Below are 57,671 nucleotides of genomic sequence, written 5' to 3'. Positions count from 1 at the left end.
TTCATGCTGTATTTAATGAAATTGGTAAAGTCAATTTGATATATTTGGAACCAATAAAATAAAAAACAACATCAGGTATGTCAAAAATTAAAGTAGAAAATCCGGTAGTTGAACTGGATGGAGATGAAATGACCCGAATTATCTGGAAATTTATCAAAGACAGGTTGATAATTCCTTATCTTGATCTTGATATAAAATATTATGATCTGGGTATCGAGTATCGTGATGAAACTAACGATCAGGTGACTATTGATGCCGCTAATGCTATTTTAAAATATGGTGTAGGTATTAAATGTGCAACTATTACACCTGATGAGCAACGTGTTGAAGAATTTGGTTTAAAACAGATGTGGCGTTCACCAAACGGAACCATCCGTAATATTTTAGATGGTACAGTTTTTCGTGAACCGATTGTAATGGCCAATGTACCACGTTTGGTACCTAACTGGACAGCTCCGATCTGCATAGGCCGCCATGCTTTTGGCGATCAGTACCGTGCTACTGATTTTGTTACCAAAGGTAAAGGCAAGCTTACCATAACCTTCACTCCTGAAGACGGTGGCGCAGAGCAGTCATTTGAAGTGTTTAATTTTAAGGGAGATGGCGTTGCACTGGCAATGTATAATACCGACGAATCAATAAAAGGATTTGCCCGCGCTTGCTTTAACCAGGCGTTGCTTAAAAAATGGCCATTGTATCTTTCAACTAAAAATACCATTCTTAAAAAATATGATGGCAGGTTTAAAGACATTTTTCAGGAGATATATGAAAATGAATTTAAACTGGAGTTTGAAGCTAACCAGCTAACTTATGAGCACCGTTTAATTGATGATATGGTTGCATCTGCTTTAAAATGGCATGGTAACTTTGTATGGGCCTGTAAGAACTATGATGGCGATGTTCAATCTGATACGGTAGCCCAGGGCTTTGGTTCATTAGGATTAATGACCTCAACTTTAGTTACACCTGATGGTACGGTAATGGAAGCCGAAGCTGCGCATGGTACTGTTACACGCCACTATCGCGAGCATCAGGCAGGCAAGCCTACATCAACCAACCCTATAGCTTCTATCTTTGCCTGGACAAGAGGATTAGAGTTCCGTGGTATGCTTGATAAAAACCAGGAACTGATCAACTTCTGCAAAACTTTAGAGCAGGTATGTATTGAAACAGTTGAAAGCGGTAAAATGACAAAAGATCTTGCCATTACTATTAAGCCAAAGGTTGAGCATGGTAAAGATTATTTATATACCGAAGAATTTTTAGCAGCTATTGACGAAAACCTGAAAGCCAAATTAGGCAAGTAATATATTAAGATGAAATATCTGGCCCGCCCTTACCTGGCGGGCTTTTTTGTGCCTGATAAGATTTGACTAAAAAGTGTCAATTCAGTTTTTCCTTTCTTTTTTTACTGATAACTTAGCAGCAAAAAACAATAGCATGGCGGCATTATATCCATTAAAATTTAAAACCATTTACAAAGACAAGATATGGGGTGGTCAAAAGATCAAAACCTATCTGCATAAAGATTTTGGCACTTTGCCCAACTGTGGTGAAACCTGGGAAATATCAGGCGTAAAGTCTGATGTATCAGTAGTGGCAAGCGGTGAACTGGCTGGTGAATCATTAGCCGACCTGTTGGTGAAATACCAGGGCGAATTGGTGGGCGAAAAGGTTTATGCTCATTTTGGTAATATATTTCCGCTGCTGGTAAAGTTTATTGATGCCAATGATGATCTGTCTGTACAGGTGCACCCGGATGATGAACTGGCAAAAAAACGCCATAATTCATTTGGTAAAACTGAGATGTGGTATGTTATTGAGGCCGATCCTGGTTCCACATTGATAGCAGGCTTTAATCAGGATATGACAGAGCAAAAATATGTAGATGCCCTGAACAGCGGTCATATTATGGATATCTTAAACCGCGAAAATGTAACAGGAGGCGATGTTTTCTTTTTACCCGCGGGCCGCGTTCATACCATTGGCAAAGGACTGCTTATAGCTGAGATCCAGCAAACATCAGACATTACTTACCGTATTTACGATTTTGACCGCGTTGACGATAAAGGCAATAAACGTGAGCTGCATACAGAAGAAGCACTTGCCGCTATTGACTACAAACACTACCCCGAGTATAAAACCAGCTATCAGCCGCAGAAAGATGAAACGGTAAAGCTGGTTACGTGCCCATATTTTACCACCAACCTGCTTGATTCTACCCACAACACATCGAAGGATTATGCTGCGCTTGATTCGTTTGTGATACACGTTTGTGTGGAAGGAGCTTATACTCTAAAATATAACGGACAGGCTTACCCTGTAAACATGGGCGAATGTATTTTACTACCTAAAAGCATTGATAGCGTTGAGTTGGAAACAACCGGCGGCTTTAAAATACTGGAAAGCTATATTGAATAAAAAAACTATAGGTACAGGCTGGGTTTTTAATCTGTGCCTGTACTTTTAAATTTATCGGGAATTAAGGCCTGAACGTTGTTAAATATCTCCGTTAAATGCTGCGCATCCAGGGGTTTAAAAATATAATCAGAAATTGAAGAAATATTTTTTGCCCTGTCAACATCATCCATATCCGTTGAGGAACTGAGTATGTAAACTGCGATTTTTTTCCCCAGCTGTGATTTTATTTCCTCAAATTCTTTCATGAATTCCCAGCCATCCATAACAGGCATATAGATATCCAGGAATATAAGATCAGGCAAATTATTGACGTTAATTGCGCTTTTTAAATGGGCAATGGCGTCCCTGCCGTTATCAAAATGTGTGAAGTGGTTGATAGTATATTTGAGGCTCAGTAGTTTTTTAAAGCCATAAACATAAGTGCGGTTGTTGTCAATAATACAGGCGTTAACAGGGGGAAGAGACTCTATGGTCATTATACGATTGGTTATTATACCAGTCTGATTGTAAATTTAGTGCCAATATTTACGGTACTTTCCACTTTGATTGTACCACCAAGGGCTTCAACCTGATTACGGGTAATAAACAACCCAATTCCCTTGGCATCGGGGTTTTGATGGAAGGTTTTATACATTCCAAATACTTTATCACCGTAGCGCTCAAGGTCAATGCCGATGCCATTGTCTTCAAATATCAGATAAATATGGTTACGGTCTTTAAGCGTATGGCACCGGATAATCGGTTTCCTGTCTGGGTGACTGTATTTTAAGGCATTGGTAAGCAGATTTTGCAATATACTCTCCATATAGGCGGGTATATAACTTATTTGCGGACATTGGCTAAAATCATACTCTATTCGTGCCCCAAGGGCATCTATATTGCTTTTTATAGCCGATTGTATGTTTTTAAAAATGGTTTCGAAACTAATAATGCTGCGTTCGTTCGTAATTTCATTTTGTATCTTAACAATTTCATTAAGATGTTCAATAGTTGCATTTAAGCTGTTACTGATGGATTTTATATGGGAAAAAATTTCATCGCGATCATTCGCAAGATCGGTTTCTTCATATAAATTCACCATAAATTGCAAATTACCGGTATGCGAACGCAGGTTGTGCGATACGATATATGCAAAATTTTGTAAGCGCCTGTTTTGGTCGGTAAGTAGATTTAGGGATGATTCCAGGCTAAGGCCTTTACGTTTGTTATTATCTATATCCTGAAAAATACCCCTTATAGTAACACATTTTCCAAAATCGTTAATAATGGGTATACCCTTTGCCCTAACCCAAATTATATTGTTTTTAGCCGTTCTGAACAATAGTTCAAGATCATAGGGCTGGCAAAACTCAATGGCGTTATTTATGGCGTTTTGTATTACAGGGCGGTATGATGGTTCAAAAAAGCTTATCGCTTCGTCAAGCGTCAGTTTTACTTCGGTCTGTAGCTCGAAAATATCATATATCTGTTTGGATAATGTTAAATTCAGGGTGCTTGTCTCAATTTCCCAGCTACCTAATTTGGCTATTTTTACCGTATCGCTGTAAACCCGATCGTTGTGTGCAGCCTGCAGCTGGGCTTGTTTATACTGGTTTATATTAATGATAGAGCCGTAAATTGTATGGCCGCTTTCATCATTATGTTTTTTAACAGTACTTTCAAACCAATGGTAGCCCGAAGCTTTGGTAAGCAGCCTGATATGTACGGGACCAGTATGGGTTTGATTAGTTAACGCATTCAGAAAAACAGATTTATCCTGATGGTATAACAGATGTTCAAAAAATGAGTGATTGGAGCATTCGATCTCGCCGGGTTCATATCCTAAGAGAGCATAAAAGCCTGCAGACCATTTAATAGACCTGGTGCTAATGTTGTATTCCCAAATGCCCGCATTAATGTTATCAATTAATTGAGCAAGGTGCAACCTGCTATCGTCAGAAAATTTATCCTCAGAAAAACCCATATTAATTTATGACCTACTCATTTATTTCATTAACAACACGCTCTTATAAGAAAAATATGTGCCATAATTTTAAATTACTCAAATTACAACCATTGGTTGTATATGTTTTTTCCTGCTCTGTGCTATAAATGTTTAAATTGTGATGTTTCAAATATAATATTTGATATGGTATAAACAACTCTTATACTGATGATTACGAAATAAAATTTATTGCTTTGGATTTTATGCGTTTACACGGATAAAAAATGCAAAAAGAATTAGTTGACGGATATTTTAGATATTATTTGACGTATTTAACTGCAAAAAGATATAATTAAATATTTTAAGGAGTAAAATTTCATTAGAAATGGTCAAAAGTGATATCAGGTAGGGTGTAAATAGAAGAAAAACAGCGCTTTTGATGTAAAACGTCCTGATTTTTAGCCAATTTGATGTGTTATGTTAAAAAAATGGATTATTTGTCGACCAGTTCGGCTAAAGCGTTGGTTGCTATCCATTTGGCTGCTTTATTATTTTGTTTTAAAATGTTCCGGGCTGTTTGTAAAGCGTGAACTTTTAAAGTATCATTTCTTTTACCTATTTGCCGTAGCGCCCAATTGGCTGCTTTTTTAACAAAGTTGCGGTTATCCCATGCTTCTCTTTCAATTATAGGAAGAAGGTTGATAAGTGTTTCATTTGATGCGGTTTTATGGTGAACAGCATATTCGGCCATTAAAACAAAGCCTGCCCGTTTAACAAATTCTTCAGGTCGCGCGCTAAACTCAATAGCCTTATCAATAGCAAATGGGGTTCGGTCAAACAAATTTCCGCATACCTGGTCGCACAGGTCCCAGGAGTTAAAATCCTTTGTCCAATTGTCTATTTGATCTTTCGTTACGCATGCCGGGTCATCTATCATTGATGCCAGCATGCGGGCTTCATGCAGGCCGGTATCCCACAGTTCAATGGCAAGCAGGTGGTCTTTTTTGATGATCCGAGCCAGTTTACGTAATTCAGGAAGACGAACGCCTATAGCGTGAGTTGTATCGATACCAAAACGCTTCATGCCGGCAAGGTAGGCGGGCTCGGCTTTTTGTTTTAAAAAGCCAATAACTTCATCAACATTCATGGCGTCAATCGGTCATACTTTTCTTTTGAAGCGTGTTGTGAATAGGCACAACCTGCAATAACGCTGCGCTGCAATAAAAGGGGTGCAATTCCATTATCAAAGCTCCTGCTTTTATAGCGGGATCGGTTTCGGTAAGTTTTTTGGCTTCCTCAACGGTTGCCACATTAAAAATGAAGATGCCTCGTAATGGCTGATTGTCTAAAAACGGACCGGCTACAACCAGCTTGCCTTCGGCGGCAAGACGGCCAATGTTTTTAAGATGCGCCATTTGCAACTGCATGTTCGCGGCCGAGTCTTTCAGTTGTACAGGTCCTTCTTTTAAAAAAGCCAGCACATACTTTTTCATGCCATAATCGTCTGCTCCAAGCTTTTTGGCGAGTTCGGCATCATATACGGGTTTAGCAGCAGGTGTGTTTTGTGCAAAACAATTGATACATAGGGTGATGATGCCAATAAGCAGAATGAGCTTTTTCATTGCATGAGGAATTTAAGTATCTCAAATATAACGAAAGCAAGTAAACAAAAGCCGGGAAATGCCCGGCTTTTGTTTGTCTTAAATCTCACAGCTTAAATTACCTATTCAATCACAAATTCCCCCGAATTTCCTGTTCGCGTTCAATAGCTTCAAATAATGCTTTAAAGTTGCCTGCACCAAATGATTTTGCGCCTTTACGCTGTATGATCTCAAAAAATAGGGTAGGCCGGTCTTCAATTGGCTTGGTAAATATCTGCAGCAGGTAACCTTCATCATCGCGGTCAACCAGGATGCCCAGCTTTTTCAGCGGTTCCAGGTCTTCATCAATTTTGCCCACGCGGGCAGTTAGGTCGTCATAATAAGTTGTAGGTACGGTTAAAAATTCAACGCCACGATTTTGCAGGTCAGTTACGGTTGCAACAATATCATTTGTAGCCAGGGCCAGATGCTGCACGCCTTCGCCTTCATAAAATTCAAGATATTCCTCTATCTGTGATTTTTTTTTACCCTCTGCAGGTTCATTTATCGGGAACTTAACGTAACCGTTGCCATTACTCATTACCTTACTCATTAGGGCGGAGTATTCGGTACTGATCATTTTATCATCAAATGTTAAAATGTTTTTAAAGCCCAGCACCTCTTCATAAAAGTTTACCCATTCGTTCATTTTGTGCCAGCCCACATTGCCTACGCAATGGTCAACATGCAACAGGCCCGCGGCTGGCGGGTTATAGGTTGTTTCCAGCTTTTTATATCCTGGTAAAAATAAGCCCTTATAGTTTTTACGTTCAATGAACATATGAACGGTTTCGCCATAAAGTTTAATACCGCTGGTACGCACCTCACCATACTCATCGGTAAGGGTTTGCGGTTGTTGGAATGGTATGGCGCCGCGTTTAGTAGTTTGTTCAAACGCATCATAGGCATCATCAACCCAAAGCGCAAGTACTTTTACGCCATCGCCATGTTTTTTAATATGTTCGGCAATAGGATGGTTGGAGTGCAGGGGGGTAGTTAGCACCAGTCTGATTTTACCTTGCTGTAATACGTACGATGCCCTGTCGCGAACACCTGTTTCGGGACCGGCATAGGCTAAATTCTGAAAGCCGAAAGCGGTTTTATAATAATGGGCGGCCTGCTTGGCATTGCCCACGTAAAATTCAACATAATCAGTACCGTTAAGCGGCAGGAAATCAGCCGCCCCTTTTAAATTGCTCCCGTTAGTGGATACTTTTTTATCTATAGTTGGTGTTTGCATTTTAATTATCGAATTAATGGATTATTGAATTGATGATTGCCCCTTGGCTCTCGCCTTTCACTTCACATTTGCCAGCTTTTATAATAATTTTCATCCTCAATTTTTATAGCGTCTTCTGTAAGCATCAGCGGACGGAACGGATCTATCATCACTGCCAGTTCATCCGTTGATTCCTTACCTATCGACTTTTCGACTGAGCCGGGGTGCGGGCCGTGAGGTATTCCTCCCGGATGCAGGGTGATCTGTCCTTTTACTACACTTTTGCGGCTCATAAAATCGCCATCAACATAATATAATACCTCGTCGCTATCCACATTACTATGGTTGTAGGGTGCAGGGATAGATAGCGGATGGTAATCAAACTTGCGCGGCACAAAAGAGCATATCACAAAATTATTCCCTTCAAATGTTTGGTGTACAGGCGGCGGTTGGTGCAAGCGCCCTGTTATCGGTTCAAAATCATGTATAGATAAGGCCCATGGGTAATGAAAGCCATCCCAGCCAATAAAATCAAAAGGGTGGGTGCCATATACATAAGGATATATCAGACCCTGTTTTTTGATCAGGATCTTAAAGTCGCCTTTTTCGTCATGGGTTTCCAGGTCGGCCGGTCGTTTAATATCGCGCTCGCAATACGGCGAATGTTCCATCAATTGACCATACTGGTTACGATAACGTTTTGGCGGGCGGATGGGGCTAAAGCTCTCCACAATAAACAGCCGGTTATCAGGCGTATCAAACTCCATCTGATATATGGTGCCTCGGGGTATAACCAAATAATCGCCGTAAACGAATTTTATATTGCCAAAGCCGGTTTTTAAAACACCGCTGCCTTGGTGTATAAACACCACCTCATCGGCCTGGCTGTTCTTGTAAAAATAATCAATCATCGATTTGCGTGGCGCGGCCAATGAGATATGCAGATCGCTGTTTACCAGCACGGGTTTTCGGCTTTGCAGATAATCATCTTCCGGCTGAATGTTAAAACCTATTAAACTGGTATGTTTCAGGTGCTTTTCGCGGGCAATTTTGGGCTCTACACTGTAAGGCTCGCCCAATGTTTTTACAATAGTGGGCGGATAAGCATGGTAAACCAAAGAGTAAAGACTTGAGAATCCCTCGGTTGATACCAGTTCTTCGGCATATAAGGTACCATCCGGCTTACGGAATTGCGTATGCCGTTTAGGTGGAATAGCTCCTAATGTATGATATAAAGGCATGATGTTTTAATTGGTTAACAATAAAACGTTTAAAATATCAGGATAGTTTAAATAAAGCGTAAGGATTTGGGGACGATTGGCCTATGGGATTCCCCGGATTAAAACAGGTACAGGCCTTATCTATCCTTACTTTAAAATCTTTCTTAGTACTGAGCCAGCACTATTTTTGCAAGCATAGCATCCCTAAACGATGAGGCATCGCTCATGCTGGTAAGGCCCAGCGAAAACAGAAAATGCTTTTGAATACTTAACATGTTTAATACGAAATTAATAGTAATAATCTTAATATGCAAGCATAATAAATTAACCACCCATAAAGTAAATTGTTTAGTTTTGATTTAACCAATCACCAGTTTATGATCAAGAAGAAGGCCATATTATGGGGAATAGCTATCTGGATTATTATTACTTTGATATTTTCAGTGTTTAATGCCCACGCAAATGGTTTTATATCAATTGGCTTTCCATGGCATTTTTATTCTTATAAAACTATGGAGGCATCTTTGGGGAGCGCGCTTACAGTTAGCTTTCTTTTGATAGACTTTTTATTAGACTTAATTGCTTTGTTAGCTTTTATAATATTGCTCAATATAATTTTACTAAATAGGCGAAAGCATCCTAAAATCAGTTAAAACAAACACATCATCCTATGAAATTAGTATCCTATAAAACCGAAGACCGTGAACATTTAGGTGTTTTTATAAATAACCATATTTATAATCTGAACTCATGCGATAAGCTTATTCCTGATAACATGAATGAGTTTTTATGGGGAGGTGATGAATTAATGGATCATGCCAGGCGAGTTGATACCGACATTCGTTCGGGTAAAATGGAAGCTAAAGAGGAATTGTTTTTTGAACTGATAGCACCGGTGCCGCACCCGTCATCATGCCGTGACGGATATGCTTTCAGGCAGCATGTAGCGGCTGCCCGCCGCAACCGCAAGGTTGATATGATACCTGAATTTGACCAATACCCTATTTTTTACTTTACCAATCACAATGCGATACAAGGCCCGGGCGAAATTGAGTGCATGCCTGATCATTTTAACAAGCTCGATTTTGAACTGGAAGTAGCCGTTGTACTCAATAAAAAGGGCCGCAACGTTAAGGCTGCTGATGCTGATGGTTTAATAGCAGGCTTTATGATCATGAACGATATGAGTGCGCGCACCCTGCAAATGGAAGAAATGCTGTTGAACCTGGGGCCCGCAAAAGGCAAGGATTTTTCGACCGTTATAGGCCCGTGGTTGGTAACGCCCGATGAACTGGAACGATATAAAGTTGCACCAAAGCCTGGCCACACAGGTAATGCATATAACCTGGAAATGAAATGTGCGGTAAATGGCAAACAGGTATCAGTAGGTAACATGGCTGATATGGACTGGACCTTTGCCGAGATCATTGAACGTTGTGCCTATGGCTGCGATGTACTGCCTGGTGATGTAATAGGCTCGGGCACTGTTGGTACGGGCTGCTTTCTGGAACTCAACGGAACCGGCTTGCTTAATGATGTTAACTATCAGCCACAATGGCTGCAGGACGGCGACCTTATTGAAATGGAGGTTACCGGTTTGGGTATGCTGGGTAATATCATCAAAAAATCGGATAGTGATTTTTCAATATTGAAGTTGAAAAAGTAATAGTTATTAAATATGCCATCATTAAAGGTTTCCGAGCTTTCTATTCTGCAATTACATAGTTACCTTAACCATGCCATAGCGCCGCGACCTATCTGTTTGGCCTCAACGGTTGATAAGGAGGGCAATGTAAACCTGAGCCCGTTCAGTTTTTTTAATATATTCAGTACCAACCCGCCGGTTTGCGTGTTTTCTCCATCGCGCAGTGTACGCGATAATACCACCAAGCACACGCTTCAAAATATTCTGGAAGTACCCGAATGCGTGATCAATATTGTTGATTATGATATGGTGCAGCAGGTTTCGCTTTCAAGCGTGATGTATGCCAAAGGGGTAAATGAGTTTATTAAATCGGGGTTAACTCCCCTGGCATCTGAACTGGTTAGGCCACCCCGCGTAGCCGAGGCGCCTGTGCAACTGGAATGTGTTATAAATCAGGTGATCTCTCTGGGGGACACACCCGGCGCAGGCAACCTGGTTTTGGCCGAAATTAAAATAATACATATCAAGGATGAGATATTGGATGCCGAAGGCAGAATTGACCAGGCCAAGATTGACCTGGTGGCCCGTTTAGGGGGCGATTGGTATTGCCGTGTTACGGAGGATAACCTGTTCAAGGTTGCTAAGCCCAATATGAAAATGTGCATCGGGGTTGATAGCCTGCCACACGCTATCCGAAATTCAAGGGTGCTTACCGGCAATAACCTGGGTCAGCTGGGTAATCTGGAGGCCCTGCCCACTGATTATGCTATTGAAGCCTACAAGCAGGAACCCGTTATAAAAGAGCTGTTGGATGCCACCATAGGCGACAGCCAGACCCGCGAACTGCAGCTGCATTTAAAAGCTAAACAATTGCTGGAGGAAGAAAGGGTAGAAGAAGCGTTGATGGTGCTGCTGATGGCGTGATTTAAATGGAGGGCGTATTGCTGATCTTCCTATAGAAATTAATGCCTTCTCATTGGAATATTTATAAAACAACAAAATTGAAATACAATTATTATTTTATAAATTCGTATAACGTCCTAATAATGAGTGTAAATGAAACAGGAAGAATTGGATGAGCGTTATTCAATAGTTGAAAAACTTGTCAGACTATTTAAGTTTGAAAGATTTATTCACCTTGCTGTTACGGGTATATCTTTAGTGATACTTCTTGTTGCAATTTCACTCATGATCTACAATAAAGAAGCCGGTAAGGCCGAGTTATCATTAATGTTCGGGTCGTCGGGCTTAATAACCTACACAGGCGGAAGACTTTTGCGAATGTGGGATCAGGCCTTAAAAATTATAGTAACAGGTAAAATGTAAGCGATGAGTGATCTTGATAACCTGGAGAAATCATCGCGAAGATCAGCTATAATCAGCCTGATCGGGATCTTGATCTTTATTACGTCTTTACTGTTTGCCAGTTATAATCTGTTCAACTCCAACAAAGAGTTGAGAATAGTAAAAGCTGAACTTAAAAGATCCAGTGATAGCTTAAACAGGCAAAAAGAAGCAATAGCCGAATTAAAAAACAGGATAACAGGGCTAAAATTGGATGAGCAACAGCTCAATCAATATTTAATAAGCTTAATAGAAAGCACGCAAGCCAACCAGGGTAACACACTTGCCGATGGCGAAAAAGTTGATTGGAGTAGCATCAAGAAGACGATCATAAACCTCCCTTCGGGTAAAAGAAAATTAGCGCTTACAATAGCCCTTTTAACTACCTGGAAACAAATTCCTTTTGAGTTAGGTAAAAATACGCCCAAATCAAGCTTTGATTCTCCCGGCTATATCCAATACGTTTTAAAGCAAGCCGGTATCAATATTACCCGAAATAATACGGAACCGCTTTCTGTAACCATAATGAAACGTTACAAAAAGGTAGACAATCCATTACCCGGTGATTTAATATTTTATAAAGGACAGATAGGCAGCTTCGGATTCTTTTATTTAGGCCCCGGCACAGCTAACGGCCAGGGCACAGCAATTGGTACTTTACAAGCGGCGTTCCCTCTTGGTATTTATGATACCATCAATGTCAATACGGAGTATTTTCCGTTTATAGGCTATTACAGGGTTGAGTATGATTAAATAAACTGATCAATAATTGTCATCAGCTGTTATATTCCTAGCACTTGTTTCAATTTTACATAGCCGGTTTTGCTTACCGGTATTTTGGCACCCGATTTCAGGATGGCCAGGTGAGCGTCTTTTTCGTAAGGGTCGATACGGGTAATTTGTGATATAGCTATAATGTAGGAGCGGTGCACACGTACAAACTGGCGCGCATCAAGGGTTTGCTCAAAAAAGTTCATCGTTTTATTTTTCAGGTATGATCCTTCTTTGGTAAACACGCTTACATAATCATCATCAGCCTGCAGGTATTCAACATCGGCCACCGGGATGATCTTAACCTTGGTGCCGGTTTTAACCACAATACGCTCATGTTGTGCTGGCGATTGAGATGCCGCGGTTTCCAGCAGCTCTTCGGTTTGTTTGGGGGTGTGTTTTTCGGGCGCAGTGGCCAGAAATTTTTCAATTGCTTTATTAAAGCGGTCTTTACTAAAGGGTTTTAAAAGGTAATCAACTGCGTGTGCTTCAAAAGCTTTAATGGCATACTCATCAAAAGCGGTAGTAAATATTACCGCTGGTGGTTGTTCCACCAGTTCCAGCATTTCAAAACCGTTTATTTTGGGCATCTGTACATCCAGGAATATTAGGTCGGGTTGGTGCTGTTGTATAGCTTTAAGCCCTTCAAAGCCGTCATTACACTCCTGTATTAATTCAATTTCATTAAAATTTTGCAGATATTCCTTTACAACCATGCGTGCTAAAGGTTCATCATCAATAATTAGGGCTCGCCTCATAACTGTGGTATTTTTATAATGGTTGTAAATATATTATCATTTGCATGAGTTTCCATCAAATCGTTACGGGCAAAAAGTAAATATAAGCGGCGCTGTACACCACGCAGGCCAAAACCGGTACCTTTTTGCGGGCGCGATGTTTGCGGGTCATAAGGGTTTTGAACCATAAGCACCAGATAATTATCCTCAATTTCGCCGCGGATGCTTACTGTTACTTCGCCTGTGGTATCATATAAGCCAAATTTTATAGCATTTTCAACCAGTGGCTGCAATAGCATGGATGGCATTACGGCGCTGCTGCATTTGTCATCACAGCTTATTTCAGTTTGCAGGCGATGGCCAAAGCGTACTTTTTCTATATCCAAATACAGGTTCAGATGTGACAGTTCTTCACTTAACGGAACTTGCTGTTGATCGTCTTTTTTTAGCGTGCCCCGTAAAAAATCAGATAACTGGTGTATCATCCGGCGGGCCTCATCGGGTTTAAAGCCAATAAGCGCGTTTATTGAATTAAGGCTGTTGAACAGGAAATGCGGTTGCAATTGCTGCCGTAAATTGTAAAGTTCGGCGTCACGGGCCAACTGCTCGGCTTCAGTTTTGCGTTTTTGGGTTTCCTTTTGATCAAGCTGCGAGTACCATAGTAAACTGATCATGGCCATCCAGCCAATGGCCAAAAAATTAGTAAAAAAGCGGATGGTTAATGATTGTTGTACAAAATTCACAAACACCTTATCGGCATTGATAAGGGGTAACAGGTATCGGCAACCCAATGTACAAATGCCCGCCAATGCCACACACCAGATGAACAGGTTGATATAGCTGCCCTTGCCCGGTTGGTAATAACGCAGGTTATTATTAATAAGCCAGCAAGCGCCTGACAACAATATGGCGCTTAACAGGCCATCGGTTGAGGCAGTGAACCAAAAAAAACCAAAACTATGCACAATATAAGTTTGCAGGCTGGCCCATACCAGGCCGCAAACAACAAATGCGCCGTATAATCTTGAAGCTGATATGGTTGGTAATGCCAAAACTTATTTTTTTATTAGTATTGAGTAATTAGTATTTAGGTATTAATAGCAGCTCAATAGAAGCTGTTTAGATTTGAGTATTAAGTTTTATACTTCTAAAAGAACACTATTCGCACCTCGCAATGAGTCTTTTTTAATTTTTAGCCCGCTTCTTATATTCAAAGTCATGATGCCGCTCGTTATTAATTTCTTACACCCAATAGTGCCGACTTATGGTGTGCCCAGGCTATGTACAGGTCGGCATCGGGTGTTTCATGTATATTATAGTACAGTTCGGCGCCATCGGTGAGCTCGCCTATCTGGTTAAGTTCTGCCACATCAATAAACTGCCATTTAACGGTTTGTTTTTCTATGTTTTTGAAGCTGTCCTGATTGGCATGACCAATTTTATTTGCTTTTTCAAAGGCTATCAGTTCATTATCCGCGCTAATAAGGCGCAGCTGCTCATCAAACTGTGCCTGGTGGTCGCCATCACCGCTGATCACCCTGAAAACTAATTTTGCTACGTACCAGTTCATGATCGTTGTTTTTAATAATTAATAGCTGCGTATATCAACGCCAGCAAAAATAGATGTTCCTTTAAGTACCAGTATTTTATCGTTATTGGCCGAAGCAGTGCTCCTGATGCGCTTATCATCAACCCCGGCAAAAACTGCTGCCAGATCAGATACCACCTGCCAGTTTGAGGGAACAATGATCTTGGTACCGCCAAATACCTGGGTAATGTCAATAATAACCCTGCCATTTATATCGGCTTGGGTAAAATCAAGCTCGGCGCCACCAAAAATGTTTACTATTTCGCCACCCTTAAAGGTTTTAGATAGTATAGTTTTGTTAACTCCGCCAAAAATTGAAACGGCATCCAGGTAATCGTCTCCGTTGTGATAACCGAAGGGAGGGGTATCAGGTTCTGTGGGTGGTACATCGTCACCATCCTTTACGGTATAATCAATTTCAGGGTCGGCTTTGTCAAAGTTAAAATTAGCGGGCCGTTTGGTCCATTTACCATCTGTAGCGTTCCTTTCCCATTCATTATGCCTGCCCCGTTTTAAAATAAGCCATATGCCAAAAGCAATAATGGCCATGGGCCAAACAATGCGGCCTGCGTCAGGAATGTTATGATCAAATAAAAATATTATTCCTAAAAATGTAAGGATGGCCCATGACGATTTTTTGAAGTTATGTTTGGCGCCTAAATAAAGGCCCCAGGCTATAAGCCACATAGGCCAGCTAAATATCCAATCGGGTATAAAAAAATCAGCAAACTGCCTTAAAAGCAGCACGCCTCCTACAGCAAGTAGTATAACCCCAGCCATCGCTTTTCCCTTATTGGGGTTTTTTGAATGTTCTATATCGTTGTTCATTTGTGTGCAAATTAAATCATATCCAAAACTAAGGTAACATTATACATGAGCCAAACAAAAACTGGCGACATATTTAAAGAAATCGGTGGAAAGGTAGGTTTTGTCGGTGAAAAAGTTGAGTGTTAATATCAGGCAGTTAGTATCACTTATTAATATTAGCGGCAGCTTAAGCCAACATCATATATTTTACATTCAAAGGCTTGATGCTAACTACCTGCTACCAATTTTAAATCATAACAAAAGGGAGCCCGCAAACCGGAACTCCCTTCATGAATTGACTACAAACTATTAAACTAAACTTCTGGTTCGGTTGGGTTATCAAAATGAAAAGTATCCTTTGGCTTTTCAAAATAATATTGGTCTTTGTGTTTGCGGGGTCTAAAAATCATCCAGGCGCCTACTCCCATTACAGCTACCGGCCAAACAATACGGTCGGCATCAGGGATGTTGTTATTTAGTAAAAAAGCAACACCTATTAATGTGATCAGGATCCATGAAGGCTTGCGGAAATTATATTTAGCGCCCATATACAATCCCCAGGCCACCACCCACATGGGCCAGCTAAACAGCCAGTCGGGGATAAAAAACAAATCAAATTGCCTAACCAGTAATATACTGCCAATGGCCAATAAAATTACCCCTGCAGCGGTTTTGCTATTGTTGGGAGTAATGGTAGTTCCTATATCGTTGTTCATTGTTTTAAGTATTAAATTATACCTAAAAATACGACGGTATGAATAGCACGACAATTGAAAATTGGTGATTTAAGGTAAAGAAGACGGTAAAACAGCAGGTTTAATCGGTAAAAAAGTGCGGGAATGAATTTAATATTATACCTTGGATATTAAATCCTAAATTATCGCAATGACCCAATTTGAATTGTTTCTTACGAAAGAGAATTTTGAACTTGCTTATCAACGTCTTAAAACAGCCTCGCGAAATCTTTATAAGAGTATTTATTATGAAGATTTGAAAATTTTTGGATTATTTCTCTCGGAAAACATTGATACGCTCATTAATCAAATTAAGCAAAATATATATACTCCAAGTAGATGTTATAAGATTTTTATTCCCAAAAAAGATAATTTAGTAAGACCATTGTCAATGTTGACGTTCGTTGATCTTTTAGTTTATCAATCATTAATTAATATTATAGCGGATGTTTCATACGATATAATTGCACCATATTACAATAACATAATTTTTGGTAATGTAGTAAACACATCATCGACGAGGGATAATGACAATCGATTTTTTTACAAACCATGGAAAAAAAAGTGGAAAAAATTTAATGAGGTTTCAAAACAGTACTACGAGGATGGATATAAATATCTAAGTGAATTTGATATCGCATCATTTTTTGATACAATAGACCATAACATTTTGTGTGAACTTTTATCTAATAATTATAAAATTGAAAATGATCTACATGATATGTTATCCAAATGTTTGGAAGCATGGACCGCTGACTCTACTCAAAGGTCTTTTAAAAGCAAACATGGAATTCCACAAGGGCCGTTAAGCTCTCCATTTATAGCTGATTTGTATCTTTTTTACTTAGATATGGAGATTCGTAAGATTAGAAAATTAGATTTTAAATATATTCGTTATGTTGATGATATTAGGATATTTGCAAAGGATTCACTGACCGCGCAGAAATTAATAGCAGCTCTTGATTTAATTTCCCGAGATTTAGGGTTAATCCCTCAAGGTAGTAAGATTTTAGTGAAGAAAATAACGAATATAGAAAAGGAGTTAAAATTACTTAATTCGAAATTTTCTGAAATTATTAAAGAATATGAGGAGGAAAATGAGAATAAGCCAAAAGGTACAATAAAAGCAAAAACACATAGACGATTAAAGAAAAGGCTTATTGACTGTTTTAACAAATCCTCAAATGAACATTATCTGGATAAAAGTGTAATTGGATTTTCATTATATAAACTAAATAAAGATGAAGAAATTAAAAACCTTCTTATTGATAACTATCCTTTAATAATAACACAGTTTGAGGGGGTACTATTTTATTTAAAAAAACATTTTTCAACGACCAAGGAAGTAAAGAAAATGGTCGAAGGCATAATTAATGATGAAAATATATTATTTCATCATCTAATCGCTTTAACATTTAAATATTTTCCTGGTTTTAAATTTGACGAAAAAGTATACAATAGATATGCATTTGGAACACATAGACATTGGTTGGTAAATTATTATATGGTTGGGTGGTTACATGCAAACGGTAAAAAGGAATTAATACTTGCAGATAATAATGAACATAATTATTTTATTCAAAGAGAGTTAAATAATTATAAATACCTATCAACATCGGATATCTCTTTTCGGAGAATTACATCATTAAAATTGTTAGAGAATAAAAATGAACTAATCGCACTACAGGGTTTAAATTTTCTATTTAATAACCTTTCATTTCTAACAGGCTTTAAGCACTCAAATGAGCAAAACGATTATATTAAATACATTTTTACAAATCAGCCCTCTGATATAATCAACCACTTTTTAAAAAATAACTGGAATATCACAAATCCAGAAACATTTTTTAACAAAATAATATGGGTTGATGATTCTATCTATGAAGAGGTGATGAGTTCTTTTTTAATTTTTGTTAAATCTATTAACAATGATCCTTCTAAAGCACTTTTAAATTTAAATGCGTTCAATAATTTAATATTTGATAAAATTTGTGTTCGTCAAAAAATAAAAAAGCCCTCTTCTGAATTTGGCGTAAACTTAAATTCTAATATTATAGAAAATATTTTACCTATTTGTAACAGGTATTGGACGGAGATTAATGAAAAAAGAAATCAAAAAACCGAAGCTCATCCATATGATAAGCTTGGTAATATTAGAATAAAAGTCAATTATAAAGAATTAATTGAACTTGTTGAAAAAGAGAAAAAAGCTATTGATGAGTTATGTAATTATATAAATATATAATTGTCCTTATATTTCTGGTTCCTGCTGGCTCAGGCAGTGAAAACTGCCGAGGCCCCATATAATATCGGTCGAGTCAATACCTATAACCTCATGATCAGGAAAGCATTGCTGCAGAATGCCGCAGGCCTTATCATCATTTACGGAACGATAGGTTGGTACAATCACCGCCGAATTGGCAATGTAAAAATTAGCATATGAAGCCGGTAAGCGGGTATCCTCATGTATAACTGCATCGGGCATGGGTAACTCTACAATATTAAGTTGTTTGCCGTTAAGGAGCCGCATGGTTTTTAACATCTGCAGGTTTTCCTGCAGTATATGATAATTTTCGTCGTTCTTATTTTCTTCAATTACTGTAACTACGGTATCCTCATTTACAAAACGGGTAATATCATCAATATGACCGTCGGTATCATCACCCACAATGCCATCGCCCAGCCATAAAATTTGTTCTGCGCCGTAATAATTTCGCAGATAGTTCTCTATCTGGCTCTGGGTTAAATGCGGATTGCGGTTTTTATTGAGTAAGCAGGCAGTGGTAGTTAAGATAGTGCCCTTACCATTAAAATCAACCGATCCTCCTTCCATCACAATACCCGGATTAAATACCGGCAATCCAAAATGATTGCCTATTTTAGTAGGTATTACGTCGTCAAGGTCAAACGGCGGATACTTACCACCCCAGGCGTTGTAACCCCAGTCAATAATAGCTTTTTGTTTGGTTTCGGGATTGATCACAAACGCCGGCCCGTGATCGCGGCACCAGGCATCATTAGTGCCAAATTCAAATAACTCAATCCTGCTTAGGTCTACATTTGCATTTTGCAGCTGAAAGGTCACTGCAGCCTTCATGCTGTCGTCAAGTACGTTGATGCGTACCAACTCGTTACGGGTTAGTACCTTAATAAACTCAATATATGATGGGTAGATGGTATCAATTTTACCCGGCCATGAAGCTTCTTTATGCGGCCAGGAAAGCCAGGTAGCGGTATGCCTTGCCCATTCAGCAGGAAAGAAAAAACCCTGTGAAGCAGGAGTTTGTATGGTAGATGTATTTTGGCTCATAATTGATTCAATGCAGGTTTATATATTCCTATTATCGTTGTAGGGAATGAGGCAACCTCTAAGCTATAGTGTCAACAAAACAGTAATATGTGTATTCGACCGGCTTCAGTAAAAATTGCTCTGTTGCTTGCAATGAGGTTTGAAAAATTAGTCCTCGTCAAGCAAGCGTTTGGTTATCGGCTGATAGCTGTCAATCCTTCTGTCGCGTAAAAACGGCCAGTGGCTTCGGTAATAGTCAGATTTGTCAAGATCAAGCTCCTGCACAACCACTTCCTCCTCATCATGTGAAGTTTGATGGATAATTGCGCCGAACGGATTTGCGAAAAAAGATCCGCCCCAGAATTTTACACCTGCTTCTTCGCCAACACGGTTAACGCTTACCACATGCACGCCATTAGCCACCGCGTGCGAGCGTTGTATGGTTTGCCACGCATTATATTGCTCAATGTTGGTAGCTTCATCCTGGGTAGTGGCCCAGCCAATGGCTGTTGGATAAAACAATATATCTGCACCCATTAAAGCAGTAATACGGGCAGCTTCAGGGTACCATTGATCCCAGCAAATGAGTACGCCCACTTTGCCATATTTGGTTTTAAAAACCTTGTAGCCCAGATCGCCGGGAGTAAAATAAAATTTTTCGTAAAAGCCCGGATCGTCCGGAATGTGCATTTTGCGGTATTTTCCCAAATAACTGCCGTCGGCATCTAAAACAGCGGTAGTATTATGGTAAACGCCCTGTGCGCGTTTTTCAAACAGCGAAGCTACAATAACAACATTAAGTTCAGCAGCTACTTTTTGCAGCTCATCAGTTGACGGGCCTGGTATGGCTTCGGCCAGTTTAAAATTGTCGTAATCCTCAACATCACAAAAATAAAGCGAGGTAAACAGCTCCTGTAAACAAACAATTTGCGCGCCTTTGGCAGCCGCTTCCTTTATTTTAATAATAGCCTTTTGCAAATTTTGCTGCTTATCAGCAGTGCAGCTCATTTGTACCAGGCCAACTTTTACTTTACTCATATTACTAAAATTTCCGCAAAAATAACAATTGCGATGATGATTTTCGCCCAATTAATCAATGATTACACTTGGTTGATGGTCGGTTTTTTTTGTGCGGTTATAAAACTTAATAATATAAAGAGCGTTGTTGAACCAAAGTTATTGCACATTTAAAAAAAAATTAATGTGTGCACTCAATTAATTAGCTTTGCAGCCAATGTTAAAAGAAGAAGAAATACCCCTGCCCAAAACCTTTAAACAACGGTTATGGAATGTGGCCAAAACGGTACTGAAAATTGCTGTTACAACGGCATTGCTGATATGGGTTTTTAGCAAAGTGCCAATTAACCTGGTAAAATACCGGCTGCTGCATGCCAATTACTGGTGGATGTTTGCAGGCGTGGTTTGCTACTTTTGTTCAATGGTAATTTCCTCCTGGCGTTTGCTTAGCTTTTTCAGGTCGGTTGGTTTAAGGTTAAATTTCAAGTATAACTTACGCCTTTATTTTCTGGGTTTATTTTATAATGTACTGCTACCCGGAGGCATTGGCGGCGACGGCTATAAAATATTTATCCTGAATAAAGCGCATAAGGTGCCCGGAAAAAAGCTGTTTTGGGCTATAATGTTTGACCGCTTGAGCGGCCTTTGGGCCATAGGGCTGATCACCGTAGGATTGATATTTCTGATCCCGCAAATTGATATTCATAAGGCTCTGCCGGTGGGTATATTTTTGGGTGGATCGGCCATTTATTACTTTGTTGCATATATGTTTTTCAGGGAGTACACCAAGTACTTTTTCACGGCGCATTTAAAAGCGCTGGCTTTGCAGGGTTTTCAGCTGTTGGCCATTATATGTGTGATGTTCGGGCAGGATTTTACCGGTAAATTTTCTCCATACCTACTATCGTTCCTTATTTCGGCCCTGGCATCTATTATACCTATTACAGCAGGCGGAGCAGGGGCAAGGGAGGCTATATTTACCAAACTATCAGACTACTTCCCGATGGATAAAGGGCTTTCGGTGTTTTTGCCATCGTCATTTTATCTCATATCACTTTTAGTGGCTTTATTTGGCTTGTATTATGTGATACGGCCGGGCAGGCTGGATAAAGGTTTGAAAAAATATGAAGAGGAAGATATACAGCCGGTAGCCGAATCAAAGGGAGAGTAAAGAAAATTAAAGTTCTTTAGTACACCTAATTTTCTAAATTTGCGTTCCTGTTATAAACCACTACGAACGTAAATGAGCCATTTTAATGATTTTAACAATCCGCAGGTTGCGGCCTTGCCTGGTCATTTAAAACAATTTATAGTTGACCAGCATTATGACCACTATACGCCTATTGACCATGCCGTTTGGCGTTATGTGATGCGGCAAAATTATAGCTACCTCAAAGACGTAGCTTATTACCCATATATCCCTGGCTTAACCAAGGCCGGATTAACTATTGAGCGTATACCTGATTTGCAGGAAATGAACAATGCACTGGCCAAAATAGGCTGGGGGGCAGTTACTGTTGATGGCTTTATACCGCCCGCGGCCTTTATGGAGTACCAGGCTTACCGCGTATTGGTAATAGCCGCGGATATCCGGCAGTTAAGGCATATTGAATATACACCTGCGCCTGATATTATCCATGAGTCGGCTGGGCATGCGCCCATTATTGCCGATAAGGATTACCACGAATATTTAAGTTATTTTGGTTCAATTGGGGCCAAGGCCATGTTTTCGTCGCAGGATTTTGAGCTGTATGAGGCTACCCGGGCGCTGTCAATATTAAAGGAAATGCCCGATGCCGATGAAGAGGCAATCAGAAAAGCCGATGAATTGGTAGCTTACCGCCAGGAAAACATGGGTGATCCATCTGAAATGGCCCTGCTGAGCCGCCTGCACTGGTGGACTGTAGAATACGGCCTGATCGGCACGCTGGAACATCCAAAAATTTATGGCGCCGGCTTGTTGTCGTCTATTGGTGAAAGTGCCAGCTGTATGAATCTTGACGTAAAAAAATTATGGTACACCATTGATGCCTTAAATTACAGTTATGATATTACCAAGCCGCAGCCCCAGCTGTTTGTAACCCCAAATTTTCAAAACCTTATTGATGTATTAGAGGAGTTTGCCAACACCATGTCGTTCAGGCGTGGCGGGGCCTATGGCCTGGGCAAAGCGGTAGAAAGTAAAAACACCTGTACAGCGGTTTACAGTTCTGGTTTGCAGGTATCGGGTACCATTACCGATTTTAAGGTTACGGAAGATGGTATGCCGTATTTTATAAAAACTACGGGCCCAACCGCATTGTCCTTAAATAACAAACATCTGCCCGGGCATGGCAAAAACCACCATTTTGACGGATTTAGTTCGCCGGTAGGTAAGCTAAAAAATATTCAAACACCTTTAGAGGACTTGTCGGCAGAGGAACTGGATAGCATCAATATTGCCAACGGAAAAACTGCCACCCTTACCTTTGAAAGCGGGATTGTGGTTAAAGGAATGGTAAAAAGTATTTTATCATTTCAGGGTAAAACACAGCTCATTACTTTCACCGATTGTACGGTTACCGGCAAGCAAGGCGATGTATTGTTTGACCCCTCCTGGGGTGTGTATGATATGGCCGTAGGCGAAAGCATCCTATCTGTTTTTTGTGGTGCTGCAGATAAAGCGGCCTTTGATGAAATTATTTACAAATCACCTACAACTACTCATCACCCGGAGTATGACGAGAGAACCAGGGAACTGCATAAGCTTTACCAGCAGGTGCGTAACCGTCGTCAAAAAGGCGGTGATTTTGGTTTTTTAGGCAATGTATGGTTCAAGCTGCAAAAGAACCATCATGATGACTGGTTATGTGCTCTTGAGATATTGGAAATGCTTGAGCATGAAAATATTGAACCTGTATTAACAGCCGAGATCAGGAAATTCCTTCGGCAAAAGGCAACAAATGAGCCGGAGTTAAAAAAACTCATTGATGACGGATTTTATTTGATAGATCATCCAGTTGAACAAAAATTGGTATTTTAGGCGCCGAGAATAGACAAAAAATCGTCATTGCGCGAAACGAAAGCAGGAAACTCCTCTAATCTTCCAAACAGCAGACAGACTTAAAAGCTGTCTCTATGGGAGAGGTTGGATGAAGCTTCTTGCCACGTTAGGCTCACAATAACGACATCATAATATTAGGCGGCACATGAACATCATTATAACAGGCGCCAGCAGCGGCGTAGGATTTGAAGCTGTAATTGAATTAATACTTTCTGGTAATAACAAGGTGATTGCACTTGCCCGCTCACAGGATAAGTTGGAGCGTTTACTCGAAATTGCCCATGGTCTTAACCCGGATTGTGAGCTATACGCCCTGAAGTTTGATATTGTGCATGATGATTACGAAGGTTTACAACAATTTATTGAAGCTAATTTTAATAACCGGGTAGACGTTTTGATAAATAATGCCGGTGTGCTGATCAATAAATCATTTACCCAATTACTTGAGGTGGATTTTGTAGAAATGCTCCAGGGCAATTTCATTGGTCATGTGCGTATCATACAGGCGCTTTTACCACTGATGCCCGCAGGTTCGCATATATTGAATATTGGCAGCATGGGTGGTTTCCAGGGAAGTGCCAAATTTCCGGGGCTATCAGCCTATTCTGCAAGCAAAGCTGCCCTGCATACTTTAACCGAATGCCTGGCCGAAGAATTAATTGAACAGGACATTAAGGTAAATTGCCTGGCTTTGGGCTCGGCCCAAACAGAAATGCTGGAGAAAGCTTTTCCGGGTTACCAGTCGCCTGTACTGGCATTTGAGATGGGTAAATACATAGCCGATTTTGCACTCACCGGGCATAAATTTTTTAATGGCAAAGTGCTACCTGTAGCGTCTACTACGCCATAGGGAGATGTGAGATATCAGATATGAGATATGAGATATGAGATATGAGATACGAGAAGAACGATCTCCTTGATTTTTAAAATTTGTAATGGCAGCAGGTGGGTAATGGGTACTATTTCAAAATCTCAAATCTCATATCTCAATCTCACATCTAATTTTTATCTTTGCCCATGCAAGAAAAAATCCTCATTCTTGACTTTGGCTCGCAATTTACCCAACTTATAGCGCGCCGTGTCAGGGAGCTCAATATTTACTGTGAGATCCACCCCTTTAATCATTATCCCGAAATTGACAGCACTGTAAAAGGTATCATCCTTTCCGGCAGTCCTTATTCTGTAAGGCAGGATGACGCACCTCACTTTGATTTTGCGCAGTTTCATACCACGCGTCCTATTTTAGGTGTTTGCTATGGCGCGCAATATGTGGCACATTTTCATGGCGGCGAAGTATTAGCTTCAAGTACCCGCGAGTATGGCCGCGCCAATCTGGATTATATCAACAAAGAAAACCCACTGTTTAAAAATATACCCGAAAGCTCACAGGTATGGATGTCGCATGGTGATACCATTGCCAGCATTGGCGATAACTTTGAGATAATAGCAAGTACCGACACGGTAAAGGTTGCGGCCTACCAGGTAACAGGTACCCAAACATATGGCATACAGTTTCACCCCGAAGTAACCCACAGTATTGACGGCAAGCAATTGCTGGAGAACTTTTTAGTTGATATTTGCGGTTGTAAACAAGATTGGACACCAGACTCATTCATTGAAACCACCATTGCCGCCTTGCGCCAAAAATTAGGCGATGATAAAGTAGTGCTTGGCCTGTCGGGCGGTGTTGATTCATCAGTGGCAGCGGTTTTATTGCACCATGCTATCGGCAAAAACCTGCATTGCATATTTGTTGATAACGGCCTGTTGCGCAAGGACGAATACGAGCAGGTGCTTGACTCCTACAAACACATGGGGTTAAATATAAAGGGTATTGATGCCAAACAGCGCTTTTATGATGCGCTTGCCGGCTTAAATGATCCCGAAAAGAAACGTAAGGCCATTGGCCGCGTGTTTATTGAAGTGTTTGACGATGCCGCGCACGAGGTTCAGGACGTAAAATGGCTGGGCCAGGGCACTATATATCCCGATGTTATTGAGTCTGTTTCGGTTAAAGGCCCATCGGCTACCATCAAATCCCACCATAATGTTGGCGGCTTGCCCGATTTTATGAAGTTAAAAGTGGTTGAACCACTAAACACTTTGTTTAAGGACGAGGTTAGGCGCGTGGGCAAAGCTTTAGATATTGACCCGAATATTTTGGGCAGGCACCCTTTCCCCGGCCCCGGACTGGCTATCAGGATATTAGGTGACGTTACACCAGAAAAAGTAGCTATATTGCAGGAAGCTGATGCAATTTATATCAACAATTTACGGTCATACGGTGTTTATGATAAAGTTTGGCAGGCCGGCGCTATATTTTTGCCGGTACAGTCGGTAGGTGTTATGGGCGATGAACGTACTTATGAAAACGTAATTTGCCTGCGTGCTGTTGAATCCCTGGACGGAATGACGGCCGATTGGTGCCATTTGCCTTATGACCTGCTGGCCAAGATCTCCAACGAGATCATTAACAACGTAAAAGGAATTAACCGGGTAGTATATGATATCAGTTCAAAACCGCCTGCTACTATTGAGTGGGAATAAATGGTTATTGTTTTTTTGCGCGGCGCTAATACTGGGTGCATGCTCGCCAAAGGTGCGGCCTGTATCAACGTCTGAAAAAAAACAAACTGAAAATCCGGAAAATAAAGCTGTCGAAAATCCGCCTGTAAAACCTGCAGGAGTAGCGGTAATATCCATGATATTGCCTATGGGCCTGGATCATATTAAACCGCAGCCAACTTATAGCAGCGCCGGTTTAACCAAAGCCAATATGAGCGTAGAGTACTACCAGGGTTTTAAGCTGGCGCTTGATTCGCTTGCAGCCGGCGGGGCCAGTTTTAAATTGCAGCTTTACGATTCAAAAGACGATGCATCCTCGGCACACAGCCTGGCTTATAACCCGCAGATCAGGACAAGCAACCTCATTGTAGGGCCGGTGTTTCCTGATGGGATAAAAATATTTACGGCTACAATGGGTAACCGTGTGCCAATTTTATCGCCATTGTCGCCCGCGTCACCGGCTACAATAAAAAACAATAACCTGATAACGGTTATACCACCGCTGGAGTATCATGCCCGGGCAGCCGCGCAATATATCTATGATAAAATAAATCCACAGAAGATATTTATCCTGCGCTCGGGCTTTAGCCAGGAGAATGATTATGTAGTTAATTTTAAAAAAACTACCGATAGCCTGAGCAAAAAGAAGGTAAAACTGATAAGTGTTGTCATAAACCGCGGACAATTAAACGGCCTGGTTTCGCAGTTATCAAAAACAGAGCGTAATGTATTTGTGATCCCGGCAACCGATCCGGTATTTTTAGGAGTAACCCTGCGATCCCTGGATACATTAAACCGGCATTTTCCTGTGGTGTTATTTGGCCATCCAAACTGGGAGAAGTTTAGCTTTTTAAAAGCCGATATTTTGCAGCGTCTTAAAACTCACATAACCTCATCTGATAAAATAAATTACAAACAGGAGGCCACTGTTACCTTTTTACGCAACTATCGTAAAGCATATCACGTTGAACCCACGGAATATGCCATAAAGGGTTTTGACGAAGGCCTTTACTTTGGCAAACAGCTTTTTGAAGAAAACGGTATAGGCGGATTAGACAAAACAGATTTTAAAGGCATTCACAATAGTTTCCACTTTGTAAAAAAGCCGGGATTAGGGTGGGTCAACGCGCATGTAAATATATTAATGTATAGTAACTTTGAGTTAAAGCAGGTAGAATGAAGGCCACAAACCAACTTAAAACGTTTCAGCGAATTTTGGGTGAATACCCTGCCGATACGCCGCTAAGTAAATTTTTACCAGGTTTTTACCGACAAAATAAACAAATGGGCTCAACCGACAGGCGTATAGCCAACCGGTTGGTCTACAATTATTTCAGGATAGGGCGGGCTTTGCCTGACCTACCGCCAAATGAACGCTTGTTTGTAGCCGAGTTTTTATGCAATACCCAGGTAAACTCGTTTTTGCAGCATTTTAAGCCAGACTGGGCCGCCTGTATTGGCTTTAATACGGACGATAAACTCGCCCTTATAAAAACTTCATACCCTGATTTTGATCTGAACGATGTGTTTCCGTGGGGTTCGCAGTTATCGGCCGATATAGATCGTAATGCTTTTTTAAAATCGTTCTTTTACCAGCCCGACCTTTTTATCAGGGTGCGGAACGGTTATGACCATCTGGTTAAAGCCGGGCTAACCAAAGCGCAGGTTGTATTTAAGGACGAGGGTAATGGCTGTTTTTGCTTACCTAACGGCACCCGGCTCGAAACCATATTCCCCAATCAGCACTGGTTTGAGGTACAGGATTTTTCATCGCAGCAAACCGGCGATTTTTTCAGGCCGCAGCGATGGGATAGCTGGTGGGATGCCTGTGCCGCGTCGGGCGGTAAATCACTGCTGTTGCATGAGGATGAACCCAATATTAAGCTGGTAGTGTCGGATATTCGTGAGTCGGTACTGGCCAATCTTGACGAGCGTTTTCATCTGGCCGGTCTTACTAAATATCAAAAGAAAGCGCTTGACCTTACTACCAATATCGATCAGGTTTTGCATGATTATGCCTTTGACGGTATCATACTTGATGCCCCCTGCAGCGGCTCGGGCACCTGGGGCCGCACACCGGAAATGATAGCGCAGTTTGATGATCATAAAATTGAGTTTTTTCAGAAACTTCAAAAAAGCATTGCCCAAAATGTGGTTAAATACCTTAAACCAGGCAAACCACTTATTTATATTACGTGCTCGGCTTTCAAAGGCGAAAATGAGGATGTAGTTGATTTTTTGGTAAATGAGCTTGGCCTTAAGCTGGAAGAAAGTAAAGTACTTAAGGGTTATGAACGCAAGGCCGATACCATGTTTGTGGCCAGATTGAGTCCCCCGGCCTTGTAACGGTGTGGGTTACCGTATTTGTGTTATACTTGTAACAATACGGACAATTGACCGTCTTTAAACAAAAAAACATGGATATCAACCTGATCAATACCGGCGACGTTTACATAGCAGAAGTTATATCGGCCCAAATAGAGGTCAACAATGTGCAGGACGCGCTTGACATCATGGCCAATTGTGCTTATCAGGAAGCTGAACGGATAATTTTATACGAGGAAAATATTATTGACGGTTTTTTTGATCTGAAAACAACCCTCGCTGGTGATATCCTTCAAAAATTTTCTAATTACAGAGTCAGGCTGGCCATTGTTGGCGACTTTTCGAAATACACGAGTAAGAGCTTAAAGGATTTTATTTACGAAAGCAACAAAGCGCGAAGGATTAACTTTGTAACTACCAAAGATGAGGCTATAGCAGCCCTGTTAAAATAAAACACAAGCTGGGCATTTACTGACCACCCCTATAACAGGAGGCCGCGGGCTACAAATGCGTGTTACTCCTGAACAGCTTAATTGCAATTGCCAGCAAAATAATGCCGAAGGCTTTGCGCAATATACTGAGGCCGGTAGGGCCCAACAGCTTTTCGAGCCACTTTACATTTTTAAGTACGAGGAAAACCACGATGGTGTTCAGCACTATCCCCACCAGGATATTCTGGGTTTGATATTGCGACTTTAAAGAGAGAAGTGTGGTCATGGTTCCGGCGCCGGCTATCAGTGGAAAGGCAATAGGGACAATAGAGGCCGACTGGGGCATTTCTTCTTTAAAAAAGTCTACACCCAGTATCATCTCCATCGCAATAATAAAGATCACCAGGGAACCTGCTATGGCAAATGAAGCTATATCTAAACCAATAACAGCCAGTAGTTCATCGCCCACAAATAAAAACACGATCATTAAAACCAATACGGCTATACTGGCCTTTTCCGATTCGATGTGCCCCACTCGCTGCCGCACCTGTATAATTACAGGTATAGCGCCCAAAATATCAATAATGGCGAAAAGGATCATGGTAACCGACAAGATCTCTCTGAAAATTAATGGGTGCATGGCTTTAAGGTTTATGCTGTTGACCGGGCAAAGTGTAATTAAAAGATAAAGAAAGGTAAGAAGAAAATACGATGTGCTGAAATTAATACACAAATCGCTGTAAAGAGCGGGCAAATAAAAAGGTTCTGAATTGATCAGAACCTTTTTATGTAATTAGCAATTTATAATGTTATTCCATGAATTTTGGATTGATAGGGTCAACCGCGCCCTCTACCTTGCCATGCCTTACGTGTGAGCGTTTAATGCTATAGCCAAAGTAAATAACAAAACCGATTAATAACCAAACAATTAGCCTTGCCCAGTTTTCCCAGCCCTCACTGGCAATCATACACAGGCAGATAACGGCACCCAGTGGGCAAACTATCATATAAAGCGGCGTTTGGAACGGACGAACAATTCCTGGGTCTGTTCTGCGAAGGATAAATATACCTATACAAACAAGCACGAAAGCGAAAAGCGTACCGATGCTCACCATATCGCCTACATACTTGTCAGGGATAAAGCCTGCAAATAAAGAAACGAACACAAAAAACAACCATTGTGATTTATAGGGCGTGCGGAATTTAGGATGCAATTTAGAAAACACCTTTGGAATTAAACCATCAGTACTCATTGTATAAAAAACGCGTGTTTGGCCCATAAGCATCACCAGGATAACCGAAGAGAAGCCCGCAAGTATTGATACGGTAACAAATGACGCAAGCCATCCGTAACCCGGCATCGCGGTTTTAATAGCGTAGCTAACTGAGGCTTCCTTACCTTGTATCAGGAAATCTTTATATGATACCAGACCGGTAAGCACATGTGAAAATAATATGTAAAGAGCGGTACAAAAAACCAATGATATCAGGATACCTTTTGGCATATCCTTTTGTGGATTTTTAGCTTCCTGTGCAGCAGTTGAAACAGCATCGAACCCGATGAAAGCGAAGAATACAACACTGGCTCCGCGTAAAACACCCAGCCAGCCGTGGTTAAATGTATCGCCATAATCAACCGTACCTGTACTCACCTTAACAGTACCGGCATCCGCAGGGATCAAATATGGCGTATGGAACGCCGGGTTAATAAAGTGCCATCCCAAACCAATGATCATGAGTACAATAGCCACCTTAACAATTACAATGATATTGTTAACAACAGCCGATTCGGCAGTACCGCGGATCAGTAATAGGGTCAGGACGAGCAGAATAAATATAGCAGGCAGGTTTATTATGCCTCTTGTACCCAACTCGGCGGCGTACATGCCGGCAGTAGTATTGGATACCTCAAAAAATGAGTGTGTCCATTGATAGGGTATATGAAAATTAAAAAACGTAGTTAAAAACTCATTGAAATATTGCGACCAGCCAATGGACACAGTTGCGGCACCAAGCGCGTATTCCAACACCAGATCCCAACCTATTATCCAGGCGATAAACTCGCCCATAGTAGCGTAAGAATAGGTGTAGGCCGAACCCGCTATAGGTATCATACTGGCAAATTCCGCATAGCATAAACCGGCGAGCGCGCAGCCTGCTGCTGCAATAAGGAATGAAATGGTAACCGCCGGACCCGCATGTTCGCCCGCCGCGGCGGCAGTTCGCACAAAAATACCGGCGCCAATAATGGCTCCAATACCCAGCGCTATAAGCGATCCAACGCCTAAAGTTCTTTTCAGCGATTTTTCTGTTTCGGCTGTGGCAGCCATCAGTTGCTGAATAGGTTTCTTAATAAATAACTTCATTTTAAAATAATAAGATCAGTAGTAAAAAATTAAATTCACATTCCCCCAAACGTACTTAAATTTATTGAAAAGATAAAGGGCAGAATGTAACCACTGAACAGGGCAAAAATTCCAAATTATAATTCGAAAAACCGAGTAAATCTATAGATTATTGGAATTTGTTCAATTGTCACGTAAGTATCTCATTTGTAGCATCACCAGTAAGATTTGGTGTTTACCTGACACTTTGGGTTTTAATGTAAATTGTTGTTGTATAGCGATTAATGAAAAATAAAAAGTTAAGTCATTTAAATATCGGCCATGATTTTTAAAGCGTATTTATTTCCTGCCTCACGGCAAAAAGTCATCAATATTAAAAAAGCCTTTGCCTGGGCGACTCTTTTTACACCCTGGAAAAATGGATTGTTTTTTAACACAAAAACCGCCTAAAAAGGCGGTTTTTGTGTTAAAAAAACGAATAAATTAAAGTTTTTTTTCTGTTTTAACAATTATATGCGTGTTCATCGACTGCTTGTGTATTTCCCGCTGGATACGCGGACTTGTTTCAACAAGGTGGTTCAAATGTGGCGCGATAACCAACGAAACTATCGACATCAGTTTGATCAGGATGTTCATTGACGGACCTGAAGTATCCTTGAACGGATCGCCTACAGTATCACCGGTTACAGATGCCTTATGCGGGTCTGATTTTTTGTAATGAACCTCACCGTTGATCTCTACACCTTTTTCAAATGATTTTTTGGCGTTATCCCATGCACCACCGGCATTACTTTGAAAAATACCCATCAGTACGCCCGATACGGTAACCCCGGCCAGCAAGCCGCCCAAAACTTCGGGGCCGAAAGCAAAACCAATAATAACCGGGGTGATCAGCGCGATAAGGCCTGGTGCAACCATCTCACGGATAGAGGCTTTTGTTGATATGGCCACACATTTTTCATATTCAGGCTTGGCTTTATATTCCATAATGCCCGGTATTTCGCGAAACTGGCGCCTTACCTCTTCAACCATCGCCATGGCGGCACGGCCTACAGCCGATATAGCCAGTGCCGAGAATATGAAGGGGATCATACCACCAACAAATAAACCGGCCAAAACATCGGCTTTGTAAATATCAATATGCTCAATACCAGCAACCCCCACGAAGGCCGCAAATAAGGCCAGTGAGGTTAACGCAGCCGACGCAATGGCAAATCCCTTGCCTGTGGCGGCTGTAGTGTTACCTACCGCATCCAGATTGTCTGTGCGGTGACGTACTTCCTCGGGTAGCCTGCTCATTTCGGCAATACCACCTGCGTTATCCGCAATAGGGCCAAAAGCGTCAATAGCCAGTTGCATGGCTGTAGTAGCCATCATACCAGCGGCCGCTATGGCTACGCCATATAAACCTGCGAAATGATACGAACCGTAAATACCCGACGCCAAAACCAGGATAGGCAGCACGGTTGATTCCATACCGATAGCTAAACCGCCGATGATATTAGTTGCATGGCCGGTTGATGACTGGCGGATGATGCTAAGCACCGGCCGTTTGCCCATGGCCGTATAATACTCTGTAATGATTGACATTAAGGTGCCCACAATTAATCCTACAACGATCGACAAGAAAACGCCGTTTTTGGTAAATATCAATGAACCCGCTTTAATGGTGCCATCAGTTTCATCGCGCAACATGTGGAACTCGCCTGCGGGCAGCATCCACTGTACTACAAAGTAAGTGGCTATGGCGGTTAATATGATTGATGTCCAGTTGCCTATGTTCAGTGCCTTTTGTACACTGTCGTTTTCATTGTTTATTTTTACGAACGATGCACCAACTATAGAAAATATTAAACCCAAACCGGCTATCACCATGGGCAATAGTACAGGGGCAATGCCTCCAAAGTTATCATGCGACACAATTTCGCGACCCAGTACCATAGTAGCCAGCATAGTAGCTACGTATGATCCAAATAAATCGGCGCCCATACCGGCCACATCACCTACGTTATCACCTACGTTATCAGCAATGGTTGCAGGGTTGCGTACGTCATCCTCAGGGATACCGGCTTCAACTTTGCCCACAAGATCGGCGCCTACGTCGGCAGCTTTGGTGTAAATACCACCGCCAACACGGGCAAAAAGGGCTATTGATTCGGCACCTAATGAAAAACCGGCCAAAACGTCAAGCGCCTTTGCCATAGCATCGCTATTAACTCCAAGGCCCTGGCTTTTTACATACATGGTATAAAATACAATAAACAGCGAGCCCAGGCCTATAATGGCCAAACCGGCAACACCTAAGCCCATTACCGTACCACCGGTAAATGAAACTTTTAAAGCTTTGGCCAAACTGCTGCGGGCAGCCTGTGTGGTGCGTACGTTAGCTTTGGTAGCAATGCGCATTCCCAAAAAGCCGGCAAATGCCGATAAAAATGCGCCTACAACAAACGATACGGCGATAACCGGGCTTGATGTGGCTACCGTAGTGCCCGAATAGGCCAGTAAAATACCGGCGATAATTACAAAGTAGCTTAGTATTTTCCACTCTGCACGTAAAAAGGCCATAGCGCCATCGGCAATGTAACCGGCCAGTTGCGCCATATCGCCGTCGCCTGCATCTTGTTTGGTAACCCAGGCTGCTTTAATGGCCATAGCCACTATACCAATGAGACCCATCACCGGAATCAAGTAAATTAAGTAATTGTTCAAAAAATCCATGTTCACAAATTTGGTTTATAAGTAGTTCTGTTAATAGTTGTAAGTAACAGGTATGATAATTGGTGGTTGCAAAATAGTAATTTTATTTCTTTACAATAGCCTGCTGATTATAAACTTTTTTTGAATAGTTTAGGGGTTTAAACCCTAACACAACTTATGGCAGAAAACGCTGGTCAACCAAAAATGAAACATGAACTGGGTCTGCTCGATGGTACCATGCTGGTAGCAGGTTCCATGATAGGCTCAGGTATTTTTATTGTAAGCGCCGATATTATACGCAATGTAGGCTCGGCCGGCTGGCTCATAGCCATCTGGGTAATTACCGGTTTCATGACGCTGACAGCTGCCTTAAGTTATGGCGAGTTGAGCGGGATGTTCCCTAAAGCAGGCGGCCAGTATGTTTATTTAAAGGAGGCTTATAATAAATTCGTTGCTTTTTTATATGGCTGGAGTTTTTTCGCGGTGATACAAACTGGTACCATAGCCGCGGTTGGGGTGGCCTTTTCAAAATTTACCGCCTACCTGATACACCCTTTTAGCGAAGATAATATTTTATGGCGTCTGAAAACCGGGGTTGACGCCGCGGGGCAGGATAAGTTTTTTACCATCAGCGCGGCGCAGGTGGTATCTATTGCGCTCATCATCCTGTTAACCTATATCAATACCCGCGGGGTAAAAGGCGGCAAGCTTATACAAACCACATTTACACTCACCAAATTGTTAAGCCTTTTCGGGTTGATAGGTTTTGGATTTTTAGCCTTAAAGGGCGATGTATGGCATGCCAACTGGACAAACGCCTGGGATTTGCATAACCTGGGCAAGGATGGCAGCATTACTACCTTAACCATTGGTGGCGCTTTAGGCGCAATAGCTGCCGCCATGGTAGGCTCAATATTCAGCAGTGATGCCTGGAACAGCGTAACCTTTATTGCCGGCGAAATGAAGAACCCCAAGCGCGATGTAGCTTTAAGCCTGGGTATGGGCACGCTTATCGTTACTATTATTTACGTATCGGCCAATGTGGTTTACACCGGTGTACTGCCCCTGCAGGATATTGCCAATGCCGAAAAAGACCGTGTGGCCGTAGCAGCATCTCACGTCATATTTGGTAATATAGGTACCTATGTTATAGCGGTAATGATCATGGTATCAACTTTTGGCTGCAATAACGGGCTGATACTTGCGGGAGCCAGGGTTTATTATACCATGGCAAAGGATGGGTTATTCTTTAAACGCACAGGTACGTTAAATAAATTTGCCGTTCCGCAGTTTGGTTTATGGATACAATGTCTGGTGGCAAGTATCTTATGTTTGAGCGGCCGGTATGGTGATCTGCTGGATATGATATCTTTTGTGGTGGTTATTTTTTATGTGCTTACCATTTTGGGCATTTATATCCTGCGGGCAAAACAACCCAATGCCGAGCGGCCCTATAAGGCTTTTGGCTACCCCGTTTTACCGGCTATTTATATATTAATGGGCATTGCGTTCTGTATTTTGCTTATCATATATAAGCGGCAGTTTACCTGGCCGGGTTTAATTATTGTATTGATAGGTGTGCCGATATATTATATATCGCAACGGAACGTAAAGCATGAGGATGAAACGGTTACTGATAGTTAGTTTTTTTATTATAAGCGGGCAGGTTTATGCCCAGGATCTTCAGCAAAAATTGGCCAATGCCTTTGGCAGGTTACAGGCCGACAGCCAATGCAGTTACGCATCGGTATCATTAACGGTAATTGATGCCAAAACCGGCGAGCAGGTGTTTGCCGCTAATCCTAATATGGGGCTGGCTACGGCATCAACCTTAAAAACCATTACCAGTATTACGGCATTCCATGTTTTAGGTGCCGATTTTAAATACCAGACCCAGCTTGGCTATGCAGGCGAAATAACTGCCGATGGTACCCTGAACGGTGATGTAATTATTAAAGGCGCGGGCGATCCTACCCTGGGCAGCTGGCGCTATGAGCAAACAAAGGAGGCCCATGTACTATCACTGATGACTGACGCGCTGCGACAGGCCGGTATCAAAAAAATTAACGGCCGCGTTATTGGCGACGACAGTATTTTTGGCACACAAGCCATCCCCGAAGGGTGGATATGGCAGGATATAGGTAATTATTACGGCGCCGGGACATCGGGCTTGTGCTGGCGTGAGAACCAGTTTGATATTAAGCTGCGCACCGGGGTAGTGGGCAACCCTATTGGTATATCGCGAACCGTGCCATTAATGCCGTACCTTACTTTTAAAAGCGAACTTACCAACGGAGCTACAGGCTCTGGCGATAACGCCTATGCCTTTTTGCCCATTGGCAGTACCGTAATGTACCTGCGGGGTAGTTATGCTGTTGATCAGGAAAAAAAAAGCATATCTGCCGCTGTGCCCGATGCTGCTTATGACGCCGCGCTGCGTTTGTCTGATACGTTAAAAAAACTGGGTATTGACGTAACCGGCGGACCAGAGTCGGCAAGTACATTAACTGCTAAGGCATTGCAGTTGCCGCAAATCACCAAAAATTTGATCACTGTGCAGTCGCCGCCATTGAGCAGGATCATTTACTGGCTTAACCAGAAAAGTATAAACCTGTATGCCGAGCAGCTGCTTAAAACCATAGCCTGGAAACAGGGCCGCAAACCTACCACCATAAACGGAGTTGATGAAGTTCAAAAATTCTGGAAAGCCCGAGGCATCGACCCAAACACCATCAACACCTATGATGGCAGCGGCCTTTCGCCGGGTGACAGGGTAACCACCAATACCATGGCCAAAATTCTGCAATCGGCCAAAAAGGAAAGCTGGTTTGCTGATCTGTACGAGAGTTTGCCGGTATATAACAACATGAAAATGAAAAGCGGCAGTATCAACAATGTACTTTGCTATGCCGGTTACCAAACCCATAACGGGCGCGAGTTATGTTTTTCTATTATGATAAACAACTTCAGCGGGTCAAGCCGTGGCATTAAGGAAAAAATGTTCAGGGTGCTGGATGTATTGAAGTAGAAGGCTCTATTGTGGTGTCCGCAACAAATTGACTATCGGTTATTTGCATATTCTTTGTAAGTTTATATATCCATAATAAGCCATGAAAAAACTAAGCATTGTGTTCATGTTTCTGCTTACATCAGCATTGTTTGCCTGTAAAGGGAATAAAGGGGGCAATACCGCTGATGCCGTTAAAAGCGTAAGCTTAAAATTTACCGAGCTGGGCCGAGAAACCATTATTAGTATAGATTGTGATAAGTTTGAGCACTATTTTCCTGAAAGTAAAGTTAAAACCCTCACAAAAGGCCCCGGGATTGATAGCCTCATGCAGATATTGAACGCCCTGAAAAAGGCCGAAGACGGTTATAAACCGGATGTAAGGGGTAAGATACTGATCACGCACACCAGTAATATTGTTGATACCTTATGTGTAGGTGTTAAAGTATTGAACTATAAAGGCATTACTTACGAAACCCCGCAAGAGCTGCTGAGGTTTATACAGCAATAAATATTGCATTTATAACCGTTGGATATTTTATATGGTACTTTTTAAAATGTCATTTCGATAGAGCCGGGAGAGGAATGAGGGAGGTGCGAAAGAGAAATCTTCTACGCGTATAAGTTAACATGTAAAGTCGTACAAGATTTCTCTGTATGGTTCGAAATGACATCCCTTTTGTTTTATTTTAGCTATAGAAAACTCTTTGCTTCCATAGGATTTCTACAGAAAGGGATCTTATTATTCTCATTGCTTAATTAAAAGCCGACTTACGAAGTTTTTAAAGCTTCGTAAGTCTTTAATTGCTTTGTCATTTTACGCTCCAGAGTCCGCGGATTTTAAATCCACGATGACCGCTGAGATATTTTAAGCGTATGTTACATTTAAAGTAATAGGAACACTTAAGGCTTTTGAAATAATGCAATTGGCCTTAGCGCCTTCGGCAACTTGCTTAAATGTGGCTTCGTCAACGCCATCAATAACTGATCCTTTAAGTTCCAGGTGTATGCCGGTAACACTCAGGCCAACCATATCAAGGTCTAATATAGCATCGGTAGTCAGGTCGTTTGGAGTAAAACCGGCCTGGGTTAATGCAGCGCCAACGGCCATAGTAAAGCAACCTGCGTGGGCAGCAGCAAGCAGCTCTTCGGGGTTGGTGCCAATACCATCGGCAAAGCGGGTTTTAAATGAATACTGAGTTTTGTTCAATACGGTGCTTTGGGTAGTTATCTCTCCCTGACCTGCCTGTAATGTGCCGTTCCAATGGGCGTTTGCTGTACGTTTCATAAGTTTGGTTTTTGTGTAATTATTTGTTCTGTTGGTTAACGGTAAAGTTAGTAGTTTATAATAGCCGATGATCTTTCTATTGTTGTTTTTCTCTAACTGTACTTATCTTTTTTCCAGCGAAGGCCATTTAGCCCGTTCATACTGTACCGGCCATTTTATTTCGTGGCCCAGTTCATGCGCGGCTCTCAATGGAAATTGCGGGTCGCGTAACATTTCGCGCGCCAAAAATATAAGGTCGGCCTCGCCTTCCTGTATAATTTCATCAGCCTGAAATGGTGTTGTTATTAAGCCTACCGCACCTGTAAGTATACCACTTTCTTTTTTAACTTTCTCAGAAAATTCAACTTGATAACCTTGTTTTAACGGTATTTTAGCATTGGCTATATTTCCGCCGGTTGAGCAGTCCATCAGGTCGACACCTTTGTCCTTTAATATCTTCGCCAGGGCTACAGAGTCGTCCGCTGTCCATCCACCTTCCGTCCATTCGGTTGCCGAGATACGAACGAATAACAGATTTTCCTTTGGCCAAACTTCCTGCACAGCTTCAATAACCTCTGTGAGCAAACGAATCCTGTTTTCAAACGACCCGCCGTATTCATCAGTGCGCTTATTGCTTACAGGCGAAAGAAATTGATGCAGTAAATAGCCATGCGCGCCATGTAGTTCAATCACTTTAAAACCTGCCGCTATTGCTCTTTTTGCTGCCGCTTTAAAATCGGCCTTTACTTTTTCAATACCGGCTTTGTCAAGTTCAATGGGTGTTTCTTCAACCTCACTGAACGGGATGGGGCTTGGGGCTACAGCTTTCCACCCGTTTGGCTGATCAGAAGGTATTTGCTTGCCACCGTTCCAGGGTACGTTATGACTGGCCTTGCGACCGGCGTGGGCCAATTGTACACCTGCCACAGCGCCTTGCGCCTCAATAAAATCTGTAATCTGTTTTAATTTGGTGATATGCTCGTCCTTGTAAATACCAAGATCGGCCGATGATATACGCCCTTCGGGCGATACGGCAGTGGCTTCAGTTATAATTAAGCCGGCGCCGCCAACTGCCCTGCTGCCTAAATGAACCAGATGCCAGTCGTTAGCGAAGCCGTCATGGCTGGAGTATTCGCACATGGGGGATACCACGATGCGGTTTTTTAATTCGATGTTCTTTATTTTTAAAGGGGATAACAGATGTGCCATATTTTACTTTTTTGTAAATATGATAACTAACATTGTTAACTGCCTCACGGTTTTGTAAAATACCCGCCGGCACTACAACCGGAGACGCCAGTGCCCAGCAGAACGGCCGAAAAAGTAATGATCAGTTTAAAACTGAACCAAACTTTGGCCCCTAACCAAAACAATAAGTAAATTTGTTATGTTAAGGCTCATTTATAATTAATGCTTAAACTAACCTTAATTTGACTACATACACAACCCTCATTGTACTCAGCGGACTGGTCATATTTTCGTACCTGTTTGACTTGCTGGCCGGTAAAACCAAAATCCCATCGGTGATTTTACTGTTAACGCTTGGTATCTGTTTAAAGCAAATAGTTGATTATTTTGGTATTCCCATGTTTAATTTTACGGTGATACTACCGGCATTGGGTACCCTGGGTTTAATATTGATTGTGTTTGAAGGGGCGCTTGAACTGCGTTACAACAGCCAGAAAAACGCTGTGATCAAAAAGGCGTTCTTTTCGGCATTAAGCATTATGCTGCTGAGCGCTGTGGCCATTACCGGTATTATATATTACCTAACCGGCGAAAGCATTTATAAATGCTTTGTAAATGCCATCCCTTATTGTGTGGTAAGCTCATCAATAGCCATCCCATCGGCAGCTAATCTCATCAAAAGTAAAAAGGAGTTTATTATTTATGAATCCTCTTTCTCCGATATACTTACCGTAGTACTGTTTAATTTCATCGTGCGAAACCCTAAAATTGACGTAGCTTCATTTGCTAAGTTAGGCGTGGAGCTTGGGGGTATCATCATAGTGGCTATTTTGTCGTGCTTATTGCTGCTCTATATCATCGGGCGTTTAAAACACCATATCAAATCGTTCCTGATCATATCACTGCTTATTCTGGTTTATTCTATCGGGCAGTCATACCACTTATCGGCCTTAATTATTGTTTTGGCACTGGGGCTTTTCCTGAATAATGCCAGCCAAATCCATTTCGACTGGTTCAGGAAGCTGTTTATTTATCCAACTTTTCAGCACGACATCAAGCAACTTTACCAGCTTTCGGCCGAAAGCGCTTTCCTGATGCGCACGTTCTTTTTTATTGTTTTCGGGTACACGATGAACATCCATGAGCTTAATGATGTACCCGTTTTGCTGAGTGCCGCCGCAGTGTTGGCTTCTATTTACCTGGTGAGGCTTTTATATATTAAACTGGTATCAAAAACCGACCTGATGCCCGAACTGGTTATTGTACCCCGCGGACTGATCAATGTACTGTTATATTATAACCTGCCCGAAAATTTAAAGATACCCCAGGTGGGCGCGAGCTTGTTGTTTGTAATTGTATTGGGTACCAGTATTATACTAAGCCTGGGGCTGCTGGTAACCAAACGGCACTCGGTAAGCCAGGCCCCGGAGTTTCATGATGTTTAGCTAAAAAAATATGCCCATGCCGCTTACAACGCGCCTTGCCACATTTGATGACATACCTGTACTACAGCAATTGATAGCATTATCGGTACGGGGTTTAAGTACTGATTACAACACACCCGGCCAGATTGAAAGCGCTATAAAGTACATTTTCGGCATTGATACCCAACTTATTATTGATGGCACCTATTATGTAGCCCAGATGGATGAAACCATAGTTGGCTGCGGCGGTTGGAGCAAGCGCAACACCCTTTACGGCGGCGATCAGCATAAAACGGCAGAAGACCCCCTGCTTGACCCTGAACTTGATGCCGCCAGGATAAGGGCTTTTTTTGTGCACCCCGATTGGGCAAGGCAGGGTATAGGCCGGCATATTATGGAGGTATGTGAAAACGCGGCCCAAAGCAACGGTTTTAAAAGTTTCCAGTTAGGTGCCACCTTACCCGGCGTGCCGCTTTACCAGGCCATGGGCTATCAACCTGTTGAACATATAGAACAACTTATGCCCAATGGCGAAATACTGCCGATAGTTAAAATGTATAAGGTTTTGCAGTAAAACAATAAGCCTATATTTACAATGCCTGTTCAGCTAAACTTAGCAAGTTCCGGGTTTTGCAGCGTATGGTATCAGCCTACATTTGTAGTGTAATAATTAATAAATAACATTATGAACACACAAGAAAAAATCAATTACGAACGTATTGCCGAGGCGATCAACTATATAAAACTGAATTTCAAAAGTCAACCCAATCTGGATGATGTGGCGGAAAAAGTGCATTTAAGCCCCTTTCATTTTCAGCGTTTATTTACGGATTGGGCAGGCATCAGTCCCAAAAAATTCCTGCAGTACCTGAGCCTTGACTATGCCAAAACCATTTTAAAGGATAAACAGGCTACCTTATTTGACACCGCTTTTGAAACGGGTTTATCAGGTACCGGCCGTTTACATGACCTGTTTGTTAATATCGAAGGCATGACACCTGCCGAATATAAGAACGGGGGTAAAGAACTCAGTATCAATTACAGTTTTGCCGAAACCCCCTTTGGCAATATTATCGTGGCATCAACCCCCAAAGGTATTTGTTATATGGCTTTCGCCGATGACCGTGAAATTGCATTCAATTTGCTTAGCCAGCAGTTCCCTAATGCCAGCTACACACAGGTAGTTGATGTGATACAACAGGACGCCCTGCATATATTTAAAAAGGACTGGTCGGAGCTATCTCAAATAAAGCTGCACTTAAAAGGTACCAGCTTTCAGCTTAAGGTATGGGAAACATTGCTTAAAATACCAATGGGCAATTTGAGCACCTACTCAGATATTTCCAGGCTGATACAACAGCCCAATGCCAGCAGGGCAGTGGGCAGCGCGGTAGGGGCAAACCCGGTAGCATTTTTGATCCCCTGCCACAGGGTTATTAAATCAACCGGCGAATTTGGCCAGTACCATTGGGGCTCAACCCGCAAAACAGCCATGATAGGATGGGAAGCTGCGGTAATTAATAACTAAGCGCACGTTATGGATATTAAAGAAAGAATTGATAATATAAACTGGGCTGATATTTCGGCCAGTATGGATAACCGGGGTTATGCCCTGGTGAAAAATGTACTAACTGATGTTGAATGTAATAATCTTTCGGCCCTGTATACGGATGAGCAGCTATATCGTAAAACCATAACAATGGAACGTTATAGTTATGGGTTGGGCGAGTATAAATATTTTAAATACCCCCTGCCCGGGCTCGTTCAGCAATTGCGTGAAAGCTTTTATCCTAAACTCGCGCCCATTGCCAATAATTGGATGCAGTTTTTAAATAAAGAACAACGCTTTCCGGCTACCCTGAATGAATTGCTGCAGCATTGCCATGATCATGACCAGCTTAGGCCAACACCTTTGATATTACAATACCAAAAAGGGGGGTACAATGCCATGCATCAGGATCTTTACGGCGAGGTGTTTTTTCCGATGCAGCTGGTGTTTATGTTGGATGAGCCGGGTGTGGATTATGAGGGCGGAGAGTTTATACTGATTGAGCAAAAGCCCAGAGCACAATCGCGGGCTATGGTGCTTAAACCGGCCAAGGGCGATATGCTGCTGTTTACTACCAGTTACCGACCGGCTAAAGGCAGTAAAGGCTACCATCGCGTAAGCATGAAACATGGCGTTGCCGAGATTTCCGCCGGTAAACGGCGCAGCCTGGGTGTTATTTTTCATGACGCCAAGTGATACGGCACATTGACCTGGGTGCTATAGCTTTTACCCGCAGCCGGAAATTAAAGTTAATGATCGACGAAAAACGGGTGCAGTTTGGAGGCAATGTCAAACTTAAAATATATGGCACACTTACCTGCGGATCGGGTAAAAGAATGAAGCCGGAAAATCGCGTTTTCTTTACTTCGGAAACAGAGGCCATAGGCCTGGGTTACCGCCCCTGCGGGCACTGTATGCGGGAGGCTTACATTAAATGGAAGAAGGATAACCGGAATGGATCCGTTTCAAGCATTTGAGGGAAGTAAATGCATGGTATTGTTCTTTCTCATTTGAAAATGTTTAAACCAGCAATAACATGTTTTTTGCATCTGTTTAATATGAAATTGCTTGGTATAACGTTATTTACCATTTGAACACCCTAAGCATCATGGTTAAAAAAGCATTTTTAATAGTTTTTATACTTGCTACAAGCGTATTGACCTATGCACAAACCGCCGATGAGGTGTATAATAAGTATGCCGATTTTAATTTGGCCATGCTGCAAAATGAGCACGACAAGGCTCTTGACCTGGGCGAGCAAATATTGCCCGACTCTGTCAAATTGCCTCCCAAAACTCGTGTCAGTTTTTATAATGGCATAGCCAAATTATATGAAGAGGATGCTCAAAGCATTAAGGCCATCGCTTATTATAACCGGGTGGTTGCCGCGCAACCAAATTATTATGTAGCCCACAGGGCGCTGGGATATTTATACATTAAGGATATCGCTGTAAAAGCTACCGATATGCCTGTTGATACCACTTATAATGCTAAAGTAAAAAGAGCGCTGCCCCATTTGGAAAAGGCCCAGGCCTGCGACCCGAGTGATGATACCCTTACACTGATCAAAACGCTGTATAAGAACATAAAAGACCAGCAGGGCCTTGATACCTTGCCTGCGCGGCTTAATCAATTACAAAAGAATTGCATTGATATTTTGAGTGATCAGTAAGAAACAGCGAACTATTTCTGCCTGAAACTGTCGCCTATAAATTCAAGCGCGTCGGTAATACCGCTGCGCCAGTAGGTCCAGTTATGAGCGCCATCGCGTATCCTAAACTCGTGCGGAACTTTCTTTTCGGTAAGGGCGATGTGCAGCAGGGAATTGCCTTTGCTGAGGGCGTCGTCATCTCCGCAATCAATCCAATAACGTACACTTTTAAGTTCATCAGCACTTTTGCTTTGTACCAATCCAAGTATCGCATTACTTCGCCAGGTTGCATTAAGCCGTTCACTCCCTTTCAGGTTGGGGCCAAACACTTTGCTGTAAGCTTCTGCCCAGCGGGCATCAGGTATGGCTATAAGATCGTCATCAGCACGTACAGCCGCACTCAGGGCAGCCGCGGCCGAAAACATTTCCGGATGTTTTAAACTATAAACCAGGGTGCCAAAGCCACCCATAGAAAGCCCGGCAACCGCGCGGTATTGTTTGCTGGTTTTTACACGATATTCTCCTTCAATAGCGGGGATAAATTCTTTAAAAAAGAAATCCTCATATTTTAGTTTGCCATCATACGAGTTAATGTAAAAGGTTGTTTGGGCATCAGGCATAACAATGATCATGGGCGGAATTTTACCCTCGGCAATGGCTTTGTCTGCATAACGGTTTATCTCGCCAAACTGTAACCATCCGGTATGGTCATCGCCATAGCCATGCAGCAAATACACAACGGGATAGCTGCGGTTTGATGTTTCATAGTCGGCAGGCAGATAAATGGCATATTTTACATTATGCTTTAAAATATCACTTTTTATATTTTGTTCTTCTATCACTTTGCCTTCAGGCTGTGCAAAAACATTGCCAGCCAATAGAAGCAAACAAAACATCATTAGTTTTTTAAGCGTATTCATAGGTGATGGGTAATAATTTTTAGTGTTTATTTCTGCCTGAAGCTGTCGCCAATAAATTGCAGCGCATCGGTAATGCCCGTACGCCAGTAAGTCCAGGTGTGCGCGCCATCGCGTGTCCTGAATTCATGGGGAACTTTTTTCTCTGTAAGAGCAATGTGAAGCAAGCAGTTTCCTTTCGTTAAAAAGTCATCGTCGCCGCAATCAATCCAATATCGTACTCCGCCAAGTTGTTCGGCGGTTTTCTCCTGTACCATATCCAGAATAGAATTTGCCTTCCACGCTTTATTCAGCCGGTCTTTACCTTTAAGTCCGTGACCATATAGCTGTCCAAATACATTCTCCCAGTTTCCATCGGGCATACTAACCATCTGGTCGTCGGGAACTACAGCTGCGCTCAATGCCGCCGCTGCTGCAAATAACTGCGGGTATTTCATTGAATAGATCAGCGTGCCGTAACCACCCATTGATAAACCTGCAACGCCGCGGTATTTTTTCTCGGTTTTAACGCGATATGCTTTCTCAACATGCGGCATAAATTCCTTAATAAAAAAATCCTCATATTTTTCTTTGCCATCATAGGAATTGATATACCAACTGGAGTCGGCATTGGGCATCACTATGATCATGGGTGGGATGGTGCCATCGGCAATGGCCTTGTCGGCATATCGGTTTATTTCGCCAAACTGAAGCCAGCCGGTATTATCGTCAGTGTAACCATGCAAAAGGTAAACAACCGGATAAGTGCGATTGGCCGTCTCATAATCGGCGGGCAGGTATATAGTGTACTTTACACCGCGTTTTAAAATGCTGCTTTTAACCGTTTGTTCTTCTATTACTTTACCATGCTGCTGTGCAAACGCGCCGCTAAAACATAGTATAAAACAAAACAGAAGGAGTTTTTTAGGAATATTCATGCGATATGATGGTTTAACTTTGGCTGATGGAAATTTAGCTAATTTTTACCGGTACAACAATTACTAAAAATTGAGCGGTTTGCCCTGAACAGGATATATGATGTTCAATTGCAGTTTATTGCCGGTTTTTAATTGTGCTTTTATTTTACTGATACTGCTTACCGGCGGCTTAAGGTGGGTTATTACCAGGTTTAGTCCTTTTAATTCATCCGTACCGGTTAGGGTGGCCAGTTTGCCCATTTCGGCCATGAGCCAGTGGGGTGTTAAATGGCCGAACAATGTTTTATCCGGCTGTTCATCCGGGAAGGACACTTCAATTAAAATAGCTTTTAACTTTTTTGTTTTTATAAGCGGACTTATAGCCTGCCACAAATTTTGCAGGTTATTGCTTTTTTCAACAGCATCGGGCCCTGTATCACCTAAATATAAAATGTAATTGTCATTGCTTTGCACCAGAAAAGCTGTACTGGTAAGGTTTGAATGGCTCAGCGGAAAAGCCTGTACCTTTAGTTCGGTATTTTCAACAGCAGTAACGTTACCAGGCACAAGCACCTGGTAATGATATTTCTTTAATGTGGGCGTTTCGCCCTGATCGGTAAAATTTGCCCAGCTTTTCCAGGTAAAATAATGCGTTTTAATAGTTTCAATTGTAGCCTGCAGACCGTAAATATTCTTAGCGCTGTCTTCGGGCGAATTGATAATGAGCCCGGCAATATGATCAAGATGTGCGTGCGAAATAAAATATCCTTTGATATATTGCTTTAATACTTCATCGCCAGGTATGGTAAATGCCTTGTTGGCAACGGCTTTTTGAATGCCGTAGTGCAGGGTGCCGGCATCAAGGCATATATATTGACTGCTTTGGGCCGGGGCAAGCATATAAGCCGATAAATTGCTTTCATCAATACCACCCAGCGTTCCCAAAGGTACCAGCCTGAATGCAGGTGCGTTTTTTGATTGCGCCAGTACAAAAAATGGCAAAAGGATATATAAAACGATTAGCGGGCATTGTTTGTAATACATTTTCGGGTAGATTTTTAATTGCAGATACTGCAATTGATAAACATCTAAATTAATGATATACCTAACAATTAAGCAACCCGTTTAGCTGATTTTTTAAAAATGATAACGCATTTTAAGGCAACGTTCGCAGAAGAACTTTTTTACCGGGAGCCAAAAGAAAATGGTTTTGATAACTATACCCCGCTTGCGCCGGGTATTAAGAACCTCTTTACATTTTTTACACCTGTAAACAGGGGATTGGGGTTTTGTCACAAGCTGCATTAGTTTAGGGGAATTAATACGGCGCAAACCTAAAAATAAATATGCGGATTTGTAAAGCAGACCCTGTTTTTAAAATGTAAAATCTTCGTTATTAAATTATCATTCTGTTTTGAGTTTGGTGGCTGCGGCTTTTTTATATTCATAATCGCCCCCCAGCAGGTAACCCCACGGTTTTAAGCTCTCAATACGGTCAAATATGATCTTGAGAATAGCGATCACCGGGATAGATAAGAACATGCCCGATAAGCCCCATATCATTTCGCCTAAAATAATGCCAATGAATGATATTAGTGCATTAAGCCTCACTTTTGAGCCCACAATGGTAGGTAAAAGGAAATTAGCGTCAACAGCATGTATGCCTATTACACTGCTAATTACTATTAAGGTTTCTTTAATATTACCGGTAGCAAAAGTAATTACAGCGCTTAATAGTAAAGCGCTAAAGATGCCTATATAGGGGATGATATTAAACAGGCCGACAATAATGCCCAGCAACGCGGCATATTTTATACCTATCAGCAAAAACAAACTAATAGCTACGGCTGCTACGATCACCATTTCTAAAAGCAAACCCAATATATATTGCCTTAGTATGGATTGAATGTTCTCAACAATATCCATTACTATTTCAGTGTTTTCATCACGAAAAACCCAGATTATAAAACGCAGCAACAGGCGCCTGTAAAGCAATATGAAAAAGGTGAATATCATGATGAACACATAAAACAACATTAATGATGAAATTGCCCCGAAGGTTGTACCCAATACATCGGTACCCGAAGCCATTATCTTTTTTGCAGTTTGATCCACATATGATAATTGATTTTTCGCATTGATATGAAATGTGCTTTGTATCCAGTCCTGCAGATCGTGAAGGGATTGTTTTACCTGGGTTTGAAGCATAGGCCAGTCATCAGCTACCTTTGATATTTGTGAACCAACCAGGTATAATATGCTAAAAACCAGTCCTATTAGCAACAATATGGATACCAGGGACGATGCACTGCGCGGAAGGCGGCATTTTTGTTCTAAAAAATTGGAAACCGGTAACAGCAGTATGGCAAATATAAACCCGAATATCATGGGATCAAGCAACTCTTTACCCACGACGATGAGGTATCCAAGTGCTAAAATTCCTATTAATGTTAATGCAAGCCGTTCGTAAAAGGGAGCTGTTAGTTTTTTTGCAGACATATTTATATTAATGCAATTTCGGCAATTTCAAGATGGTAACATACATTCATGCCGGATGTTTGAAGATAAGCAATAAATGTATACCTAAGCGCCTTTTTATAATTTTTACTTGTGGGCAGGGAATATAAATGCGGTAGAAGAGATGCTTAAGTTTTGGCAAATATTTTGCTTGAGTTAAATTATATACTTAAAAACTAAAATCATGGCAAAATATTCAAAAAAAGCAGGTGACAAGGTTGAAAAAACAATGCACGAAATGAAAGAAGGCAAGCTAAAAAGCGGCAGTGGAAAAAAGGTGACCAGCAAAAAGCAGGCAGTTGCTATTGGCTTATCAGAAGCGCGTAAAGAAGGTGCAAAAGTGCCAAAAAAGAAAAGCTAATAATTTTAACTACTTCGCGCGTCATTGCAAGGAACGAACCAATCTGCACGTTGGCAGGTTAATTATAAAGGCTAATACCCTCAGTATTCGATTTATATAGCAAGGGATTATTTGTCTTCGGTCCTCGTAATAACGCGCTGGCTTTTGTGGAATGCAATTAATTGAAAATTTATTTTACCCCGGTGAATGCGTCCATAATATCCATCAGTACAATAGCTTCTTCAATGGAGCATGGATTGGGGCCCTCCCCTTTAAAATAGGCGACTATCTTTTCTATCATGGGTTGCTGTATATGCTGGGGGTGCTGAAAGGTTATCGTTTCATCTTCGCCGTCAGTTGTCCAGCTTACATAATTGCCAAAAAAGGGGAACGTGATCTTTCCTTTTGTACCAATGATCTCGCAGGTATCGGTTGTCAGGCTTTCGGCTACATTAAAGCACCAGGAGCCATTAACCACTACTTTGTTTTTAAATAGTATTTGCCCGCAAACATGATCATCGGCCGGGGTAGAAGCCGACTGATTAAGCGAAAAACCGTGATACTTTTCAGGTTCGCCAAAATAATAAAGCATCAGATCAAGCTGGTGGGGCGCGAGGTCATGAAAATACCCTCCGCCTGATAGCTCAGGCTGTAGCCGCCAGTTGTTTTCGGTTTGTGCAATTAATTCCGGTTTACGGCTTTGCCACATCCTGATCTGCACGGTGCGAATGTCGCCCACTTTCTTCGTGTCAATAAGGTCTTTTACTGCCAAAAACATAGGCACCGCACGCCTGTAATGAGCAACAGTTAGTTTTGAACACTCTTGTTTTACGGCTTCGGCCATTGCGCGGGCTTCTGCAGCATTGCGGGTAACAGGTTTTTCAACGTATACATTAAGCCCCTTTTTTAAGGCAGCCAAAGCATATTCCAGGTGCGACGAAGGCGGCGTAGCTATATATACGGCATTTACACCGGCCTCATCCATTAACTTGCCGGCATCTGTATACCACTGGCTCACCAGGTGCCTTTGCGCATAGTCTGCAGCTTTAGCGGCATCACGCCGCATAACCGCTATCAGGTTACTTCCTGTTATTTTCTTAAATGCCGGTCCGCTTTTTAGTTCGGTTACGTTGCCGCAGCCTATAATACCCCAATTAATATCGCTCATATAATAAGTATTCAAAAAAGAATTTTAATGCTTTTGGGGAATATCACTTTAATATCTCTTCAATCTGATTCAATTCATCTGTATTAAACTCCAGCTTATCTAATGCTTTTAATGAATCGGCCAGTTGTTCGGAACGGCTTGCCCCAATTAATACTGATGTTACGCGGCTATCTTTAAGCAGCCAGGCCAGTGCCATTTGCGCCAGTGTTTGGCCCCGTTTTAAGGCTATATCATTCAATTGTTTTATCTGTGCCAGTCTTTCTTCAGTTATCTGACTCGTTTGCAGAAAGCCGGTTGCTTTCGCTGCTCTTGAATCTTCGGGAATGCCGTGCAGGTATTTGTTGGTCAGCAAGCCCTGTGCCAGCGGCGAAAAAGGTATACAGCCTACACCTGAATGGCCCAGCACATCCATTAATCCTCCTTCTACCCAACGTTCAAACATTGAGTATTTTGGCTGATGGATAAGGCATGGCGTGCCCAGTTCTTTTAACATGGCAATGGCTTTAGCAGCCAGATCTGCCGGGTAGTTGGATATGCCTGCATATAATGCTTTACCCTGCCTAACAATGAGGTCAAGCGCTGCCATGGTTTCTTCAAGCGGCGTTTCCGGATCAGGACGGTGGTGATAAAATATGTCGACATAATCAAGCCCCATGCGTTTCAAACTTTGATCAAGACTGGCCACCAGGTATTTTTTTGACCCCCAATCGCCGTAAGGGCCGTCCCACATGGTGTACCCGGCTTTGCTTGATATGATCATTTCATCGCGGTAGCCACGGAAATCTTCTTTTAAAATACGACCAAAGTTTTCTTCGGCCGAGCCCGGAGGCGGACCGTAGTTATTAGCCAGATCAAAATGGGTTATACCGCTGTCAAAAGCCAGGTGTAAAATTTTGCGGTAATTTTCGGTTACATCAACATGTCCGAAATTGTGCCACAAACCCAGTGATATAGCCGGAAGTTTGATCCCGCTATTGCCACAGCGGCGGTACTGCATTTTTTGGTATCTGTTTGCTGCTGGTACGTAAGTCATATAAAATGTATGAGGATTTTAAGAAAAGTAAAAGTAAAATTTTATGCAGATAACAGAAGTAAATAATTTGTTATGTTACGAACGTCCCGGCATGGCTTCAACTTGGTTTATCAGCATTTGCTCTTTGGCCCAATCCCTTAACAATGATAGAAAGGGAAGCAGTTCTTTACCCGTTTCAGTAAGGGTGTACTCGACTTTTGGCGGCACTTCTACATAAACTTTGCGACTAATGAGCCCGTCATCTTCCAGTTCTCTTAAAGCCTGGGTAAGCATTTTGGATGTTACTCCTGTTACCGTTTTACGCAGTTCGCCGTAACGAAGGGTGCCTGCTCTGAGGCGCCATAATATACGGCCTTTATATTTACCTCCAATGCGTTGAAACGCATAGTCAATTCCGCATTTGGGTAGCGGCCTTTTTATTTTTTTATCCATTAATTAAAAATAAAATAACTGATTTACAGCTTGGTAACTTATTTGTAATCAGGCTACTTTTTTGTGCCTACTTGATAAAGGTACGTAGCAAATATAACTTTGATATATGAAAAGTATCTTGATAATAACGTTTTCTATTTTTAACTGTTTGTTTGCCTTTGCACAAAAAAAGAACGGTATGCCATCAAATTCAAAAGCGAATTTAATTGCAGGGACATTCTTATTGATCGCTGTTGACAATATACTTCCTGACGGCAGCAGGGTACATCTTTACGGTGATGCTCCCCAGGGTTTACTGATGTTGGACACAATGGGACATTATACCCTGCAGATATTTAGCCAGGGGCGGCCTAAATTTGCTGCCAATGATAAAAGCAAGGGTACCGATGCAGAGAACCGCGAAGCAGTAAAGGGCAGCAATGCTCATTTTGGAACCTATAATATTGATATACCAACTCACTCAATCATATTTAACATTGAACATGCCTCATTTCCTAATTGGGAGGGTACCCGCCAAAAACGACCATTTACGCTTGTTGGGAATATTTTAAAATATACTGTACCTGTACCAACTACCGGAGGAACGGCAACCGGAGAAGTAGAATGGAAGAGAGTGGAATGATCATTAGCTTAAACCACTTCGGCCACTACAAAGGTACTGCCGCCAACAAAAACCAGATCGTTATCCTTTGCCCGTTCCCTGGCCGATTGTAAAGCAGCAGTCACCGAAGAGTATACGGCGCCATGTAAGCCAAAATCCCTGGCCTGTTGTTTTAGCGTTTCCGCATCCAGTCCTCTTGGTATATCGGGTTTGCAGAAATAATAAGTGGCATCAGTTGGCAGCATAGCCAATACCTTAGTAATATCCTTATCATTCACCATACCTATTACAAAATGCAAATGATGGTAATTAACCGCAGCTATGTTCTTAACTACTTCTTGTATACCATCGGGATTATGCCCGGTATCGCAAATGGTGAGGGGCTGAATATTCAATATTTCCCACCGGCCATGCAGGCCTGTAAGGGTTTTTACCTGTTGCAGGGCGGTTACAATATGATCATCAGTTATAACAAAACCCTGTGCGCGTAACACGTTAACCGCCGATAAAACTGTAAGCACATTTTTTAGCTGGTAGGAGCCGGTAAGGTCAAGTTTTATATCATAAGTTTTGGGTAGCGAGTCTTTACTTTTGATATGGGCAGTCAATAATTCATCAACCCCAATGTTTGATTTTTGACTTTTAGCAACAGATTTTTCTTCAGTGGTCCAATCCTCTGAGGCGAATTCAATCCGGCTGCCTTCCTGTTTTGCTTTATCTGTAAATATCTGTGCTATTTCGGGCTGTAGCTCGCCTATGATGACGTGGATGCCTGGTTTGATGATACCGGCCTTTTCGCTTGCTATTAGTTGCAGGGTGTTGCCTAACATATTCATGTGGTCCCAGCCAATATTGGTGATAACTGATAGCAGCGGCGTAATGACATTGGTAGAGTCGAGCCGCCCGCCCAGTCCTACTTCAATAATGGCAATATCAACTTTTTCTTTTGCAAAAACGTCAAAAGCCAACGCCACGGTCATCTCAAAAAATGATGGGTTAATCTCATCAAAATCATCACGGCAACCGGCCACAAAATCAACAACGGTTTGCTCGCTGATCATTTGCCCGTTAACCCTGATGCGTTCCCTGAAATCTTTTAAATGCGGCGAGGTATACAACCCGGTTTTATAACCCGCGGTTTGCAAAATGGCTGCCAACATGTGCGATGTGGAACCTTTGCCGTTGGTACCCGCAATATGCACGCTTTTAAACTGATATTGCGGATTGCCCAGGCGTTTACAAAGCTCAAGCGTGTTGGTCAGGTCTTTTTTAAAAGCCGACACGCCATCGCGCGTAAACATGGGCAGCTGGGTGTATAAGTATTGAATGGTTTGCTGGTAGTTCATGGTCAATAGCCCACAGTTCATTGCCTATGGTCATGTATCTGCAAACTTATAAATTAAATTATTGCGATGGTCTGTTTGATATAGCTAAGAATGAAAAATATGGTAGGATTATGATATATCCATTGCGCTGTCAATTAAACCGGCCTGTTGGCTGGGTAACCATATTTATTTCTGAAAGCTTTTCTTTCTGCGGTAAAATCCCACCATTTTTTTGTGCTGTCATGATAATTAGCATAGTGCACAGTAAGCCTGAATTGGTCTTCAACACAAGGGTCAATACGACATCCTATTGATTTTTCGTAGTTATCAAATAATTCAGGTCCCGATCTGTCCTTTAATGATGTCAAATTATAATAACCCAACAGGATTATGTCTTTGGCAAATTTGATCCCCACGGACGGGATGCTTTGAAATTCAAATAAGGCAGTGAGTATTTTTGCCCGGTCGGGCGAGGCATTTAAAATGGCAGCAATTTCATCAATAGCATAATCGCGAATGCTTTTTTGAGTAATACCTTTAGTTTTGAGTAACTGTTTCTCGCCGGCGGTTAACTCCAGATCAATATTTTTTTTTACAGCGACCATTGGCGAAAGACTAATTTACCTTAAACACAAATACCACGGTACCGGTTTGGGTATCGGGAGCAGTGTCAAGCGAGGTGATCCGGGCATTTTTAACGGCATTCTCGCATTTTTCAATCAGGTTGTAATCTGATATGGTAGTACCGCGCGTTGCTTTGGCATAGGTTACATTTCCAGCTTTGTCAACATGTATCTCAACTACTATTTTGCCGGTAAAGCGATTGCCGTCATCTACGTTGGGTTTACTAACAAAACTGCGCGCCGACAAATTCAAGTTACCACCGTTACCTGATCCCGTTCCGTTATAGTTATTAGTAAGCGTTGTACCGGTAGGCTTGCCCTGGTTACCTGGGGTATTTCCTGTACCATCACCTTCGCCGGTGCCGGTAGTGGCCTTGCCTTTATATAAAGCATTTTGATTTACGGTGGGTTTGGCCGGCGTTTTTACAGGTTCGGGCGTAGCCACCGTATTGGAAGGCTTTTTGGTAGGGGCTGCAACTTCGGGGGCATCTTCTGTGTTTTGCGTAACCACAGTTTTATCGCTGCTTTGGGGTGTTGGCTTTTCTTCGGTTGGTTTTTCGTGGGTAACCTTATCCGGTTTGGTATTATTTGCCTTTTCGGCTACAGAGGGCTCTTCGGTGCTCATGTAGTCATTACCCATCCCTTCGTCAACGGTTCCGTAGTTTACCAGGATACCGCCGGTTCCTTCTTCCTGTTTAGGAGGGTTCTGAAAAACAATAAAATAACATGCCGCTATCAACACAGCCAAAATAATGCCTGTTGCCAGAAACGCTTTCGGATAGTTATTTTCTTCCCTGTAGTCCATTTTATTTTTAGTAGCAAGTAATTGGTATGAGGTATCATGTACCTTATGCCTTTTATTTTTCGGCTTTTACCTTACTTGGGTTCTGTTGCTAAAACCAGTTTAATATTTAATTTTTGTGCTATATCCATTACCTGTACCACATCCTGTATGGCTACTGTTTTATCAACATATAAAACTATAGTTAGTTCTGTGGCCAGGTTTTTATAGCCCGATAATGTAGTTTGCAGGGCATCTACAGGCACTTCCTTTTTATCAACGTAATACCGCAGATCTTTAGTTACCGATACCGTAATTGTTTTTTTTGAAACTGATTGCCCGCTTGATGATTTAGGCAGTACCAGTTTAATAACATTTGGATTGGTAACCGTAGACGCGATAAGGAAGAACAAAAGCAGGAAGAACATAATATCGTTCATGGCCGATGTATGAACCTCTGCCGATGCACCTCTATGTCTTTTTCTTAAATTCATTTGCTTGGCTCCTCTAACAGGTCAATAAATTCAATAGCGTCAGTTTCCAGGCTTAATATCACTTTATCAACCATCATGTTTAAAATGTGGTAACAAACGTAGGCAACAATACCTACCATTAAACCGGCAGCCGAAGTTACCATTTTAACATATAAACCGCCTGATATAACACCCATGCTGATATTATCAGTTTTTGATATATCGTAAAATATTTTAATTACCCCTGCTATGGTACCCAAAAAGCCAAACATAGGCGCTATACCTGCCACAATGCCCAGGATCCCGATATTTTTTTCAAGCTTGGATACTTCAAGTTTACCTACGTTTTCAATTGCTCCTTCAATGTCCTTTATTGGGCGACCGATACGCAGCAGGCCTTTTTGCAGCATACGGCCAAGCGGCGAATTATTATTGCGGCAAAGTGCTATAGCCGATTCCAGGTTACCCGAATGAATACTTGCGCGTACCTGCACCATCAAATTCGATTCGTTTTTTGACGCTTTGCGAATGGTAAAATAACGTTCAAAAAATATCACCAAACCCAAAACAGCCAAAATACCTATAGGTACCATTACCCAGCCACCCTTTATCAGGAGGTCGCCAAAACGCAGTTCCTCGGGCTGTGTGGTTATTGGTTGGGTGATATGGTTAGCTGTGTCTGCTAAGTGTTTTGCGGTATCTGCTATTTGTTGTAATAATAATAACGTCATTTCTTTTGGTTAATAATTTGCGTGTACGAGTCTTTTCTTAATTTATGCGATTTTACTAATTTAATTCTTTCTGCTTCGCCCGCTGAATATGTGGCAAAATGGCCAATTATAACTTTAATAAGCCTGCCTGTGCCGGGGCCGTTCAGGGTCCGGGCCTCAATGCCAATGCTTTTGTAGTTTCTAATTGCCAGGTCACTTTTTGTTTTGGTTTTAAATGAACCTGCAAATATTACATATTCTGGCCGGGCTACGGTATCAGTATTTACTACCGGTTTATTTAACGATGTATCGGGCTTTGAAATTGCCTTTGATGGTGTATCCAAAACCGTTGAGTCCGCTTTATTGGTATCGGCATCAACGGTGTCGACCTTTGTTACCGGTTGTGTTGAAACAGGCTTTGCTGGTTCCTGATTAAAATTGAACAACGCCGGGTTATATTTATAAACACCAAAAGCAGCAAGTGCTACAACCACTATAATAATGGTTGTAATTAGCCACCGGTTTACTGAGCTTGAGGCCTCCGGTTCGTCATTTATGTATTCTTCGGGCTGATCCGTTATTGCAGCAGATTCCGGCGGAGTAACAGACAACGGAGGGGATACGGGCTGTTCGGGCTCGTGATGCAGCTTTTTAATATCAATAGGAGCATAGCCATAAAAATCAGGCCGGTTGCCTCGCTGTTCATTTGGTTTAAATGCGATCTGTCCCTGGCTGTCTGTATAAAACCAACCCAGGTTTGCAAAGTCGATCTCTTTAAGAGCAACCTCCAGTTTTAAACCGGTAATGTATTTTTCAGTAAAATATTTGGACGATGCCAGCGATATCTTCTTCTTTTCGGCGATATATTGAACTAAAACATCATCTTCAAACAGTTCCGTGCCAAACTGTATTTGGTAGCCGGGAGGGTAAAGCCTGTTTTCACTTTCGTTGTAATAGCCGTTTATACGCGTTTTTGTAAAATAGCCAAGCCCCGGTACGCTTACTTTGCCATACCGGTCTAACAATTCGTTTAAATAATTGGCTATATCCATTCGCTAAAAATACGGTAAATTATAAAACATCAAAAAGCTTAAAAAGAATACCCAACGCCGCCAAAGATATTAAATCCGTAATTAGGATAGTATAGCCAGTTTTGATAACCCGTGTTTAAAATATTGTTTGCCTGTACAAATACCGATATTTTATTGGTCACTTTATACTCCGCGCTGCCGCTCAGATCAGCAAATGAAGCAATAGATTTTTTGATTACTAATGGCTCATCAGCCGGACCTTGTGTAAATATCCTGTCGTTGGTAGCCCCGCGGAACAATACTGAACCGGTTATGCTTACCTTATTATTGATGTGGATGGCGGTACCCGCGGTTAACAAAAACTTAGGCAGGTTCCACGGCTCTGCTTCAGAGGCAAGCTGATAATCCTTGATCTCCACGCGTCCAAAAATGTTCAGATCGTCGCTGGCTTTAAAATCAAGCTCGCCGTTAAAGCCGTTTATACGTGTCTTGCTATCATCATATATCACTTTGAATTTGTTTACTTCGGCATTAAAATTACTTACCATCAATGGCATGTTTTTAACACTGTTGCGGAAAATGGCAGCCTTAAAGCTAAGGCCCGGTGCAAGTGTACCTTTTAAACCGGCGCTTATATCTAACTGGTCAACCGAGTTTTTGATCTCGATATTTTGGCCAATGAACGGGTTGATGTTTGCAAAATCACGAATGGATGACCTGTTGATATCACCTTTAGCCTCTACAAACAGGCGAACATATTTTGGGATCACCTGTACCTCAAGCTTTGCGGCCGGGAAAATGTAAAACTTGCCAAAATCGCCAAATTCTTTTTCAATGTTTACACCAGCGTCAATTTTATAATTAGTTCCCTGGAATTTTATGTAGGGATTAAGCCTTACAATACTATTGTTGATATCATAAAGACTGTCTTTTTGCGTGTTCAGATCAAGCGAGCCACTTAAACCAGCATAAA

At 41.8% G+C, this 57,671-nt stretch carries 58 protein-coding genes (1 of these 58 cut by a window edge); 26 read left to right on the top strand and 32 right to left on the bottom strand.

Annotated elements, in window-relative coordinates; genetic code table 11:
- Nucleotides 1-77 precede the first annotated feature (77 nt).
- Nucleotides 78-1,307 (top strand): NADP-dependent isocitrate dehydrogenase, encoded by a 1,230-nt coding sequence (locus J2W55_RS23860; protein ID WP_310102307.1) that lies wholly within the window; start codon nt 78-80, stop codon nt 1,305-1,307.
- Nucleotides 1,308-1,440: 133 nt separating this feature from the next.
- Nucleotides 1,441-2,421, top strand: a complete 981-nt coding sequence (locus tag J2W55_RS23855; protein ID WP_310102304.1) for a type I phosphomannose isomerase catalytic subunit — start codon at nt 1,441-1,443, stop codon at nt 2,419-2,421.
- 26 nt (nt 2,422-2,447) lie between these two features.
- Here the strand turns inward: J2W55_RS23855 and J2W55_RS23850 are convergent, their stop codons facing one another.
- The 6 genes from J2W55_RS23850 to J2W55_RS23825 form a co-directional block, all read right to left on the bottom strand.
- Nucleotides 2,448-2,897 carry a response regulator gene (locus J2W55_RS23850; protein ID WP_310102302.1) on the bottom strand — a complete coding sequence of 150 codons (450 nt, stop codon included), beginning with the start codon at nt 2,895-2,897 and terminating at the stop codon, nt 2,448-2,450.
- Between the two features lie 14 nt (nt 2,898-2,911).
- A complete protein-coding gene (locus tag J2W55_RS23845) occupies nt 2,912-4,384 on the bottom strand; it encodes a PAS domain-containing sensor histidine kinase (protein WP_310102299.1) in 1,473 nt (490 codons plus the stop codon).
- 454 nt (nt 4,385-4,838) lie between these two features.
- The gene (locus tag J2W55_RS23840; RefSeq protein WP_310102296.1) at nt 4,839-5,492 is read right to left on the bottom strand and encodes a DNA alkylation repair protein; all 654 of its coding nucleotides are present in this window, start codon (nt 5,490-5,492) and stop codon (nt 4,839-4,841) included.
- A 4-nt stretch (nt 5,493-5,496) separates the two neighbouring features.
- Entirely contained in the window at nt 5,497-5,967 is a 471-nt protein-coding gene (locus J2W55_RS23835) for a YciI family protein (protein WP_310102293.1), read from the bottom strand.
- 109 nt (nt 5,968-6,076) lie between these two features.
- On the bottom strand, nt 6,077-7,225 hold the full coding sequence (hppD, locus tag J2W55_RS23830; RefSeq protein ID WP_310102291.1) for a 4-hydroxyphenylpyruvate dioxygenase: 1,149 nt from the start codon (nt 7,223-7,225) through the stop codon (nt 6,077-6,079).
- Between the two features lie 62 nt (nt 7,226-7,287).
- The gene (locus J2W55_RS23825) at nt 7,288-8,445 is read right to left on the bottom strand and encodes a homogentisate 1,2-dioxygenase (RefSeq protein ID WP_310102288.1); all 1,158 of its coding nucleotides are present in this window, start codon (nt 8,443-8,445) and stop codon (nt 7,288-7,290) included.
- A 649-nt stretch (nt 8,446-9,094) separates the two neighbouring features.
- Between J2W55_RS23825 and J2W55_RS23820 the strand changes: the two genes are divergently transcribed.
- The 4 genes from J2W55_RS23820 (at nt 9,095) to J2W55_RS23805 (ending at nt 12,166) form a co-directional block, all read left to right on the top strand.
- Nucleotides 9,095-10,090: a fumarylacetoacetate hydrolase family protein gene (locus tag J2W55_RS23820; RefSeq protein ID WP_310102286.1), complete on the top strand. Its 996-nt coding sequence runs from the start codon at nt 9,095-9,097 to the stop codon at nt 10,088-10,090.
- A gap of 12 nt (nt 10,091-10,102) precedes the next feature.
- On the top strand, nt 10,103-10,993 hold the full coding sequence (locus tag J2W55_RS23815; protein WP_310102284.1) for a flavin reductase family protein: 891 nt from the start codon (nt 10,103-10,105) through the stop codon (nt 10,991-10,993).
- Between the two features lie 132 nt (nt 10,994-11,125).
- Complete coding sequence (locus J2W55_RS23810; RefSeq protein ID WP_310102282.1) at nt 11,126-11,395, top strand: hypothetical protein; 270 nt, start codon at nt 11,126-11,128, stop codon at nt 11,393-11,395.
- A gap of 3 nt (nt 11,396-11,398) precedes the next feature.
- Nucleotides 11,399-12,166 (top strand): NlpC/P60 family protein, encoded by a 768-nt coding sequence (locus J2W55_RS23805; RefSeq protein ID WP_310102281.1) that lies wholly within the window; start codon nt 11,399-11,401, stop codon nt 12,164-12,166.
- A gap of 29 nt (nt 12,167-12,195) precedes the next feature.
- Here the strand turns inward: J2W55_RS23805 and J2W55_RS23800 are convergent, their stop codons facing one another.
- The 5 genes from J2W55_RS23800 to J2W55_RS23780 form a co-directional block, all read right to left on the bottom strand.
- Complete coding sequence (locus J2W55_RS23800; protein ID WP_310102278.1) at nt 12,196-12,942, bottom strand: LytR/AlgR family response regulator transcription factor; 747 nt, start codon at nt 12,940-12,942, stop codon at nt 12,196-12,198.
- The gene (locus J2W55_RS23795; RefSeq protein ID WP_310102275.1) at nt 12,939-13,973 is read right to left on the bottom strand and encodes a sensor histidine kinase; all 1,035 of its coding nucleotides are present in this window, start codon (nt 13,971-13,973) and stop codon (nt 12,939-12,941) included. The genes J2W55_RS23800 and J2W55_RS23795 overlap by 4 nt, the downstream gene beginning before the upstream one ends.
- Nucleotides 13,974-14,155: 182 nt before the next feature.
- Nucleotides 14,156-14,491 (bottom strand): DUF4288 domain-containing protein, encoded by a 336-nt coding sequence (locus J2W55_RS23790; RefSeq protein ID WP_310102273.1) that lies wholly within the window; start codon nt 14,489-14,491, stop codon nt 14,156-14,158.
- 18 nt (nt 14,492-14,509) lie between these two features.
- Nucleotides 14,510-15,337, bottom strand: coding sequence for a LiaF transmembrane domain-containing protein (locus tag J2W55_RS23785; protein WP_310102270.1), 828 nt, complete (start codon nt 15,335-15,337; stop codon nt 14,510-14,512).
- A 293-nt stretch (nt 15,338-15,630) separates the two neighbouring features.
- Nucleotides 15,631-16,032 (bottom strand): LiaF transmembrane domain-containing protein, encoded by a 402-nt coding sequence (locus J2W55_RS23780; RefSeq protein ID WP_310102268.1) that lies wholly within the window; start codon nt 16,030-16,032, stop codon nt 15,631-15,633.
- 169 nt (nt 16,033-16,201) lie between these two features.
- On the opposite strand from J2W55_RS23780, the gene J2W55_RS23775 reads away from it, so the two are divergent.
- Nucleotides 16,202-18,295 (top strand): reverse transcriptase domain-containing protein, encoded by a 2,094-nt coding sequence (locus J2W55_RS23775; protein WP_310102265.1) that lies wholly within the window; start codon nt 16,202-16,204, stop codon nt 18,293-18,295.
- A gap of 6 nt (nt 18,296-18,301) precedes the next feature.
- On the opposite strand, the gene J2W55_RS23770 is transcribed toward J2W55_RS23775, so the two are convergent.
- Both J2W55_RS23770 and J2W55_RS23765 read right to left on the bottom strand, forming a co-directional pair.
- A complete protein-coding gene (locus J2W55_RS23770; protein ID WP_310102262.1) occupies nt 18,302-19,360 on the bottom strand; it encodes an agmatine deiminase family protein in 1,059 nt (352 codons plus the stop codon).
- Nucleotides 19,361-19,507: 147 nt separating this feature from the next.
- Nucleotides 19,508-20,377: a carbon-nitrogen hydrolase gene (locus J2W55_RS23765; protein WP_310102259.1), complete on the bottom strand. Its 870-nt coding sequence runs from the start codon at nt 20,375-20,377 to the stop codon at nt 19,508-19,510.
- A 196-nt stretch (nt 20,378-20,573) separates the two neighbouring features.
- Here J2W55_RS23765 and J2W55_RS23760 point away from each other — a divergent pair, with 196 nt between their 5' ends.
- The 7 genes from J2W55_RS23760 to J2W55_RS23730 all read left to right on the top strand — a co-directional run bounded on the left by J2W55_RS23760 (nt 20,574) and on the right by J2W55_RS23730 (nt 28,741).
- Nucleotides 20,574-21,527, top strand: a complete 954-nt coding sequence (locus J2W55_RS23760; protein WP_310102256.1) for a lysylphosphatidylglycerol synthase transmembrane domain-containing protein — start codon at nt 20,574-20,576, stop codon at nt 21,525-21,527.
- Between the two features lie 72 nt (nt 21,528-21,599).
- The gene (locus tag J2W55_RS23755) at nt 21,600-23,378 is read left to right on the top strand and encodes an aromatic amino acid hydroxylase (RefSeq protein WP_310102254.1); all 1,779 of its coding nucleotides are present in this window, start codon (nt 21,600-21,602) and stop codon (nt 23,376-23,378) included.
- 166 nt (nt 23,379-23,544) lie between these two features.
- Entirely contained in the window at nt 23,545-24,249 is a 705-nt protein-coding gene (locus tag J2W55_RS23750; protein ID WP_310102251.1) for an SDR family NAD(P)-dependent oxidoreductase, read from the top strand.
- Between the two features lie 167 nt (nt 24,250-24,416).
- Entirely contained in the window at nt 24,417-25,946 is a 1,530-nt protein-coding gene (gene guaA / locus J2W55_RS23745) for a glutamine-hydrolyzing GMP synthase (RefSeq protein WP_310102248.1), read from the top strand.
- Nucleotides 25,903-27,144, top strand: coding sequence for an ABC transporter substrate-binding protein (locus J2W55_RS23740; RefSeq protein ID WP_310102245.1), 1,242 nt, complete (start codon nt 25,903-25,905; stop codon nt 27,142-27,144). Before guaA ends, J2W55_RS23740 begins: the two co-directional genes overlap by 44 nt.
- On the top strand, nt 27,141-28,310 hold the full coding sequence (locus J2W55_RS23735; protein WP_310102242.1) for an RsmB/NOP family class I SAM-dependent RNA methyltransferase: 1,170 nt from the start codon (nt 27,141-27,143) through the stop codon (nt 28,308-28,310). Before J2W55_RS23740 ends, J2W55_RS23735 begins: the two co-directional genes overlap by 4 nt.
- Nucleotides 28,311-28,381: 71 nt before the next feature.
- A complete protein-coding gene (locus J2W55_RS23730) occupies nt 28,382-28,741 on the top strand; it encodes a DUF4180 domain-containing protein (RefSeq protein WP_310102240.1) in 360 nt (119 codons plus the stop codon).
- Nucleotides 28,742-28,790: 49 nt separating this feature from the next.
- Here the strand turns inward: J2W55_RS23730 and J2W55_RS23725 are convergent, their stop codons facing one another.
- From J2W55_RS23725 to J2W55_RS23715, 3 genes are all read right to left on the bottom strand, one after another.
- A complete protein-coding gene (locus J2W55_RS23725; RefSeq protein WP_310102237.1) occupies nt 28,791-29,360 on the bottom strand; it encodes a MarC family protein in 570 nt (189 codons plus the stop codon).
- 169 nt (nt 29,361-29,529) lie between these two features.
- Complete coding sequence (locus J2W55_RS23720; RefSeq protein ID WP_310102235.1) at nt 29,530-31,086, bottom strand: amino acid permease; 1,557 nt, start codon at nt 31,084-31,086, stop codon at nt 29,530-29,532.
- A 462-nt stretch (nt 31,087-31,548) separates the two neighbouring features.
- Nucleotides 31,549-33,786 carry a sodium-translocating pyrophosphatase gene (locus J2W55_RS23715; protein WP_310102233.1) on the bottom strand — a complete coding sequence of 746 codons (2,238 nt, stop codon included), beginning with the start codon at nt 33,784-33,786 and terminating at the stop codon, nt 31,549-31,551.
- Between the two features lie 156 nt (nt 33,787-33,942).
- Here J2W55_RS23715 and J2W55_RS23710 point away from each other — a divergent pair, with 156 nt between their 5' ends.
- From J2W55_RS23710 to J2W55_RS23700, 3 genes are all read left to right on the top strand, one after another.
- Complete coding sequence (locus J2W55_RS23710) at nt 33,943-35,409, top strand: APC family permease (protein WP_310102230.1); 1,467 nt, start codon at nt 33,943-33,945, stop codon at nt 35,407-35,409.
- Nucleotides 35,387-36,793, top strand: coding sequence for a D-alanyl-D-alanine carboxypeptidase/D-alanyl-D-alanine endopeptidase (gene dacB / locus J2W55_RS23705; protein WP_310102227.1), 1,407 nt, complete (start codon nt 35,387-35,389; stop codon nt 36,791-36,793). The genes J2W55_RS23710 and dacB overlap by 23 nt, the downstream gene beginning before the upstream one ends.
- An 82-nt stretch (nt 36,794-36,875) precedes the next feature.
- Nucleotides 36,876-37,283, top strand: a complete 408-nt coding sequence (locus tag J2W55_RS23700; RefSeq protein ID WP_310102224.1) for a hypothetical protein — start codon at nt 36,876-36,878, stop codon at nt 37,281-37,283.
- Between the two features lie 357 nt (nt 37,284-37,640).
- Here the strand turns inward: J2W55_RS23700 and J2W55_RS23695 are convergent, their stop codons facing one another.
- On the bottom strand, nt 37,641-38,060 hold the full coding sequence (locus J2W55_RS23695; RefSeq protein WP_310102221.1) for an OsmC family protein: 420 nt from the start codon (nt 38,058-38,060) through the stop codon (nt 37,641-37,643).
- Between the two features lie 102 nt (nt 38,061-38,162).
- Nucleotides 38,163-39,248 carry an NADPH dehydrogenase NamA gene (namA, locus tag J2W55_RS23690; protein WP_310102219.1) on the bottom strand — a complete coding sequence of 362 codons (1,086 nt, stop codon included), beginning with the start codon at nt 39,246-39,248 and terminating at the stop codon, nt 38,163-38,165.
- 221 nt (nt 39,249-39,469) lie between these two features.
- On the opposite strand from namA, the gene J2W55_RS23685 reads away from it, so the two are divergent.
- The 6 genes from J2W55_RS23685 (at nt 39,470) to J2W55_RS23660 (ending at nt 43,872) form a co-directional block, all read left to right on the top strand.
- A complete protein-coding gene (locus J2W55_RS23685; RefSeq protein ID WP_310102216.1) occupies nt 39,470-40,672 on the top strand; it encodes a cation:proton antiporter in 1,203 nt (400 codons plus the stop codon).
- Between the two features lie 16 nt (nt 40,673-40,688).
- Nucleotides 40,689-41,225: a GNAT family N-acetyltransferase gene (locus J2W55_RS23680; RefSeq protein ID WP_310102214.1), complete on the top strand. Its 537-nt coding sequence runs from the start codon at nt 40,689-40,691 to the stop codon at nt 41,223-41,225.
- A 111-nt stretch (nt 41,226-41,336) separates the two neighbouring features.
- Nucleotides 41,337-42,179 (top strand): bifunctional helix-turn-helix domain-containing protein/methylated-DNA--[protein]-cysteine S-methyltransferase, encoded by an 843-nt coding sequence (locus J2W55_RS23675; protein ID WP_310102212.1) that lies wholly within the window; start codon nt 41,337-41,339, stop codon nt 42,177-42,179.
- Nucleotides 42,180-42,188: 9 nt separating this feature from the next.
- Nucleotides 42,189-42,896: a 2OG-Fe(II) oxygenase gene (locus J2W55_RS23670; protein WP_310102208.1), complete on the top strand. Its 708-nt coding sequence runs from the start codon at nt 42,189-42,191 to the stop codon at nt 42,894-42,896.
- On the top strand, nt 42,893-43,177 hold the full coding sequence (locus J2W55_RS23665; protein WP_310102205.1) for an Ada metal-binding domain-containing protein: 285 nt from the start codon (nt 42,893-42,895) through the stop codon (nt 43,175-43,177). The genes J2W55_RS23670 and J2W55_RS23665 overlap by 4 nt, the downstream gene beginning before the upstream one ends.
- A 131-nt stretch (nt 43,178-43,308) precedes the next feature.
- Nucleotides 43,309-43,872, top strand: coding sequence for a tetratricopeptide repeat protein (locus J2W55_RS23660; RefSeq protein WP_310102203.1), 564 nt, complete (start codon nt 43,309-43,311; stop codon nt 43,870-43,872).
- Between the two features lie 11 nt (nt 43,873-43,883).
- On the opposite strand, the gene J2W55_RS23655 is transcribed toward J2W55_RS23660, so the two are convergent.
- From J2W55_RS23655 to J2W55_RS23645, 3 genes are all read right to left on the bottom strand, one after another.
- Nucleotides 43,884-44,771: an alpha/beta hydrolase gene (locus tag J2W55_RS23655; protein ID WP_310102201.1), complete on the bottom strand. Its 888-nt coding sequence runs from the start codon at nt 44,769-44,771 to the stop codon at nt 43,884-43,886.
- Nucleotides 44,772-44,797: 26 nt separating this feature from the next.
- Complete coding sequence (locus tag J2W55_RS23650) at nt 44,798-45,685, bottom strand: alpha/beta hydrolase (protein ID WP_310102198.1); 888 nt, start codon at nt 45,683-45,685, stop codon at nt 44,798-44,800.
- Nucleotides 45,686-45,748: 63 nt separating this feature from the next.
- On the bottom strand, nt 45,749-46,708 hold the full coding sequence (locus J2W55_RS23645) for an MBL fold metallo-hydrolase (protein WP_310102195.1): 960 nt from the start codon (nt 46,706-46,708) through the stop codon (nt 45,749-45,751).
- 99 nt (nt 46,709-46,807) lie between these two features.
- Here J2W55_RS23645 and J2W55_RS23640 point away from each other — a divergent pair, with 99 nt between their 5' ends.
- Entirely contained in the window at nt 46,808-46,972 is a 165-nt protein-coding gene (locus tag J2W55_RS23640) for a hypothetical protein (RefSeq protein WP_310102192.1), read from the top strand.
- 96 nt (nt 46,973-47,068) lie between these two features.
- Here the strand turns inward: J2W55_RS23640 and J2W55_RS23635 are convergent, their stop codons facing one another.
- The gene (locus tag J2W55_RS23635) at nt 47,069-48,163 is read right to left on the bottom strand and encodes an AI-2E family transporter (RefSeq protein ID WP_310102189.1); all 1,095 of its coding nucleotides are present in this window, start codon (nt 48,161-48,163) and stop codon (nt 47,069-47,071) included.
- A 202-nt stretch (nt 48,164-48,365) separates the two neighbouring features.
- On the opposite strand from J2W55_RS23635, the gene J2W55_RS23630 reads away from it, so the two are divergent.
- Nucleotides 48,366-48,542, top strand: coding sequence for a DUF6496 domain-containing protein (locus J2W55_RS23630; protein ID WP_310102186.1), 177 nt, complete (start codon nt 48,366-48,368; stop codon nt 48,540-48,542).
- A 169-nt stretch (nt 48,543-48,711) separates the two neighbouring features.
- Here J2W55_RS23630 and J2W55_RS23625 read toward each other — a convergent pair whose 3' ends face one another.
- From J2W55_RS23625 to J2W55_RS23615, 3 genes are all read right to left on the bottom strand, one after another.
- Nucleotides 48,712-49,689 carry a Gfo/Idh/MocA family protein gene (locus tag J2W55_RS23625; RefSeq protein WP_310102183.1) on the bottom strand — a complete coding sequence of 326 codons (978 nt, stop codon included), beginning with the start codon at nt 49,687-49,689 and terminating at the stop codon, nt 48,712-48,714.
- Between the two features lie 43 nt (nt 49,690-49,732).
- Nucleotides 49,733-50,722: an L-glyceraldehyde 3-phosphate reductase gene (mgrA, locus tag J2W55_RS23620; protein WP_310102181.1), complete on the bottom strand. Its 990-nt coding sequence runs from the start codon at nt 50,720-50,722 to the stop codon at nt 49,733-49,735.
- Nucleotides 50,723-50,797: 75 nt separating this feature from the next.
- Entirely contained in the window at nt 50,798-51,154 is a 357-nt protein-coding gene (locus J2W55_RS23615; protein WP_310102177.1) for a winged helix-turn-helix transcriptional regulator, read from the bottom strand.
- Between the two features lie 106 nt (nt 51,155-51,260).
- On the opposite strand from J2W55_RS23615, the gene J2W55_RS23610 reads away from it, so the two are divergent.
- Nucleotides 51,261-51,776, top strand: a complete 516-nt coding sequence (locus J2W55_RS23610) for a lipocalin-like domain-containing protein (protein WP_310102175.1) — start codon at nt 51,261-51,263, stop codon at nt 51,774-51,776.
- An 8-nt stretch (nt 51,777-51,784) separates the two neighbouring features.
- Here J2W55_RS23610 and J2W55_RS23605 read toward each other — a convergent pair whose 3' ends face one another.
- The 7 genes from J2W55_RS23605 to J2W55_RS23575 all read right to left on the bottom strand — a co-directional run.
- Nucleotides 51,785-53,101 carry a bifunctional folylpolyglutamate synthase/dihydrofolate synthase gene (locus tag J2W55_RS23605; protein ID WP_310102172.1) on the bottom strand — a complete coding sequence of 439 codons (1,317 nt, stop codon included), beginning with the start codon at nt 53,099-53,101 and terminating at the stop codon, nt 51,785-51,787.
- A 134-nt stretch (nt 53,102-53,235) separates the two neighbouring features.
- The gene (locus J2W55_RS23600) at nt 53,236-53,685 is read right to left on the bottom strand and encodes a helix-hairpin-helix domain-containing protein (protein ID WP_310102170.1); all 450 of its coding nucleotides are present in this window, start codon (nt 53,683-53,685) and stop codon (nt 53,236-53,238) included.
- 10 nt (nt 53,686-53,695) lie between these two features.
- The gene (locus tag J2W55_RS23595; RefSeq protein WP_310102167.1) at nt 53,696-54,508 is read right to left on the bottom strand and encodes an energy transducer TonB; all 813 of its coding nucleotides are present in this window, start codon (nt 54,506-54,508) and stop codon (nt 53,696-53,698) included.
- Between the two features lie 71 nt (nt 54,509-54,579).
- The gene (locus J2W55_RS23590; RefSeq protein WP_166093339.1) at nt 54,580-54,978 is read right to left on the bottom strand and encodes an ExbD/TolR family protein; all 399 of its coding nucleotides are present in this window, start codon (nt 54,976-54,978) and stop codon (nt 54,580-54,582) included.
- Complete coding sequence (locus tag J2W55_RS23585) at nt 54,975-55,688, bottom strand: MotA/TolQ/ExbB proton channel family protein (protein WP_310102163.1); 714 nt, start codon at nt 55,686-55,688, stop codon at nt 54,975-54,977. Before J2W55_RS23585 ends, J2W55_RS23590 begins: the two co-directional genes overlap by 4 nt.
- Nucleotides 55,685-56,719, bottom strand: a complete 1,035-nt coding sequence (locus J2W55_RS23580; RefSeq protein ID WP_310102160.1) for an HU domain-containing protein — start codon at nt 56,717-56,719, stop codon at nt 55,685-55,687. The genes J2W55_RS23585 and J2W55_RS23580 overlap by 4 nt, the downstream gene beginning before the upstream one ends.
- 38 nt (nt 56,720-56,757) lie before the next feature.
- Nucleotides 56,758-57,671 carry the 3' end of a hypothetical protein gene (locus J2W55_RS23575; protein WP_310102157.1) on the bottom strand. 943 nt of this gene lie beyond the right edge of the window, so 914 of the gene's 1,857 nt are visible here — the last part of the coding sequence; its start codon lies beyond the right edge, outside the window; the stop codon is at nt 56,758-56,760.

This window comes from Mucilaginibacter pocheonensis (assembly GCF_031456535.1).
Classification (GTDB): domain Bacteria; phylum Bacteroidota; class Bacteroidia; order Sphingobacteriales; family Sphingobacteriaceae; genus Mucilaginibacter; species Mucilaginibacter pocheonensis.
The sequence above is the reverse complement of the archived record's forward strand: the minus strand, read 5'-3'. Positions and strand labels throughout refer to the sequence as shown.

Bases quoted from the DNA above. Each gene is read 5' to 3' on its own strand.
- J2W55_RS23860 (WP_310102307.1), top strand. From the start codon at position 78: ATGTCAAAAATTAAAGTAGAAAATCCGGTAGTTGAACTGGATGGAGAT.
- J2W55_RS23855 (WP_310102304.1), top strand. From the start codon at position 1,441: ATGGCGGCATTATATCCATTAAAATTTAAAACCATTTACAAAGACAAG.
- J2W55_RS23850 (WP_310102302.1), bottom strand. From the start codon at position 2,897: ATGACCATAGAGTCTCTTCCCCCTGTTAACGCCTGTATTATTGACAAC.
- J2W55_RS23845 (WP_310102299.1), bottom strand. From the start codon at position 4,384: ATGGGTTTTTCTGAGGATAAATTTTCTGACGATAGCAGGTTGCACCTT.
- J2W55_RS23840 (WP_310102296.1), bottom strand. From the start codon at position 5,492: ATGAATGTTGATGAAGTTATTGGCTTTTTAAAACAAAAAGCCGAGCCC.
- J2W55_RS23835 (WP_310102293.1), bottom strand. From the start codon at position 5,967: ATGAAAAAGCTCATTCTGCTTATTGGCATCATCACCCTATGTATCAAT.
- hppD (WP_310102291.1), bottom strand. From the start codon at position 7,225: ATGCAAACACCAACTATAGATAAAAAAGTATCCACTAACGGGAGCAAT.
- J2W55_RS23825 (WP_310102288.1), bottom strand. From the start codon at position 8,445: ATGCCTTTATATCATACATTAGGAGCTATTCCACCTAAACGGCATACG.
- J2W55_RS23820 (WP_310102286.1), top strand. From the start codon at position 9,095: ATGAAATTAGTATCCTATAAAACCGAAGACCGTGAACATTTAGGTGTT.
- J2W55_RS23815 (WP_310102284.1), top strand. From the start codon at position 10,103: ATGCCATCATTAAAGGTTTCCGAGCTTTCTATTCTGCAATTACATAGT.
- J2W55_RS23810 (WP_310102282.1), top strand. From the start codon at position 11,126: ATGAAACAGGAAGAATTGGATGAGCGTTATTCAATAGTTGAAAAACTT.
- J2W55_RS23805 (WP_310102281.1), top strand. From the start codon at position 11,399: ATGAGTGATCTTGATAACCTGGAGAAATCATCGCGAAGATCAGCTATA.
- J2W55_RS23800 (WP_310102278.1), bottom strand. From the start codon at position 12,942: ATGAGGCGAGCCCTAATTATTGATGATGAACCTTTAGCACGCATGGTT.
- J2W55_RS23790 (WP_310102273.1), bottom strand. From the start codon at position 14,491: ATGAACTGGTACGTAGCAAAATTAGTTTTCAGGGTGATCAGCGGTGAT.
- J2W55_RS23785 (WP_310102270.1), bottom strand. From the start codon at position 15,337: ATGAACAACGATATAGAACATTCAAAAAACCCCAATAAGGGAAAAGCG.
- J2W55_RS23780 (WP_310102268.1), bottom strand. From the start codon at position 16,032: ATGAACAACGATATAGGAACTACCATTACTCCCAACAATAGCAAAACC.
- J2W55_RS23775 (WP_310102265.1), top strand. From the start codon at position 16,202: ATGACCCAATTTGAATTGTTTCTTACGAAAGAGAATTTTGAACTTGCT.
- J2W55_RS23770 (WP_310102262.1), bottom strand. From the start codon at position 19,360: ATGAGCCAAAATACATCTACCATACAAACTCCTGCTTCACAGGGTTTT.
- J2W55_RS23765 (WP_310102259.1), bottom strand. From the start codon at position 20,377: ATGAGTAAAGTAAAAGTTGGCCTGGTACAAATGAGCTGCACTGCTGAT.
- J2W55_RS23760 (WP_310102256.1), top strand. From the start codon at position 20,574: ATGTTAAAAGAAGAAGAAATACCCCTGCCCAAAACCTTTAAACAACGG.
- J2W55_RS23755 (WP_310102254.1), top strand. From the start codon at position 21,600: ATGAGCCATTTTAATGATTTTAACAATCCGCAGGTTGCGGCCTTGCCT.
- J2W55_RS23750 (WP_310102251.1), top strand. From the start codon at position 23,545: ATGAACATCATTATAACAGGCGCCAGCAGCGGCGTAGGATTTGAAGCT.
- guaA (WP_310102248.1), top strand. From the start codon at position 24,417: ATGCAAGAAAAAATCCTCATTCTTGACTTTGGCTCGCAATTTACCCAA.
- J2W55_RS23740 (WP_310102245.1), top strand. From the start codon at position 25,903: ATGATATCAGTTCAAAACCGCCTGCTACTATTGAGTGGGAATAAATGG.
- J2W55_RS23735 (WP_310102242.1), top strand. From the start codon at position 27,141: ATGAAGGCCACAAACCAACTTAAAACGTTTCAGCGAATTTTGGGTGAA.
- J2W55_RS23730 (WP_310102240.1), top strand. From the start codon at position 28,382: ATGGATATCAACCTGATCAATACCGGCGACGTTTACATAGCAGAAGTT.
- J2W55_RS23725 (WP_310102237.1), bottom strand. From the start codon at position 29,360: ATGCACCCATTAATTTTCAGAGAGATCTTGTCGGTTACCATGATCCTT.
- J2W55_RS23720 (WP_310102235.1), bottom strand. From the start codon at position 31,086: ATGAAGTTATTTATTAAGAAACCTATTCAGCAACTGATGGCTGCCACA.
- J2W55_RS23715 (WP_310102233.1), bottom strand. From the start codon at position 33,786: ATGGATTTTTTGAACAATTACTTAATTTACTTGATTCCGGTGATGGGT.
- J2W55_RS23710 (WP_310102230.1), top strand. From the start codon at position 33,943: ATGGCAGAAAACGCTGGTCAACCAAAAATGAAACATGAACTGGGTCTG.
- dacB (WP_310102227.1), top strand. From the start codon at position 35,387: ATGAAACGGTTACTGATAGTTAGTTTTTTTATTATAAGCGGGCAGGTT.
- J2W55_RS23700 (WP_310102224.1), top strand. From the start codon at position 36,876: ATGAAAAAACTAAGCATTGTGTTCATGTTTCTGCTTACATCAGCATTG.
- J2W55_RS23695 (WP_310102221.1), bottom strand. From the start codon at position 38,060: ATGAAACGTACAGCAAACGCCCATTGGAACGGCACATTACAGGCAGGT.
- namA (WP_310102219.1), bottom strand. From the start codon at position 39,248: ATGGCACATCTGTTATCCCCTTTAAAAATAAAGAACATCGAATTAAAA.
- J2W55_RS23680 (WP_310102214.1), top strand. From the start codon at position 40,689: ATGCCGCTTACAACGCGCCTTGCCACATTTGATGACATACCTGTACTA.
- J2W55_RS23675 (WP_310102212.1), top strand. From the start codon at position 41,337: ATGAACACACAAGAAAAAATCAATTACGAACGTATTGCCGAGGCGATC.
- J2W55_RS23670 (WP_310102208.1), top strand. From the start codon at position 42,189: ATGGATATTAAAGAAAGAATTGATAATATAAACTGGGCTGATATTTCG.
- J2W55_RS23660 (WP_310102203.1), top strand. From the start codon at position 43,309: ATGGTTAAAAAAGCATTTTTAATAGTTTTTATACTTGCTACAAGCGTA.
- J2W55_RS23655 (WP_310102201.1), bottom strand. From the start codon at position 44,771: ATGAATACGCTTAAAAAACTAATGATGTTTTGTTTGCTTCTATTGGCT.
- J2W55_RS23650 (WP_310102198.1), bottom strand. From the start codon at position 45,685: ATGAATATTCCTAAAAAACTCCTTCTGTTTTGTTTTATACTATGTTTT.
- J2W55_RS23645 (WP_310102195.1), bottom strand. From the start codon at position 46,708: ATGTATTACAAACAATGCCCGCTAATCGTTTTATATATCCTTTTGCCA.
- J2W55_RS23640 (WP_310102192.1), top strand. From the start codon at position 46,808: ATGATAACGCATTTTAAGGCAACGTTCGCAGAAGAACTTTTTTACCGG.
- J2W55_RS23635 (WP_310102189.1), bottom strand. From the start codon at position 48,163: ATGTCTGCAAAAAAACTAACAGCTCCCTTTTACGAACGGCTTGCATTA.
- J2W55_RS23630 (WP_310102186.1), top strand. From the start codon at position 48,366: ATGGCAAAATATTCAAAAAAAGCAGGTGACAAGGTTGAAAAAACAATG.
- J2W55_RS23625 (WP_310102183.1), bottom strand. From the start codon at position 49,689: ATGAGCGATATTAATTGGGGTATTATAGGCTGCGGCAACGTAACCGAA.
- mgrA (WP_310102181.1), bottom strand. From the start codon at position 50,722: ATGACTTACGTACCAGCAGCAAACAGATACCAAAAAATGCAGTACCGC.
- J2W55_RS23615 (WP_310102177.1), bottom strand. From the start codon at position 51,154: ATGGATAAAAAAATAAAAAGGCCGCTACCCAAATGCGGAATTGACTAT.
- J2W55_RS23610 (WP_310102175.1), top strand. From the start codon at position 51,261: ATGAAAAGTATCTTGATAATAACGTTTTCTATTTTTAACTGTTTGTTT.
- J2W55_RS23605 (WP_310102172.1), bottom strand. From the start codon at position 53,101: ATGAACTACCAGCAAACCATTCAATACTTATACACCCAGCTGCCCATG.
- J2W55_RS23600 (WP_310102170.1), bottom strand. From the start codon at position 53,685: ATGGTCGCTGTAAAAAAAAATATTGATCTGGAGTTAACCGCCGGCGAG.
- J2W55_RS23595 (WP_310102167.1), bottom strand. From the start codon at position 54,508: ATGGACTACAGGGAAGAAAATAACTATCCGAAAGCGTTTCTGGCAACA.
- J2W55_RS23590 (WP_166093339.1), bottom strand. From the start codon at position 54,978: ATGAATTTAAGAAAAAGACATAGAGGTGCATCGGCAGAGGTTCATACA.
- J2W55_RS23585 (WP_310102163.1), bottom strand. From the start codon at position 55,688: ATGACGTTATTATTATTACAACAAATAGCAGATACCGCAAAACACTTA.
- J2W55_RS23580 (WP_310102160.1), bottom strand. From the start codon at position 56,719: ATGGATATAGCCAATTATTTAAACGAATTGTTAGACCGGTATGGCAAA.